This window comes from Methylibium sp. Root1272, assembly GCF_001425905.1.
Taxonomy (GTDB): domain Bacteria; phylum Pseudomonadota; class Gammaproteobacteria; order Burkholderiales; family Burkholderiaceae_C; genus Methylibium.
In genome coordinates this window covers 1-54,686 of sequence record NZ_LMDY01000017.1, presented here as the reverse complement: position 1 = coordinate 54,686, position 54,686 = coordinate 1, and the positions used below count along the sequence as shown (strand labels likewise).

General features: G+C 69.4%; 55 protein-coding genes and 1 other RNA gene (1 of these 56 running past the window's edge). 19 read left to right on the top strand and 37 right to left on the bottom strand.

The genetic code is table 11. The annotated features are described in order from the left end of the window. The 5 genes from rsmH to rnpB all read right to left on the bottom strand — a co-directional run. Positions 1-451, bottom strand: partial view of a 16S rRNA (cytosine(1402)-N(4))-methyltransferase RsmH gene (gene rsmH / locus ASC67_RS17240; protein WP_056324473.1) — the beginning only. It extends 506 nt beyond the left edge of the window; the window shows 451 of its 957 coding nt (coding positions 1-451); its start codon is at positions 449-451; its stop codon lies off the left edge, out of view. 5 nt (positions 452-456) lie between these two features. After that, positions 457-897 carry a division/cell wall cluster transcriptional repressor MraZ gene (gene mraZ, locus ASC67_RS17235; protein ID WP_082536094.1) on the bottom strand — a complete coding sequence of 147 codons (441 nt, stop codon included), beginning with the start codon at positions 895-897 and terminating at the stop codon, positions 457-459. Positions 898-1,095: 198 nt separating this feature from the next. Further along, the gene (locus ASC67_RS17230) at positions 1,096-1,563 is read right to left on the bottom strand and encodes an SRPBCC family protein (RefSeq protein ID WP_056324470.1); all 468 of its coding nucleotides are present in this window, start codon (positions 1,561-1,563) and stop codon (positions 1,096-1,098) included. Positions 1,564-1,646: 83 nt separating this feature from the next. Next, positions 1,647-2,861, bottom strand: coding sequence for a multidrug effflux MFS transporter (locus tag ASC67_RS17225; protein WP_056324467.1), 1,215 nt, complete (start codon positions 2,859-2,861; stop codon positions 1,647-1,649). Positions 2,862-2,936: 75 nt separating this feature from the next. After that, positions 2,937-3,392, bottom strand: an RNA gene (rnpB, locus tag ASC67_RS18445) — RNase P RNA component class A. Between the two features lie 57 nt (positions 3,393-3,449). On the opposite strand from rnpB, the gene cysK reads away from it, so the two are divergent. Then, positions 3,450-4,370: a cysteine synthase A gene (gene cysK, locus ASC67_RS17220; protein WP_056324463.1), complete on the top strand. Its 921-nt coding sequence runs from the start codon at positions 3,450-3,452 to the stop codon at positions 4,368-4,370. A 10-nt stretch (positions 4,371-4,380) separates the two neighbouring features. Here cysK and ASC67_RS17215 read toward each other — a convergent pair whose 3' ends face one another. Together ASC67_RS17215 and pyrC are read right to left on the bottom strand one after the other, a co-directional pair. Further along, on the bottom strand, positions 4,381-5,142 hold the full coding sequence (locus ASC67_RS17215; protein ID WP_056324459.1) for an NYN domain-containing protein: 762 nt from the start codon (positions 5,140-5,142) through the stop codon (positions 4,381-4,383). A 31-nt stretch (positions 5,143-5,173) separates the two neighbouring features. Next, positions 5,174-6,214: a dihydroorotase gene (pyrC, locus tag ASC67_RS17210; RefSeq protein ID WP_056324455.1), complete on the bottom strand. Its 1,041-nt coding sequence runs from the start codon at positions 6,212-6,214 to the stop codon at positions 5,174-5,176. 159 nt (positions 6,215-6,373) lie between these two features. Between pyrC and ASC67_RS17205 the strand changes: the two genes are divergently transcribed. Beyond that, the gene (locus ASC67_RS17205; RefSeq protein WP_056324452.1) at positions 6,374-7,255 is read left to right on the top strand and encodes a DUF4394 domain-containing protein; all 882 of its coding nucleotides are present in this window, start codon (positions 6,374-6,376) and stop codon (positions 7,253-7,255) included. Positions 7,256-7,279: 24 nt separating this feature from the next. Here the strand turns inward: ASC67_RS17205 and ASC67_RS17200 are convergent, their stop codons facing one another. From ASC67_RS17200 to ASC67_RS17175, 6 genes are all read right to left on the bottom strand, one after another. Further along, the gene (locus ASC67_RS17200) at positions 7,280-8,014 is read right to left on the bottom strand and encodes an amino acid ABC transporter ATP-binding protein (RefSeq protein ID WP_056324449.1); all 735 of its coding nucleotides are present in this window, start codon (positions 8,012-8,014) and stop codon (positions 7,280-7,282) included. 112 nt (positions 8,015-8,126) lie between these two features. Then, positions 8,127-8,795 (bottom strand): amino acid ABC transporter permease, encoded by a 669-nt coding sequence (locus ASC67_RS17195; protein ID WP_056324446.1) that lies wholly within the window; start codon positions 8,793-8,795, stop codon positions 8,127-8,129. Positions 8,796-8,873: 78 nt separating this feature from the next. Continuing rightward, positions 8,874-9,617, bottom strand: a complete 744-nt coding sequence (locus tag ASC67_RS17190) for an amino acid ABC transporter permease (RefSeq protein WP_056324442.1) — start codon at positions 9,615-9,617, stop codon at positions 8,874-8,876. Positions 9,618-9,748: 131 nt separating this feature from the next. Then, entirely contained in the window at positions 9,749-10,642 is an 894-nt protein-coding gene (locus ASC67_RS17185) for an amino acid ABC transporter substrate-binding protein (protein WP_056324438.1), read from the bottom strand. A gap of 135 nt (positions 10,643-10,777) precedes the next feature. Then, positions 10,778-11,749, bottom strand: coding sequence for a LysR family transcriptional regulator (locus tag ASC67_RS17180; protein WP_200946971.1), 972 nt, complete (start codon positions 11,747-11,749; stop codon positions 10,778-10,780). 40 nt (positions 11,750-11,789) lie between these two features. Beyond that, positions 11,790-12,350, bottom strand: a complete 561-nt coding sequence (locus tag ASC67_RS17175; protein ID WP_056324433.1) for a YaeQ family protein — start codon at positions 12,348-12,350, stop codon at positions 11,790-11,792. 11 nt (positions 12,351-12,361) lie between these two features. Here ASC67_RS17175 and ASC67_RS17170 point away from each other — a divergent pair, with 11 nt between their 5' ends. Then, on the top strand, positions 12,362-12,667 hold the full coding sequence (locus tag ASC67_RS17170) for a hypothetical protein (protein WP_056324428.1): 306 nt from the start codon (positions 12,362-12,364) through the stop codon (positions 12,665-12,667). Next, entirely contained in the window at positions 12,668-12,856 is a 189-nt protein-coding gene (locus tag ASC67_RS17165; protein WP_056324425.1) for a hypothetical protein, read from the top strand. Positions 12,857-12,871: 15 nt separating this feature from the next. On the opposite strand, the gene ASC67_RS17160 is transcribed toward ASC67_RS17165, so the two are convergent. Further along, positions 12,872-14,737, bottom strand: coding sequence for an ABC transporter ATP-binding protein/permease (locus tag ASC67_RS17160; RefSeq protein ID WP_056324421.1), 1,866 nt, complete (start codon positions 14,735-14,737; stop codon positions 12,872-12,874). Positions 14,738-14,781: 44 nt separating this feature from the next. On the opposite strand from ASC67_RS17160, the gene ASC67_RS17155 reads away from it, so the two are divergent. Continuing rightward, positions 14,782-15,213 (top strand): acyl-CoA thioesterase, encoded by a 432-nt coding sequence (locus tag ASC67_RS17155; RefSeq protein ID WP_056324419.1) that lies wholly within the window; start codon positions 14,782-14,784, stop codon positions 15,211-15,213. Between the two features lie 10 nt (positions 15,214-15,223). On the opposite strand, the gene ASC67_RS17150 is transcribed toward ASC67_RS17155, so the two are convergent. The 6 genes from ASC67_RS17150 to ASC67_RS17125 all read right to left on the bottom strand — a co-directional run bounded on the left by ASC67_RS17150 (position 15,224) and on the right by ASC67_RS17125 (position 21,733). Then, positions 15,224-15,877, bottom strand: a complete 654-nt coding sequence (locus ASC67_RS17150) for a sulfite oxidase heme-binding subunit YedZ (RefSeq protein WP_056324413.1) — start codon at positions 15,875-15,877, stop codon at positions 15,224-15,226. 2 nt (positions 15,878-15,879) lie between these two features. Beyond that, positions 15,880-16,878 (bottom strand): protein-methionine-sulfoxide reductase catalytic subunit MsrP, encoded by a 999-nt coding sequence (msrP, locus tag ASC67_RS17145; protein WP_056324408.1) that lies wholly within the window; start codon positions 16,876-16,878, stop codon positions 15,880-15,882. A 139-nt stretch (positions 16,879-17,017) separates the two neighbouring features. Continuing rightward, positions 17,018-17,371, bottom strand: coding sequence for a hypothetical protein (locus tag ASC67_RS17140; RefSeq protein ID WP_082536092.1), 354 nt, complete (start codon positions 17,369-17,371; stop codon positions 17,018-17,020). 37 nt (positions 17,372-17,408) lie between these two features. Next, positions 17,409-18,833, bottom strand: coding sequence for a c-type cytochrome biogenesis protein CcsB (gene ccsB, locus ASC67_RS17135; protein WP_056324405.1), 1,425 nt, complete (start codon positions 18,831-18,833; stop codon positions 17,409-17,411). Further along, positions 18,830-20,947, bottom strand: a complete 2,118-nt coding sequence (locus ASC67_RS17130) for a cytochrome c biogenesis protein ResB (RefSeq protein WP_056324401.1) — start codon at positions 20,945-20,947, stop codon at positions 18,830-18,832. The genes ccsB and ASC67_RS17130 overlap by 4 nt, the downstream gene beginning before the upstream one ends. A 168-nt stretch (positions 20,948-21,115) precedes the next feature. After that, the gene (locus ASC67_RS17125; protein WP_056324399.1) at positions 21,116-21,733 is read right to left on the bottom strand and encodes a cytochrome c; all 618 of its coding nucleotides are present in this window, start codon (positions 21,731-21,733) and stop codon (positions 21,116-21,118) included. 71 nt (positions 21,734-21,804) lie between these two features. On the opposite strand from ASC67_RS17125, the gene yihA reads away from it, so the two are divergent. Beyond that, the gene (yihA, locus tag ASC67_RS17120; RefSeq protein WP_056324396.1) at positions 21,805-22,506 is read left to right on the top strand and encodes a ribosome biogenesis GTP-binding protein YihA/YsxC; all 702 of its coding nucleotides are present in this window, start codon (positions 21,805-21,807) and stop codon (positions 22,504-22,506) included. 25 nt (positions 22,507-22,531) lie between these two features. Here yihA and ASC67_RS17115 read toward each other — a convergent pair whose 3' ends face one another. The 5 genes from ASC67_RS17115 to ASC67_RS17095 all read right to left on the bottom strand — a co-directional run bounded on the left by ASC67_RS17115 (position 22,532) and on the right by ASC67_RS17095 (position 30,276). Next, positions 22,532-24,895 (bottom strand): patatin-like phospholipase family protein, encoded by a 2,364-nt coding sequence (locus tag ASC67_RS17115; protein ID WP_235566372.1) that lies wholly within the window; start codon positions 24,893-24,895, stop codon positions 22,532-22,534. A gap of 61 nt (positions 24,896-24,956) precedes the next feature. Continuing rightward, positions 24,957-27,143, bottom strand: a complete 2,187-nt coding sequence (locus ASC67_RS17110; RefSeq protein WP_056324393.1) for a DUF1631 family protein — start codon at positions 27,141-27,143, stop codon at positions 24,957-24,959. A gap of 128 nt (positions 27,144-27,271) precedes the next feature. Next, a complete protein-coding gene (gene groL / locus ASC67_RS17105; protein ID WP_056324389.1) occupies positions 27,272-28,918 on the bottom strand; it encodes a chaperonin GroEL in 1,647 nt (548 codons plus the stop codon). A gap of 123 nt (positions 28,919-29,041) precedes the next feature. Further along, positions 29,042-29,332, bottom strand: a complete 291-nt coding sequence (locus ASC67_RS17100) for a co-chaperone GroES (protein ID WP_011828027.1) — start codon at positions 29,330-29,332, stop codon at positions 29,042-29,044. Positions 29,333-29,547: 215 nt separating this feature from the next. Then, entirely contained in the window at positions 29,548-30,276 is a 729-nt protein-coding gene (locus tag ASC67_RS17095; protein ID WP_056324386.1) for a hypothetical protein, read from the bottom strand. Positions 30,277-30,464: 188 nt separating this feature from the next. Here ASC67_RS17095 and ASC67_RS17090 point away from each other — a divergent pair, with 188 nt between their 5' ends. Further along, complete coding sequence (locus tag ASC67_RS17090; RefSeq protein WP_056324383.1) at positions 30,465-32,264, top strand: SulP family inorganic anion transporter; 1,800 nt, start codon at positions 30,465-30,467, stop codon at positions 32,262-32,264. Between the two features lie 26 nt (positions 32,265-32,290). On the opposite strand, the gene ASC67_RS17085 is transcribed toward ASC67_RS17090, so the two are convergent. From ASC67_RS17085 to ASC67_RS17075, 3 genes are all read right to left on the bottom strand, one after another. Beyond that, entirely contained in the window at positions 32,291-32,776 is a 486-nt protein-coding gene (locus tag ASC67_RS17085; RefSeq protein ID WP_056324380.1) for a glycine zipper 2TM domain-containing protein, read from the bottom strand. Positions 32,777-32,920: 144 nt separating this feature from the next. Further along, the gene (locus ASC67_RS17080; RefSeq protein ID WP_056324376.1) at positions 32,921-33,478 is read right to left on the bottom strand and encodes an HNH endonuclease; all 558 of its coding nucleotides are present in this window, start codon (positions 33,476-33,478) and stop codon (positions 32,921-32,923) included. A gap of 141 nt (positions 33,479-33,619) precedes the next feature. Continuing rightward, positions 33,620-34,612 carry a 2-dehydropantoate 2-reductase gene (locus ASC67_RS17075; RefSeq protein ID WP_056324372.1) on the bottom strand — a complete coding sequence of 331 codons (993 nt, stop codon included), beginning with the start codon at positions 34,610-34,612 and terminating at the stop codon, positions 33,620-33,622. A 72-nt stretch (positions 34,613-34,684) separates the two neighbouring features. Here ASC67_RS17075 and ASC67_RS17070 point away from each other — a divergent pair, with 72 nt between their 5' ends. From ASC67_RS17070 to ASC67_RS17025, 10 genes are all read left to right on the top strand, one after another. Then, positions 34,685-36,100, top strand: coding sequence for a S1C family serine protease (locus ASC67_RS17070; RefSeq protein WP_056324368.1), 1,416 nt, complete (start codon positions 34,685-34,687; stop codon positions 36,098-36,100). Then, entirely contained in the window at positions 36,097-37,080 is a 984-nt protein-coding gene (locus tag ASC67_RS17065) for an FHA domain-containing protein (protein WP_056324365.1), read from the top strand. The genes ASC67_RS17070 and ASC67_RS17065 overlap by 4 nt, the downstream gene beginning before the upstream one ends. Before the next feature lie 151 nt (positions 37,081-37,231). Beyond that, complete coding sequence (locus ASC67_RS17060; RefSeq protein ID WP_056324363.1) at positions 37,232-37,924, top strand: TetR/AcrR family transcriptional regulator; 693 nt, start codon at positions 37,232-37,234, stop codon at positions 37,922-37,924. A 50-nt stretch (positions 37,925-37,974) separates the two neighbouring features. After that, complete coding sequence (locus ASC67_RS17055) at positions 37,975-39,765, top strand: acyl-CoA dehydrogenase C-terminal domain-containing protein (protein ID WP_056324360.1); 1,791 nt, start codon at positions 37,975-37,977, stop codon at positions 39,763-39,765. A gap of 14 nt (positions 39,766-39,779) precedes the next feature. After that, on the top strand, positions 39,780-40,223 hold the full coding sequence (locus tag ASC67_RS17050) for a DUF2147 domain-containing protein (protein WP_056324357.1): 444 nt from the start codon (positions 39,780-39,782) through the stop codon (positions 40,221-40,223). A gap of 47 nt (positions 40,224-40,270) precedes the next feature. Further along, positions 40,271-42,667 (top strand): 3-hydroxyacyl-CoA dehydrogenase/enoyl-CoA hydratase family protein, encoded by a 2,397-nt coding sequence (locus ASC67_RS17045; RefSeq protein ID WP_056324354.1) that lies wholly within the window; start codon positions 40,271-40,273, stop codon positions 42,665-42,667. Positions 42,668-42,772: 105 nt separating this feature from the next. Next, positions 42,773-43,975: an acetyl-CoA C-acyltransferase gene (locus ASC67_RS17040; protein ID WP_056324351.1), complete on the top strand. Its 1,203-nt coding sequence runs from the start codon at positions 42,773-42,775 to the stop codon at positions 43,973-43,975. Positions 43,976-44,088: 113 nt separating this feature from the next. Beyond that, the gene (locus ASC67_RS17035; RefSeq protein ID WP_056324348.1) at positions 44,089-44,595 is read left to right on the top strand and encodes a DUF1569 domain-containing protein; all 507 of its coding nucleotides are present in this window, start codon (positions 44,089-44,091) and stop codon (positions 44,593-44,595) included. Positions 44,596-44,646: 51 nt separating this feature from the next. Next, on the top strand, positions 44,647-45,417 hold the full coding sequence (locus ASC67_RS17030) for an enoyl-CoA hydratase (protein ID WP_056324346.1): 771 nt from the start codon (positions 44,647-44,649) through the stop codon (positions 45,415-45,417). A 49-nt stretch (positions 45,418-45,466) separates the two neighbouring features. Further along, positions 45,467-46,309, top strand: coding sequence for an NAD(P)-dependent oxidoreductase (locus tag ASC67_RS17025; RefSeq protein ID WP_056324342.1), 843 nt, complete (start codon positions 45,467-45,469; stop codon positions 46,307-46,309). A gap of 84 nt (positions 46,310-46,393) precedes the next feature. Here the strand turns inward: ASC67_RS17025 and ASC67_RS17020 are convergent, their stop codons facing one another. Both ASC67_RS17020 and ASC67_RS17015 read right to left on the bottom strand, forming a co-directional pair. Further along, positions 46,394-47,200, bottom strand: coding sequence for a mechanosensitive ion channel family protein (locus ASC67_RS17020; protein WP_056324337.1), 807 nt, complete (start codon positions 47,198-47,200; stop codon positions 46,394-46,396). Between the two features lie 46 nt (positions 47,201-47,246). After that, on the bottom strand, positions 47,247-47,837 hold the full coding sequence (locus tag ASC67_RS17015; protein WP_235566371.1) for a copper resistance protein NlpE: 591 nt from the start codon (positions 47,835-47,837) through the stop codon (positions 47,247-47,249). Between the two features lie 206 nt (positions 47,838-48,043). Here ASC67_RS17015 and ASC67_RS17010 point away from each other — a divergent pair, with 206 nt between their 5' ends. After that, on the top strand, positions 48,044-48,457 hold the full coding sequence (locus tag ASC67_RS17010) for a GFA family protein (RefSeq protein WP_056324329.1): 414 nt from the start codon (positions 48,044-48,046) through the stop codon (positions 48,455-48,457). Between the two features lie 41 nt (positions 48,458-48,498). Here ASC67_RS17010 and ASC67_RS17005 read toward each other — a convergent pair whose 3' ends face one another. Next, positions 48,499-49,329, bottom strand: coding sequence for a 2-keto-4-pentenoate hydratase (locus tag ASC67_RS17005; protein ID WP_056324324.1), 831 nt, complete (start codon positions 49,327-49,329; stop codon positions 48,499-48,501). Positions 49,330-49,496: 167 nt separating this feature from the next. On the opposite strand from ASC67_RS17005, the gene ASC67_RS17000 reads away from it, so the two are divergent. Further along, the gene (locus ASC67_RS17000; protein WP_056324321.1) at positions 49,497-49,694 is read left to right on the top strand and encodes a DUF2892 domain-containing protein; all 198 of its coding nucleotides are present in this window, start codon (positions 49,497-49,499) and stop codon (positions 49,692-49,694) included. A 193-nt stretch (positions 49,695-49,887) separates the two neighbouring features. Here the strand turns inward: ASC67_RS17000 and ASC67_RS16995 are convergent, their stop codons facing one another. From ASC67_RS16995 to ASC67_RS21310, 6 genes are all read right to left on the bottom strand, one after another. After that, complete coding sequence (locus tag ASC67_RS16995) at positions 49,888-50,538, bottom strand: glutathione S-transferase family protein (protein ID WP_056324316.1); 651 nt, start codon at positions 50,536-50,538, stop codon at positions 49,888-49,890. A 103-nt stretch (positions 50,539-50,641) separates the two neighbouring features. Next, on the bottom strand, positions 50,642-51,268 hold the full coding sequence (locus ASC67_RS16990; protein WP_056324312.1) for a LysE family translocator: 627 nt from the start codon (positions 51,266-51,268) through the stop codon (positions 50,642-50,644). 18 nt (positions 51,269-51,286) lie between these two features. Beyond that, positions 51,287-51,565, bottom strand: a complete 279-nt coding sequence (locus ASC67_RS16985; RefSeq protein ID WP_056324309.1) for a hypothetical protein — start codon at positions 51,563-51,565, stop codon at positions 51,287-51,289. Between the two features lie 79 nt (positions 51,566-51,644). Further along, positions 51,645-51,917 (bottom strand): hypothetical protein, encoded by a 273-nt coding sequence (locus ASC67_RS16980; protein ID WP_056324306.1) that lies wholly within the window; start codon positions 51,915-51,917, stop codon positions 51,645-51,647. 265 nt (positions 51,918-52,182) lie between these two features. Further along, positions 52,183-53,730: a DUF1302 family protein gene (locus ASC67_RS21215; RefSeq protein WP_310731991.1), complete on the bottom strand. Its 1,548-nt coding sequence runs from the start codon at positions 53,728-53,730 to the stop codon at positions 52,183-52,185. 13 nt (positions 53,731-53,743) lie between these two features. Continuing rightward, a partial coding sequence (locus ASC67_RS21310) for a DUF1302 family protein (RefSeq protein ID WP_404932890.1) occupies positions 53,744-54,417 on the bottom strand: 674 nt, incomplete at its 3' end. Positions 54,418-54,686 lie beyond the last annotated feature (269 nt).

Here is a 54,686-nt window from a genome sequence, read left to right as displayed (position 1 = left end):
CGTCGGCGCGCGCCAGGTAGTCGGCCGCGCTCTCACCGCGCGTCGGGTCCATGCGCATGTCCAGCGGACCGCTGGCGCGGAAGCTGAAGCCGCGCTCGGGGTTGTCGATCTGCGGCGAGCTCACACCGATGTCCAGCAGCAGGCCGTCAATGCGCGACACGCCGCGCGCCGCCAGCAGCGCCGGCAGTTCGCTGTAAGGCGCATGCTCGATGTGAAAGCGCGGGTCCGTGACCCGCGCCGTGCCCGAGGTGGCATGCGCCACCGCGTCGGGGTCGCGATCGATCGCCAGCAGGCGGCCCGCCGCGGACAGCCGCGACAGGATCAGTCGCGAGTGCCCCCCGCGGCCGTAGGTGCCATCGACGTAGTAGCCGTCCGGCGAATGCACGAGCGCATCGACCGCCTCGTTCAGCAGGACGGTGGTGTGCTGCCAAGGCCCGACTCCCTGGTTCATCGCCGTCAAAAGGAGAAATCGCCCAGGCTCTCGGGCAGGCCCTGCTGCATCACCTCGGCCTCGTGGGCCTGGTAGCGCTGCACGTCCCAGAGTTCGAAATGGCTGCCCATGCCGAGCAGCATCACGTCCTTGACCAGGCCGGCGGCCTGGCGCAGTTCGGGCGAGACCAGCACGCGCGAGCTGGCGTCGATCTCGACGTCCATCGCGTTGCCGAGAAAGATGCGCTTCCAGCCCTCGGCGCGCAGCGGCAGCGCCGCCACCTTGTCGCGGAAGCTCTCCCACGCCGGGCGCGGAAACACCAGCAGGCAGCCGACCGGGTGCTTCGTGAGCGTGAGCTGGCCCTGGGCCAGCGCGCTCAGCACCTCGCGATGGCGCGCCGGGACGGCCAGCCGCCCCTTTGCGTCGAGCGCGAGCGCCGAAGCCCCCTGAAAGACTATTTCTGCCACGAAATCCCACTAAAGTGCACTTTGTCCCACTTTAGCGGAGCCCCTCCGGCGGGTCAACCGGAGATGTAAGGAAATCCCAATGAAATCAAGCACTTAGGCGTGATTTCTTATGCGGCAGAAAGAAAATGTTGTTCTAAAAGAAGGACTTGCGGAGTCCTCTGGAAGTGAAAGATGAACTCGGCACAAATCTTGGGGGACTCAGGCAAGGCGGCCCTCGGCCTGCCACTCGCGCAGCGTGCGCAGCATCTCGCGGTCGAGCTCCAGCCAGGCCTGCTGGCGGTAGCCCTGCAGCGCCTTGTCCTCCGACGAGCCCGGGTCGTCGGTCTCGTAGACGAAGCGCAGGAACAGCGCACCGGGCGTCGGCTCCTCGAGGGTCACGCTCAGCCGGACCGGCGCGGCACCCTCGTGCGGTTCGGGCGTGAAGACGATGCGCCGCTCCGGCTCGAGCTGCACCGTGTCCTCGAAGCGCAGCGCGCCGAAATGGACGCTGCGCCGGCGCTCGCGCTCGTGGGCCCCGGCGCGGGACTCGCAGCGATCGGGGCCGAGCGGGAACTGCTGCGGGGATTCGACCCGCACCAGCAGGCCGCGCCACAGCTCGGCACGGCTCATCGGCGGGACCCGCGGGTCGGCAGGGTCGGTGACTTGAAGCAGGTGTTCGTAGCGCATGACGGGAGAGCCGGGACAGCCAGGCTCGCATGATGCCTGCAGCGGGCCGCGGACCGCCGCGCCGGCGAGGGTTGAGCGCCGGCTCAGGCCGTGGCGGCCAGCCGCGGCTTCACCCACAGCCAGGACGCGAGGCCGATGCTCATCAGTCCCATCGACGCCAGCGCCAGCAGCAGCGTCGAGTGCATCACCAGCGGCGCCAGCAGCCCGGCCACCAGCGCGTTCGCGCTGGCCGCGAGGCAGGACTGCATCGACGAGGCCATGCCACGCCGCTCGGGCACCAGGTCGAGGACCATCAGCGTGACCACCGGCACCATCAGCGCCCAGCCGAACGAGAACAGCGAGATCAGCGGCAGCGCCCACCAGGCCTGCGCCGGCATCAGCGCATTGGCGATCACGTTGACGACCGACACCGAGACCATGATGCGGAAGCCGCGGCGGATCTGGCGCTGAGGTGGCAGCTTGCCCGCCAGCCGCCCGCTCCACCAGGCGCCGCCCATGATGCCGCCGATGGTGAACAGGAAGAACCAGAAGAACTGCTCCGGTGCCAGGCCCAGGTGCTCGCCGACGAACACCGGCGCCGACAGCACGTAGAGGAACATGCCGTTGAACGGGATGCCGCTGGCCAGCGCGAGCAGAACGAAGCGCCCGCTCGAGCCCATCTGCCAGTAGCCGCGCAGCAGGTGGCGCACGTTGAAGGGCTGGCGCGCGTCGAGGTGCAGCGTCTCCGGCAGCAGCTTCCAGTTGGCGATCCACAGCGCGACGCCCACCGCGGTGAGGAACCAGAAGATCGCATGCCAGCCGGCGTGCACGAACAGCAGCCCGCCGATGATGGGTGCGATGGCCGGCGCGGCGCCGAAGAAGATGGTGACCTGCGACATCACGCGCTGCGCGTCGGCCGGCGGGAACATGTCGCGGATCACCGCGCGCGACACCACGATGCCGGCGCCAGTGGACAGGCCCTGCAGCAGCCGGAAGAACACCAGCTGCCCGATGGTCTGCGACAACGCACAGCCGGCCGACGCGACCGCGAACACCGCCACGCCCCACAGCACCACCGGGCGGCGGCCGAAGCTGTCGGACAGCGCGCCGTGGAACAGGCTCATCACCGCGAAGCCGATCAGGTAGATCGACAGCGTCTGCTGCATCTGCAACGGCGTCGCGTCGACCGAGGCCGCGATGCCGGTGAAGGCCGGCAGATAGGTATCGATCGCGAACGGCCCCAGCATGCCGAGGCAGGCCAGCAGCACGGACAACGCCCACATCGGAGCACGCCAGAGGGTGTGAGCGTCGGGATTCATCGGGTCCAGTGTGTCGCGGCTCGCGCCGCAGCGAAACGCGCCGAACCCGAGGGCCGCGGCGCGTCGAACGAATAAGTGTGAAGCGGGCCGATAGGCCGGATTCTGTGCAGCCGCGGCGCCTTGCGGCGTCGCGGCCGTGACCGCCATTCCTCTGGGCCGCCCCTCGCGGGAACGGCTCGGTGCCACCTACCCGCCAGCTCCGCGGAGCCACATCGACGCTGGCCTATTTGGTGTTGCTGCGCGCAGAGATTGCCCGTTTCACCCAGGGCGGGCCACGCTTGCGCGCACCGCCCTGGGTGCTGCTCAGTTTCGGGCTTCGCCCGAACCGGGCGGCTTGCGCCACCCGGTCACCGACTTTCGCCGGTGCTTCGCAGACCACCCGAGCGGACGGACCCGTCCTGACTCGTCTCTGTTGCTCTGATCCTCACCTTGCGGTGGACAGCCGTTGGCTGCTGCGCTGCCCTGTGCAGTCCGGACCTTCCTCCAGCACGGCCTTTCGGCCGGTGTGCCAGCGGCGGTCTGGCCCACTTCACCAATGGATTATCGTTGCTGCCACGAACACCGTCCGCCCCCCGCTGAGGAGACCCCATGAAAGCCAATACCGTCCTCGACACCATCGGCAGCACGCCGCACATCCGCATGCAGCGGCTGTTCGGGCCCGGGCACGAGGTGTGGATCAAGTCCGAGCGCAGCAACCCCGGCGGCTCGATCAAGGACCGCATCGCGCTGTCGATGGTCGAGGCGGCCGAGCGCGACGGCCGGCTGCGCACCGGCGGCACGATCATCGAGCCGACCTCCGGCAACACCGGCGTCGGCCTCGCGATGGTGGCCGCGGTCAAGGGCTACAAGCTGGTGCTGGTGATGCCCGACAGCATGAGCGTGGAGCGCCGCCGCCTGATGCTGGCCTACGGCGCGAGCTTCGTGCTCACGCCGCGCGAGCAGGGCATGAAGGGCGCGATCGCCAAGGCCCAGGAGCTGATCGCCGCGACGCCCGGTTCGTGGATGCCGCAGCAGTTCGACAACCCGGCCAACATCGACGTGCACGTGCGCACCACGGCGCAGGAGATCCTGGCCGATTTCCCGCAGGGGCTGGACGCGCTGATCACCGGCGTGGGCACCGGCGGCCACATCACCGGCTGCGCGCAGGTGCTGAAGGCGCAGTGGCCGCAGCTCAAGGTGTTCGCGGTGGAGCCGAGTGCGTCGCCGGTCATCTCGGGCGGCAAGCCTTCGCCGCACCCCATCCAGGGCATCGGCGCCGGCTTCCTGCCGACCAACCTGCACACCGCGCTGCTCGACGGCGTGATCCAGGTCGAGGCCGAGGCGGCGCGCGAGATGGCGCGCCGTTCGGCGCGCGACGAAGGCCTGCTGGTGGGCATCTCGTCCGGGGCCACGCTGGCGGCGATCGCCCAGAAGCTGCCCGAACTGCCGGCCGGCAGCCGCGTGCTGGGCTTCAACTACGACACCGGCGAGCGCTACCTGTCGATCGAGGGTTTCCTGCCGGCGGAGTGAGGCCTCGCGGCTAGGACCGCAGCCGGACCTGCTCCGGCTTGTCGGCGGGCAGCATCTCGAAGTGCGGTTCGAGTCGCTTGAACAGTGCCGATGGCCGGCCGTTCTTCTTCAGCACGCCGCTGTCGTGCAGCGCCTTGCCGGCGGCATTGAGCCGCATGGCACGGCCCTGGCGCAGATCGGGGCAGGCGGCCAGCACGGCCTCGACTTCGGCGGGGAACACCGGCGGTGCGGGTGGCGTCTCGACGGCGGGTTTCGCGGGACGGGCGGTCTTCGCCACCTTGGCCACCCTCGGCTTCGCCACGGACTTGGAGGCCGCAGCCCGCGACGCCGGTCTGGCCGCGCCGAGGACATGGAATTCGTCGTAGACGCGCAGGTAGTCGCGCTCGACGTCCTGCGCCGTCTTGCCATGCTGGCCGAAGCCGACGACGCGGCAGCCCAGTTCGCGCAGGCGCACGATCAGCGGCGCGAAATCGCGGTCCGAGGACACCAGCACCACCTCGTCGACCGGCTGGCGCAGCACCAACTCGACCGCGTCGATGGCCAGCGCGAGATCGGTCGCGTTGGGGCCCGCGAAGGTGCTGGGCAGGAAGCGGATCGCATGGTCCTGCGACAGCGCCGCGAACTCGGTGGCCTTCTGCACACTGCCGTAGGCGCGGCGGTGCTGCAGCACGCGGCCGGCCGCCTGCAGCCGGTCGATGACCTCGGCCACCAGCTCGACCTTCACGTTGTCGGCGTCGACCAGCAGCGCGGTGCGGATCGTCGAGGTTGTCATAGGGTCTCCTGTGCCACGCATGCGGGATGCTTCATTCGGTCTGCCGCCAGGCCAGCAGCTCGCCGCCGCGCAGCGGCTTGAGCGTCGCGTCGCCGAACGGCAGTGTCTCGGGCGGCGTCCAGGGCTGCCGGCGCAGCGTCACCGTGCCGGCGTTGCGCGGCAGCCCGTAGAAGGCCGGCCCGTGGACGCTGGCGAAGCCTTCGAGCTTGTCCAGCGCACCGGCCGCCTCGAAGGCCTCGGCATAGAGCTCCAGTGCCGTGAGCGCCGTGTAGCAGCCGGCGCAGCCGGTGGCGTGCTCCTTCAGGTGGGCAGGGTGCGGCGCGCTGTCGGTGCCCAGGAAGTAGCGGTCGCTGCCCGAGGTGGCGGCGGCCACCAGCGCCTCGCGATGCAGCTCGCGCTTGAGCACCGGCAGGCAGTAGTAGTGCGGCCGGATGCCGCCGGTGAAGATCGCGTTGCGGTTGTAGAGCAGGTGGTGGGCGGTGATCGTCGCCGCGGTGTGCGGCCCGGCCTCGGCCACGTACTGCGCGGCCTCGCGGGTCGTGATGTGTTCGAACACGATCTTCAGAGCCGGGAAGTCGCGCCGCAGCGGGATCAGCTGGCGGTCGATGAACACCGCCTCGCGGTCGAACAGGTCGATCTCGGCGTCGGTGACCTCGCCGTGCACCAGCAGCGGCAGGCCCTCGCGCTGCATCGCCTCGAGCGTCGCCCGGGTCTTGCGCAGGTCGGTCACACCGGCGTCGCTGTTGGTCGTGGCGCCCGCCGGATAGAGCTTCACGGCCACGACGCCGGCCGCCTTCGCCCGTGTGATCTCGTCGGGCGGCATGTTGTCGGTCAGGTAGAGCGTCATCAGCGGTTCGAACGCGAGGCCGGCCGGCACGGCCGCGAGGATGCGCTCGCGGTAGGCCTGCGCCTGCGCCGCGGTCGTGACCGGCGGCTTCAGGTTGGGCATGATGATCGCGCGACCGAACTGGCGCGCGGTGTGCGGCACGACGGCCACCAGCGCGGCACCGTCGCGCACATGCAGGTGCCAGTCGTCGGGGCGTGTCAGGGTCAGGGTGTCCGGGGAACTCATGCGGCGGATTGTCGCCTGCACGGGTGGCGCGTCCGGCGGTCTCCCGATCTGGCACGGAACCCCGGCTCGGTTCCGCCGATCGCAAGCGCAGCCGCCATGCCACCGTGCGCGATGGTGCGGCAGTGCGCGCCAATCACGACACTCAGGGAACCTCAACACATGACTCGAACCACACTCGTCGCCGGCCTGGCGGCCCTCGGCCTCTTCGGCTGCGCCCTCCCGACCGCCCCCGAGGCCCTCGGCCCGCCGGCCAAGGAAACCATCGTCGCGGTCGACGCCTCGCAGCAGCTGCTGCGCTTCAATGCCGGTCAGCCCCAGAAGCTGCTCGACCGCCGCGCCCTCGCCGGCCTGCAGCCCGGAGAGCGGGTGCTCGGCATCGACTACCGCGTCGCCCGCGGCCAGCTGTTCGCGCTGGGCAGTAGCGGCCGGCTGTACCGCATCGACACGGCCACCGCCGCCGCGACACCGGTCGGCGCGCCGCTGGCGATCGCGCTGCGGGGCAACGAGTTCGGCGTCGACTTCAACCCGACCGTGGACCGCCTCCGCGTCGTCAGCGATGCCGGGCAGAACCTGCGGCTGCATCCGGACACCGGCGCGGTCGTCGATGCCGACCTGAAGACCGAGGGCCTGCAGATCGACGGCACGCTCGCCTACGACGCCGCCGACGCCAACGCCGGCCGCACACCGGCCGTCGTGGCCGCCGGCTACACCTACAACCAGCAGGACGAGAAGCTCACCACCAACTTCGCGATCGACGCCCGCCAGGGCGTGCTGGTCACGCAGGGCAGCCGGGAGAGCATGCAGCCCGCGGTGTCGCCGAACACCGGGCGACTGTGGACCGTCGGTCCCCTGAACGCCGGGGCCTTCGAGCGCGCCAGCTTGGACATCAGCGACGTGAACAACACGGCCTATGCCGCGCTCACGGCCCACGACACCCGGTCATCGCGCTGGGTGCGGATCGATCTCGCCACGGGCGCCGCGACGCCCATCGGCAGCATCGCCGGCGGCCAGCCGGTGGTCGGGATCGCGATCGAGCCCTGAGCCCGGGCCGGCGCGCCCGGCCTCTCAGTGCTGCAGGATCTTCGACAGGAAGTCGCGCGCCCGCGGCGAGCGCGCCTCGGGCGCGCCGAAGAAGTCTTCCTTCTTGCAGTCCTCGCAGATCTTGCCCTGGTCCATGAAGATCACACGGTGGCTGACCTTGCGCGCGAAGCCCATCTCGTGGGTCACGCACATCATCGTCATGCCCTCGTTGGCGAGCTGAACCATCACGTCGAGCACCTCGCCGACCATCTCGGGGTCGAGCGCCGAGGTCGGCTCGTCGAACAGCATCACGATCGGGTCCATGCTCAGCGCACGGGCGATCGCCACGCGCTGTTGCTGGCCCCCCGAGAGCTGGCCGGGGAACTTGTCCTTGTGGGCGATCAGGCCCACGCGCTCGAGCATCTTCAGGCCGCGCTTCTTGGCCTCGTCGGGGTTGCGCTTGAGCACCTTGATCTGCGCGAGCGTCAGGTTCTCGGTGACGCTCAGGTGAGGGAACAGCTCGAAGTGCTGGAACACCATGCCGACGCGCGAGCGCAGCTTGGGCAGATCGGTCTTGGGGTTGGCGATGCTGATGCCGTCGACCACGATGTCGCCCTTCTGGAAGGGCTCGAGCGCGTTCACCGTCTTGATCAGCGTGCTCTTGCCCGAGCCCGAGGGCCCGCACACCACCACCACCTCGCCCTTCTTGACGTTGGTGGTGCAGTCGGTCAGCACCTGGAAGCTGCCGTACCACTTGGAGATGTTCTTGATGTCGATCACGCGAGACTCCTTTGCTTAGAGCGGGGCTCGAACGAGCGCTGGGCCGCCCCGAGCCGTTCGAGCACCCCCGCGGGGGGTAGGCAGCGGTACGCCGCAGCCGGGGGGTCAACAGTTACCGGATGATGGCGATCTTCTTCTGCAGCCGGCGCACGAGCATCGACAGGCTGAAGCAGATCACGAAGTAGACGACGGCAGCGACCAGGTAGGTCTCGACCGGGCGGTTGAAATTCTTGCCGGCGACCTCGAAGCCCTTGAGCAGGTCGTAGGCACCGATCGCGTAGACCAGCGAGGTGTCCTGGAACAGGATGATGGTCTGCGTCATCAGCACCGGCAGCATGTTGCGGAAGGCCTGCGGCAGCACGATCAGCTGCATGCTCTGCGAGTAGGTCATGCCGACCGCATAGCCGGCATAGACCTGCCCCTTGGGCACGCTCTGGATGCCGGCGCGCATGATCTCGGAGTAGTAGGCCGCCTCGAACACCGTGAACGTGATGATGGCCGACAGCTCGGCCCCCATCGGTCGCCCGATCAGCAGCGGGATCAGCAGGAAGAACCACAGGATCACCATCACCAGCGGGATGGAGCGCAGCGTGTTGACGTAGAACGCCGCCGGCATCACCAGCCACTTCTTGCCCGACAGCCGCATCAGCGCCAGCAGCGTGCCCAGCACGATGCCGCCGACCATCGCGATCAGCGTGAGCTGCACCGAGAAGACGAGACCCTTGAGGACGAAGCCGGAGACGACGTCCCAGCTCAGGAAGGAAAAGTCGAGGTTGAGCATCTCAGGCCTCCCGCCGGGCCGCCCCAAGGGCAGGCTGAGCCCCCTTGGGGGGAAGGAGCAAAGGGACGTGGGGGTTCATCATTTGCCTCCCGCCGCCATGCCGGGCACGCGCAGGCGCTCCTCGACGACCATCATGATGCGGTTGATGGCAAAGGCCGAGATGAAGTAAAGGGCCGTCACCGCCAGATAGACCTCGATCCCGCGCGATGTTTCCTCCTGCGCCTGCATCGCGAACATGGTGAGCTCGGCGATGCTCACGGCGAAGGCGACCGACGAGTTCTTGACGATGTTCATCGATTCGCTGGTGAGCGGCGGGATGACGATGCGGAACGCCATCGGCAGCAGCACGTAGCGGTAGGTCTGCCCCAGCGTGAGGCCCATCGCGAGGCCGGCGTAGCTCTGGCCGCGCGGCAGGCTCTGGATGCCCGCCTTGACCTGCTCGGCGATGCGAGCCGAGGTGAAGAAGCCCAGGGCGAACACCACCAGCGCGAAGCTGGGCACCCTCTGGAGGCTGGTGAAGACCGACGGGATCACGTGGTACCAGAGGAACACCTGCACCAGCAGTGGCACGTTGCGGAAGATCTCGGTCCACGCATTGCCCACGAACACCAGCCGCTTGTCGGGCAGCGTGCGCAGGATGCCGACCAGCGAGCCGACGACCAGTGCGACCAGCAGCGCCAGCAGCGCCACCGACAGCGTCCAGCCCCAGGCCGAGATCATCCAGTCGAGATAGGTGATGTCGCCACCGCTGCCGAAGCAGCGCGGGATGACCTCGCCATCGAGCGTGTTCTTGCAGAACACCTGCCAGTCCCATGCGGCCACGAGGCCTCCCTTTCCTGGGGTGCGCGAGCGCGATATCTGCGCCCGGTGGAACGGCGCGGTTGGGTTGTACCCTTATCGCGCGCCCGACTCAAGCCGGGGCGACGCGGTCGCCCCGGCCTGGTCTGTCTGGATCACTTCTTCGCGTAGTCTTCCATCGGCTTGTTGTTGGGGCTCTTCAGCGCAGCCTTGAGGTTCTCGCTCATCGCGAGGCCGACCTTCGCGCCGGTGGGCGGCGTGGGCTGCATGAACCACTTGTCGTAGAGCGCATTGATCTCGCCCGACTTGACCATGCTCGCGATCGTCGCATTGACGAGCTTCAGCAGCGCCTCGTCGTCCTTGCGCATCATGATGGCGATCGGCTCCACGGACAGCACCTCGCCGACGATCTTGAAGTCCGCCGGGTTCTTGCTGCGCGCGATCAGGCCGGCCAGCAGGCTGCCGTCCATCACGAACACGTCGGCGCGGCCACTGTCGACCAGCAGGAAGCTGTCGGAGTGGTCCTTGCCGAACACTTCCTTGAACTCCATGTTCTCGGCCCGCTTGTTCTTGCGCAGCGTCTGCACCGAGGTCGTGCCGGTGGTCGTGGCCACCGTCTTGCCCTGCAGGTCGGCGATCGACTTGATGCCCGAGCTGCTCTTGACCGCCATCCGCACTTCCTCGACGAAGGTGGTATTGGCGAAGGCCACGTCCTTCTGGCGAGTGGCGTTGTTGGTGGTCGAGCCGCACTCGAGGTCGACGGTACCGTTCTGCACCAGCGGGATGCGGTTCTGAGACGTCACCGGCTGGTAGCTGACCTTGACCTTGCGGCCGACCGCCTTCTCGATGTCCTCGACCGCCTTCTCGCAGATCGCCACGTGGTAGCCGACGTACTTGGCACCGCCCAGCGTGTAGGACAGGACCCCGGAGGACTCGCGCACCCCGAGGGTGATGGCGCCGGAGTCCTTGACCTTCTTCAGGGTGTCCTCGGCCTGGGCAAGGCCGGTGGCGGCCAGCGCGGTCACGAGGATCAAGAGCGATTTCTTCATGAAGACTCCTTCAGGGTATCGGTAACGGAAGAGCAAAAATCTACAGGAGGCTCGGCGCGCAGGCCATACGGGGTCGCCACAGGTTCACGGAACCAAGATGCGAGCAGGGTTCGTGCCACACCGGGGTTCGGCGCCTCAGGCAGCCGCCCGCGGCAGCACGCCGGCCGACAAGGGCCCGGCACCGGCCTGGAGCAGGTGCGCCCACAACGCCCGGACGCCGGGCTTCATGTGCTTCGCGACCTCGGGGCGCTCGCGGTAGATGCGCACCTCCATGCTGAGCTCGAAGCTGCCCGACGGCGCGGCCGGCACCAGCTTGCGCGTCTTCAGCTCCTTGCGCACCGAACTGGCCGGCAGGAAGGCCAGGCCGTGGCCCTCGAGCGCCATCGCCTTCAGGCCTTCGGCCATGTCGGTCTCGTAGATCGGGTCAAGCAGCACCGGCAGCGGCGTCTGCTTGATGATCAGGTCGACCAGTTGCCCGAGGTAGGCCCCGCTGGCGTAGCCCAGGAAGGGCACCCGCTCGCGATCACGCCCGGGCAGGCGGAACAGCGGCTCGCCGTCCGGCCCGGCCTTGGCGTAGGCGCGCAGCGACTCCTCGCCGAGCGTGAGCATCTCGTAGCGGTCGGTGTTGAGCTGCAGCGGCTGGGCCGGGTGGTGGTAGGCGATCAGCAGGTCGCAGCTACCCTCGGTCAGGCGCAGCACCGCGTCGTGCACATTGAGCGCGATCAGGCGGCTCTTCAGCGCACCGGATTCGCGCTTCAGGTCGCGGTTGAGCTCCATGATCCAGTGCGGAAAGAAGGCGAATGCCAGCGTGTGGGGCACCGCGAACTCGATCATGTCCGGCCCGGCGGCCCGGTGACCGCGCAGCAGGTTGCGGGTGGCCTGCAGCGCCACCAGGATCTCCAGGGCCTGGGCGTGGAAGCTCTCGCCGGCCGGCGTGAGGCGGGTCGGGTAGGACGAGCGGTCGACCAGATCGGTGCCGGCCCAGGCCTCCAGCGCCTGGATCCGGCGCGAGAACGCCGGCTGGGTGACGTGGCGCAACTGCGCCGAGCGCGAGAAGCTGCGCGTCTCGGCCAGGCTCACGAAGTCTTCCAGCCACTTGGTCTCCACGCGCCGCAGTGTAGCCAGCGCCCGGCGTGCCGGCGTCGGCTCAGCGGAGCACGGCTTCCTTCAGCTCCACCAGCTCCACCTCCACGGTCGCGTCGCCATCACCGAGCCAGACCGTCCCGTCCTGCACCGTGCACTGCAGCTTCATGTTGCGGCGGGCCAGCAGCGCGAGCGCCGTGCTCGCCTCGGCGGGGACCTGGCGAACTCGCAGGTTCGCCAGCTTCTCCAGCGGCCCGCGGTTCTGCCCCCACCACAGGCTGCCGTTGCGGCCGTAGATGTAGAGCACCACCTCGCGCGAGCGGTGGCTGGCCTTGCGCACCCATTTCTCTTCCGGCTGGCCGACATCGACCCACAGCTCGATGTCCCCGACCAGGCTGCGGCGCCACAGGTCGGGCTCGTCCATCTCGGTCATCGCGTTGGCGAACGACAATGGCGCCTGATCCTCGCCTTCGGCGTGCAAGGCGTAGGCGAGCAGCCGCACCATCATCCGCTCGTCGTTCTCCGACGGGTGCTGGGCCAGCGTCAGCGCATGGGTGCCGTAGTGGGCACGGTCCATGTCGGCGACCTGGAGTTCGGCCTTGAAGACCGTTGATTTGAGAGCCATGGAGTGTCGCGATGCCGAGCAAGAAATTCGATCTGGAGAAGGACAAGGCCAAGAGGACCCTGGGGCGGCTCGCGCAGTCTGGCACACCGCAACGCTTCGGCGCGGCGGCCGCGCCGGCGCTCGACCGGCGCGAGCAGCGCCGCCTCGACCAGGCCGCCGGGCTGGTGCCGTTCGCCACCAAGCTGCCGGCGCCGCTGGTGGCGGCACTCCACGCGGCCGCCGAAGCCGACGGCACGACCCCGGCCGCGCTGCTGGCGCGGCTGCTGCAGGAAGGCCTGCCCGGTTACCATGCAGGCACTGACACCCAGGAGGGCTGATTGGCCACCCCGAACTATTCCTACGAGAAGCGCCAGCGCGAGCTGGCGAAGAAGCGCAAGAAGGAAGAGAAGCTCAAGCGCAAGTCCACCGGATCGGGCGAGGGCAGCGAGCCCGAGGCCGGCGAGGCCACGGACAATGCGCCGCCGGCGGCCGGCACCCCGCCCGCCGGCGGTCCGAGCGCGGGCTGAACGGCCCCTCGCGGCTCACGACGCGGCGACGTCGGCCGCCGCCTCGGCGCCGCCTTGCTGCTGCAGCGCCCACATCTGCGCGTAGCGCCCTTCGCGGGCCAGCAGTTCGGCATGCGTGCCGCGCTCGACGATGCGGCCCGCTTCCATCACCAGGATCTGATCGGCATCGACCACGGTCGACAGCCGGTGCGCGATGACCAGCGCCGTCTTGTTGCGCGCCGCGGTCTGCAGCTCCGCCTGGATGGCCCGCTCGTTCGCTGAATCGAGCGCCGAGGTGGCCTCGTCGAAGATCACGATCGGCGGATTCTTCAGCAGTGTGCGCGCGATCGCCACGCGTTGCTTCTCGCCGCCGCTGAGCTTCAGGCCGCGTTCGCCGACCATCGTGCCGTAGCCCTTCGGAGTCGACGCGATGAAGCCGTGGATGCGCGCCGCCTGGGCCGCCGCCTCGATCTCGGCCTGGCTCGCCCCGGGCCGACCGTAGGCGATGTTATAGGCCACGGTGTCGTTGAACAGCACGGTGTCCTGCGGCACGATGCCGATGGCGCGGCGCAGGCTGGCCTGCGTGAGCTGGCGGATGTCCTGGCCAGCGATCGTGATGCGGCCCTCGCCCACGTCGTAGAAGCGGTACAGCAGCCGCGCCAGGGTGCTCTTGCCGGCGCCCGACGGCCCGACCACCGCGATCGTGTGGCCGGCCGGGATCTCGAAGCTCAGGCCGTGCAGGATCGGCCGCGCGGGCTCATAGGCGAAACCGACGTTCTCGAAGCGCACGACCGGCGGCGCCTCGGCGTGCAGCTCCTGGGCGTCGGGTGCGTCGCGCACCTCGCGCTCGCGCTCCAGCAGGTCGAACATCTTGTCGAGATCCGTCAGCGCCTGCTTGATCTCGCGGTAGATCACGCCCAGGAAGTTGAGCGGGATATAGAGCTGGATCATGAAGGCGTTGATCATCACCAGGTCGCCCAGCGTCATGCGCCCGGACACCACGCCCTCGGTGGCGCGCCACAGCATCGCGATCAGCGCGATGGCGATCAGCAGTTGCTGGCCGGTGTTGAGCAGCGACAGCGTCGACTGCGACTTGAGCTTCGCGCGGCGCAGCCGGTCGAGGCTCTCGTCGTAGCGCTTCGCCTCGAAGGCCTCGTTGTTGAAGTATTTGACGGTCTCGTAGTTCAGCAGCGAGTCGATCGCCTTGGAATGGGAGCTCGAGTCCAGCTCGTTCATCGTCTTGCGGAACTTCGTGCGCCACTCGGTCACGAGCACCGTGAAGCTGATGTAGACCACCAGCGCGGCCAGCGTGATCCACGCGAACATCGCGTCGAACTTGACCGCCAGCAGCCCGAGCACCAGGCTGACCTCGACCAGCGTGGGCAGGATGCTGTAGAGCGAATACGAGATCAGCGACTGCACGCCGCGCGTGCCGCGCTCGATGTCGCGCGTCATGCCCCCGGTCTGGCGCTCGAGGTGGAAGCGCAGGCTCAGCGCGTGCAGGTGCTGGAACACCTGCAGCGAGATGCTGCGCGACGCGCCCTCGGTCGCCTTGGCGAACACCAGCTCGCGCAGCTCGGTGAACAGCGAGGTCGACAGCCGCAGCGCGCCGTAGGCCAGCAGCAGCCCGACCGGCACCACCAGCGCGGCGCGCGGGTCGCCCAGCGGGATGGACAGCGCGTCCACCAGCTGCTTCAGCAGCAGCGGCACCCCGACGTTGGCGACCTTGGCCGTGATCAGGCAGGCCAGCGCCGCGATCACGCGGAACTTGTAGACCCACAGGTAGGGCAGCAGCCTGGCGAGCGTGGCCCAGTCGGAGCGCGCCGCAGCGGCCGGGCTCGCGGCAGACGCGGCCGGGCCGGCAGCGGCCGGCGGCGGACTCAGGGTTTCAGCGCGACGCATCAATCACAATCTCCACAACGACCCGCACCCCAACGTCCCGCCCGATGAACGACGCCCCGCACCATCAGCCCAACCTGCTGGGCGCGAACCTTACCCAGGTCGACCCCGACCTCGTGCTCGTGCTGCGGGTCATGCCGATGCCCGCCGACGCCAACCCGAACGGCGATATCTTCGGTGGCTGGATCATGGCCCAGGTCGACCTGGCGGGCGCGGTGCTGCCAGCGCGCGTGGCGCGTGGCCGCATTGTCACAGTGGCGGTCAATCAGTTCGTTTTCAAGCAGCCGGTGTCGGTCGGCGACCTGCTCAGCTTCTACGCCCGCGTCGAGCGCGTCGGCCGCACGTCCGTCACGGTGCACGTCGTGGTCTACGCCGAGCGCAACCCGGCGGACCCGGTGGTGGTCAAGGTGACCGAAGCCAACCTGACCTATGTGGCGATCAACATGGACGGCAGCCCGCGGGAGATTCCGCGCAGCTGACGGGTCGCTGTCAGCCAGGGGCAACCGGCCGGCGCCGCAGGCGCGCGAGCAGACGCCAGCCCAGCAGCACCGCGAGGATGGCCGCGTAGACCGCGACCTCCGCATAGTTGTGCTTGGCCGACCGCATCCAGAAGAAATGCAGGATGGCGAGCAACGCCACCGCGTAGATGAGCCGGTGCAGCGCCTGCCAGCGCTTCGCGCCCAGCGCCCGGATCGCGCGATTGAACGAGGTGGCCGCCAGCGGCGCCATCAGCAGCAGGGCGGCAAAGCCGACCAGCGCGAACGGCCGCTTCGGGATGTCGCGCGTGATCTCGGCGAGATCGAAGCCCATGTCCAGCCAGGCGTAGCAGAGGAAGTGCAGCACGCCGTAGAAGAAGGTGAACAGGCCCAGCATGCGCCGAAAGCGCAGCAGCGCCGGCTGGCCGGTCCATTGCCGCAGTGGCGTGATGGCCAGCGTGAGGCAGAGGAAGCGCAGCGTCCAGTCGCCGGTGGCGCGGATCAGCGCCTCGGCCGGGTTGGCGCCCAGCGTGTTGGCCAGGGCGCCGTAGAGCAGCCAGGCGAACGGCAGCAGGCTCGCGACGAACAGCAGCGGCTTGGCGGCCGGCCGCAGCAGCACCGACGCGGCACGGCGCGGAACCGGGGGCGCCGGCAGCGTGGCGCTCATCGTCAGAAGTTCTTGGCGAGATCGAGGCCCGCGTACAGCTGACCGACCTGCGCCTCGTAGCCGTTGAACATCTGCGTCGGGCGCTTCTTCTGGAAGATGCCGTCCTCGCCGATGCGGCGCTCGGTGGCCTGGCTCCAGCGCGGGTGGTCGACCTTGGGGTTCACGTTCGAGTAGAAGCCGTATTCATGCGACGCCGCCTTGAACCAGGCGGTCTTCGGCTGCTGTTCGACGAAACGGATCTTGACGATGGATTTGGCGCTCTTGAAGCCGTACTTCCAAGGCACCACCAGCCGCACGGGCGCGCCGTTCTGGTTGGGCAGCACCTCGCCGTACATGCCGAAGGCCAGCAGCGTCAGCGGGTGCATCGCCTCGTCGAGACGCAGGCCTTCGACATAGGGCCATTCCAGTACGCGCGAGCCGACGAAGGGCATCTGCTTCGGGTCGGCCAGGGTCACGAACTCGATGAACTTCGCGTTGCCGGTCGGCTCGACGCGCTTGATCAGCTCGGCCAGCGAGTAGCCGACCCACGGGATCACCATCGACCAGCCCTCGACGCAGCGCAGGCGGTAGATGCGCTCCTCCATCGGGGCGAGCTTGAGCAGGTCCTCGATGCCCAGGGTCTGCGGCTTCTTCACCTCGCCCTCGATCGCCACCGTCCAGGGCCGCGTCTGCAGCTTGCCAGCGTTGCGCACCGGGTCTTCCTTGCCAGTGCCGAATTCGTAGAAGTTGTTGTAGCTGGTGGCGTCGGCGTAGGTGGTGGGTTTCTCGACCGTGGAGGCGCCAGCCACGCCGCTGCGCGCGCCGGCCAGGGCCGCGAGCTTGCCGGCGCGGGGGCTCTGCGCCAGCGCGTCGCGCTGCGCCCAGCCGGCCAGTGCAGCGCCGGCGCTGCCAGCGGCCAGCAGGCGCAGGAACTCGCGCCGCTGCTCGTAGGCCGCACGCGGCGTGATCTCGCTGGCCACGGGGTGAAGGTGGCCCGAGCGGGCCTGTCGAGGAAGCAGCATGGTCGGTCGCCTGGTGAGGAACGCGGGAGTTCGAAGGCCGGCGCCGGGCGGGAGTTCCGTCACGGGCCGCACATCCTTGCACAACAGTCGCGGCGCGACGAGCGACCTTACAGCCCGGGCACGCGTCCCGGGCGATTCGTCAGAGGGCCGAGAAATCGGTGGACAGGATGCCGTCGTCTTCGTCGCCGTACAGGCGAAGCGCCTGGGCCGGCTTGCGGTCTCGGAAGCTCTTGCGCGCGTACAGCTTCTCCTGCGCCTGCACCGGCAGGTCGGTGATGCGCAGCACCTGGCGGGCGATCAGCACGTCGATCAGGTCTTCCAGCACGCGCACGACGTCTGCGTCGAGCCTCGCGAACTCGCTCTGCGGCGTGCTGCCCGCGCCGACGAAGGCCTGCACCTCCGGGTGGTCGGGCGGAAGGAACTCCGCGCCCGCTTCCGGGTTGCGGTGCAGGCTCAGGACGCGGCCGTCGGTGTGGCGCAGGGCATAGGGCATGGCGTTGCCGACTTTAATCGGCGCGGCGTCCTGCCGCTTACAACTGCCCGTAGGAGTGCAGGCCCGACAGGAACATGTTCACGCCGAGGAAGGCAAAGGTGGTGACCACCAGGCCGACCAGCGCCCACCAGGCGGCCACGGTGCCGCGCAGGCCCTTCATCAGCCGCATGTGCAGCCAGGCCGCGTAGTTGAGCCAGACGATCAGCGCCCAGGTCTCCTTCGGGTCCCAGCTCCAGTAGCCGCCCCAGGCCTCGGCGGCCCACAGCGCGCCCAGCACGGTCGCGATCGTGAAGAAGGCGAAGCCGACCGCGATGGCGCGGTACATCACGTCGTCGAGCAGTTCCAGCGACGGCAGCTTGGCGACGATCGGCCGGCGCAGTGCCAGCGTCAGCGCGAAGAAGGCACCGACGCCGCCGATCAGGCGCATCGCCGAGCCGAGCGAACCCACCGTTTCGGCCTGCAGCGGCGCGAACGCCGCGAAGGCGCCCAGCACCGCGAGCAGGCCCACCGGCAGGGCGATGAAGGCGACTACCAGCGCCCGCGTCGCGGCCGTCTTCAGCAGGTAGGCCCAGGCGACCATCGCCGCGAGCGCGAAGGTGCCGTAGCCGACGAAGTTGGCCGGCACATGCACCTTCATCCACCAGCTCTGCAGTGCCGGCACCAGCGGCTGGATCTCCTGCGCCTCGCGCGCCACCGTGTACCAGAGCAGGAAGCCGACCGACGCGCTGACGATCAGCATCACGAAGGCACCCAGGGAGCGCACGCTGCCCTCGCCGCTGCCGGCGTTGGCGGCCCGGCCGCTGGCGGTGCTGGCGGCGCGCTGCAGGTAGTTCGCCTCGAAGTACAGGTAGAACAGCGCCGTCATCCAGGCGAACAGGACGAACACCTCGTAGAGGTTGCTGACCGGGATGTGCCCGATGTCGGCGCCGATCTGGTGGCTCTCGTACCAGCGCACCATGGTGCCGGTGAGCGCCATGAACACCGCGCCCCAGGCCAGCAGCGAACCGATCTTCTCGGCGGTGGCCTGGCTGTCGCGCTGCTTGAGGAAGCCGATCCAGTAGAACAGCGTGCTCATGAAGAACAGCGTGCACATCCACAGGATCGCGGTCTGGCTCGCGAACAGGTACTTCAGCAGGAACAACTGCTGCCCGGCCTCGAGGTCGGCGCCGAACCCGTCGGTCGCGCGGCTGTAGAGGCCGATCGCGAGGAAGCTGGCCAGCGCGACGGCGATCGCCAGACCGCGCAGCGGCCCCCAGAACCAGCCCAGGCCGATCACGAGCGGCGTGGCGCCGGCCAGAATGCCGAGCTCGTAGCCGTCCATGTGCGCGCCGTAGCGGCTGAAGGCATGGCCGGCACCGGCCACCACCAGCAGCGCGAAGATCCAATCGAACGCGCTGCGCTGCGCGAAGTAGCCGCCGCGGCCGATCGTCAGCGTGGCGGTCTGGGGGGTCGTGGTGTTCATGCGCTTCCCTTCGGTAGCAGGCTGTCGCGGAGCTGTTCGAACTCGCGGTCGGTGTCGAGCGTCTGGCGGGTCGACGACAGCGCGGTGGTCAGGCGCGTGCCGCCGCTGTCGGGTGCGTCCTCGAGCCACACCCACAGCCGGCGTTCGCGCACGTAGAGCATCGCGAACACGCCGACGATCAGGAACAGGCAGCCGAGATAGACCAGCGTCTTGCCCGGCGTGCGCGTCACCTGGAACACGCTGGCCTGCACCTGGGTGTAGTCGTCCAGCGCCAGCAGCACCGGCGCCGGATAGAAGAAGGCATCCGAGAGGGACAGCACGGCCTGCGTCATGAAGGCCTGCGTGGCCTCGTCGGGCACCAGGGGCTTGAGTGAGGCACGCTCGCGCGTCAGGTTCAGCAACTCGAACAGCGTGCCGTTGAGGATGCGCAGCAGCACTTCCGAGGTGCGCTCGCGGTCGGCTTCCGGCACGCTGGCCTCCAGGAAGCCCGACAGCGCCTGCAACCCGCCGACCGCCGGCTCGCCGGCACGCACCGGCTCGATGCCGGCGTACAGGTCCAGCGCGCGCCGCGCCGATACCGCCAGCTGCTCGGACAGTTCGGGCTTGTCGGCCGGCGTGGCGCGGGCCACGTAGCGCTGCACCGCGGCCTCGCGCAGCGCGCGCTCGGTCAGACCGCCGCGCAGCCGCATCCAGCCGGCCAGGCCATCGGCGTCGTCCGCCGGGATTCGGAGATAGCGGAACGGCTCGTCGGGCGTCTCGCGCACGCCGGCGAGGAAGACGCGCTGGCCGTCCAGCGTCAGCGGCAGCATGTAGTTGTTGTACTCGCGGGCCTGGCCGGCCGCGTCGCGCAGCTTGTAGCTGATCGACGGGCCGACGTTCTGCAATGTCTTCTCGGTGCGCGTCTTCGCGCCCGAACCGAGGTGGCTCTCGAGCCGGTTGACGAGATCGACCTTGCGCACGTCGGTACCGCCACTCGCATCGACCGCCGCGAGGTTCTCGACGTTGATGACGCGCAGCCCGGTGAAATCGAGGCCGAGCGTCTGGCCGTCGCGCTCGCTCTGGATCCTGGTCTCGGTGCCGACCTCGCCGTCCATCTGGAACGGCGTCCCGCCGCCCAGCGGCCAGCCCTGCAGTTTGAGCTTCGAGCCGCCGTCCTCGAAGCTCGACAGGTAGATCATCACGCCGCGATGCTGCACCGGCTCGTTGACCTTGACCGTCGCACTGCGCGTGGCACCGGTGTCGCGGTCGTGCAGCACGATGTCGCTCGCGAAGCGCTTGGGCATGCCGGTCGGGTAGAAGTCGACCAGGAACTTCTTCAGCTCGATGTCGAAGGGCAGCGGCTGCAGCACCACGCCGTCCTTCAGCTGGATCACCGCGGTACCGCCGCGCTGGCCTTCGCCGACCAGGATGTTGCCGCGGTAGGTGGGGTTGCCCTCAGACAGCACGTGCTCGGCCGGCACGTTGCGCAGCAGGCCGGCGCCAGGCCAGGCCGACTTGCCGAACAGCGCCATCTGCGCACGCACCACCAGGTCGCCGTCGAACAGTCCGCCGATGCAGATCAGCACGATCGCCGAGTGCGCGGCCAGGTAGCCGAGCTTGTTGGCGGCGCCCTTCCGGGCCGCCACCATCACCCCGCCCTCGCGTTCCTGCAGCTTGGCCTTCCAGCCGCTGGTGGCCAGCAGCGCGGACACCCGGGCCAGCACGTCGGCGCGCGGTTCGTCGAGCGTGCCTTCGGCGCGGTGGTGGAAGGACTTGAGGCTGCTCGCGCGGATCTGCTCCTTGTAGGCCTTGAGATCGAGCAGGATCTTCGGCGCGTTGCGCGCGATGCACAGGCTGGTCGACGCGACCAGGAAGGCCAGGATCAGCAGGAACCACCAGGCGCTGTAGACCGCATAGAGGTCGAGCGCATCGAACACCCGCGCCCAGAACGGCCCGAACTGGTTGACATAGCTGTTCATCGACTCGCGCTGCCGCACCACGGTGCCGATGACCGAGGCGATGCAGATCACGGTCAGCAGCGTGATCGAGAAACGCATCGACGACAGCACCTCGACCGCTTCGCGCAGCGTGCGCGAACGGGTCGGCAGTTCGAGGCCGGTGGTGCTGACGGTCATGAGGAGGGATCGATTCGACTCAGGGCGAACAGGCAGAGGCGGCAGCGGCCCGAAAGTTCAACCGCAGCAGCCGTTGCGGGGCGATTCGGTGTCGTCGGGCCAGGCATCGCACAAGCGCGAAGGCCGGCGTAGCGCCGGCCTTCTGAAAATCGCGCGAACGCGCCGCGGTCAGCGCAGCCCGGCGATGTAGTCGGCGACGGCCTTGAGCTCCTTGTCGCTGAGCTTGGCCGCGATGACGCTCATCTGCGCGTTGTTGTTGCGCACGCCACCACGGAAGGCCACCAGTTGCGCCTCGGTGTAGTCGGCATGCTGGCCGCCGACGCGCGGGTACTGGGCCGGGATGCCTGCCCCGGTCGGGCTGTGGCAGCCGGCACAGGCCGGCACCTGCTTGTCGGCGATGCCGCCGCGGTAGATCTGCTGGCCCAGCGTCACCGTGTCCTTGTGCTTCGCGAAGCCCGGCTTGGCCTGCTTGCTGCCATAGAACGCCGCCACGTTGCGCATGTCGTCCTCGCTCAAGGTCGATGCGAAGCCCTTCATGATGGCGTTGTTGCGCTTGCCCGACTTGAACTCGGCCAATTGCTTGGCTAGGTACTCGGGGTGCTGGCCGGCCAGGATGGGGTTGGCCGGGCTGCCACGCGAGCCGTCGGCGGTGTGGCAGGCGGCACAGACCGCCGTGGAGATCGCCTCGCCCTTCTTGAGGTCGGGCTTGGCAGGCGCCTTGGCCTCCTCCGCCAGAACCGGGGTCACGAGGGCGGCGGCCAACAGGAACGACAGGAAAGACTTCATGGGCGAGCGATGGAGGAGTGGGTGGCGAACGGGTCCGACCCGTCGGCTAACCGTCGATTTTACAATGCCGCATGAACTCGCCCACTCCGGCGGTCCCGGACCCCGCCAAAGTGGCGCTGGCCTGGACCCACACCGCCCGCTTTCTCACCACCGCCGCGCGGATGGAACACCTGCCGGTCAACGAGCTGCCGGAGATCGCCTTCGTGGGCCGTTCGAACGCCGGCAAGTCCACCGCGATCAACCTGCTGACGCAGCAGAAGCGGCTGGCCTTCGCATCGAAGACCCCCGGCCGCACCCAACACATCAACCTGTTCTCGCTCGGCCCGAAGGATGCGCCCGATGCGCTGTTCGCCGACCTGCCGGGTTACGGCTACGCGGCGGTCGCGCGCGGCGCGAAGCTGCGCTGGCAGCAGGTGATGGCGGAGTACCTGGAAACGCGACGCAGCCTGTCGGGCGTGGTGCTGATGGTCGATTCGCGGCTGGGCTTCACCGAACTCGATCAGCAACTGCTGGCCTTCGTGGCGCCGCGTGTCGGCACCGGAGAGATCAAGCTGCTGGTGCTGCTGACCAAGGCCGACAAGCTCAACCGCCGCGAGGCCGATGCCTCGCTCGCCGCGGCGCAGGGCGTGCTCGGCCAGTTGGCGACCGACGATGCCGACCTGAGCCTCGCGCTGTTCTCGGCGCTGAGCCGGCGCGGTGTCGGCGACGCTGCCCAGGTGCTGCACACCTGGGCGCACGGCGCCCCGCCACCGGCGGCCGCTCCGGCAGGCTGAACGAGCCGCCGCCGGCCGCAGCCGCTCAGGGGCGACCGAGCAGCAGGTAGAGCGCGGTCTCGCCGCGCGGAGCGTAGGCCACGCCGACATAGAGCGGACCCAGCCCGGTGTCTGCACCGAGGAAGGCGCTCATGCCGCTGCGCAGGTCGCCGAGGCTCATCTGGCGGCGTTCGGCCCAGGCGTTGCCCGCCTCGAGCGAGAAGCCGGCGAAGAAGCCGCGCGTCAGCGCCGGCGGGGTCAGCCGGTAGTAGTAGCTGGCGCGGCCGAACAGCAGGTAGTTGCCCTCGACCTGGCCCGGTTCGTAGCCCGACAGGTTCTGGAAGCCGCCCAGCGCATACAGGCCGCGCCCCAGCGGCGCGGCGCGGCCGGCGAACAGGGTGCTGCCGTAGAAGTTCAAGGTGTGCTTCGCGGCCCAGGTGGTGGCGACGTTCACGTTGGCCTCGACGCGACTGAAGTCGCGCTCGACGTCGCCCGCGTCGCTGCCGTTGCGCACCCGCCCCCCGGCCACCTCGCCGACCAGCCGATAGCCCTCCTGAGCGAAGAAGGCGTAGTCGAGCTGATCGACGATGGCGCGCAGGCGCAGGCCGATCTCGCGCCGTTCGGTGTTCTCGTCGGGCGAGGCGAAATCGCGACTGACGATCAGCGTCTTGTCATTCCAGCGCTGCAGGTAGGGGCCGAGCCGCAGCTCGCCGAACTCGCCCCAGGGCTGGCCGAGGTCGATGCCCAGGCGCAGGCTGCTGCGGCGGAAGCGGCCGCTTTCGGGCCCTTCGGCGCCGGCGTAGGTGACGACCTCCCGCCGATCGACGCTGGCCGCCGGGGCGAGAAACCAGTCGTGACCCAGCGACGTGTTCCAGCCCAATGGGCGGTACCACTCGGTGGACCAGCCCGGCCGAGAGCCGATCTCGACCACGTTGCGCCACTCGCTGCCCACCTCGTCCAACCAGCGCCAGACGTGGGCAATCTTGATGTTGAAGCTGCTGCGCCCGCTGAAGTCGGTGGACAGCCCGAGCCCGAGGCGGAAGTAGTTCGGCCCCCAGGACTTCTCTTCGAGATTGAACACCACGCCGTCGTCGCCAAGGCCGGTGCGCACCAGCTGGTAGTCGACGCGGGTGTAGTCGCCGCTGGCCGCGAGGCGGCGCGCGTCCCGTTCGGCCGCGTCAGCGGTGAAGGGCGTGCCGGGACGGGTCTCCAGCAACTCGGCGAAGCGGTCCGGCCGTGTGACTTCGTTGCCGTCGAAGCTCACGAACTCCAGCACGGGCTGCGGCAGGCCGGGTTGCGCGCGCGCCTGCGCCCAGCTCTGGTAGCTGGCCTTGTCGATGCCATAGGCCTCGAGCTGCAGCACCATCTGAGCCGTCTGCAACTCGCCCAGCTCGATGAGCTCCAAGGTCTTGGCGAAATCGGCCGACGTCAGCAGGCCGAGCTGCGGCGCGATCAGCAGATCGCGCGGGCCCAGCGTCGTCAGGCTGCGCTGCACGTTCTGCTCGGTCAGGATGTTGATCATCTGCGTGGTCACGCCGATCAGCGAGCCCAGCGTATCGCGCGCGCCCAGCGGCGTGCCGATGTTGACGGCGATCACGATGTCGGCCCCCATCGCTCGCGCCACGTCGACCGGCAGGTTGTTCACCAGCCCGCCGTCGCCGAGGATTCGGCCCTCGATCTCGGTCGGCGCGAACACGCCCGGCACGCTCATGCTCGAGCGCATCGCGAGCGCCAGGTCGCCTTCCTTCAGCACCAGCGGCTGGCCGGTCTCCATGTCGGTGGCGACGGCACGGAACGGCGTGGGCAGGCGGTCGAAATCGCGCACCGCACGCACCGGCAGCGTGTAGCGGCGCAGCAGCGACTCCAGCCCGCGGCTCGACAGTGTGCCGATCGGCACCCGCAGCTCGCCGTCACGCAGGCCGATCTCGAGCGCCGAGGCGATCTCGAAGTCGGCCTCCTTGCGGCGCTGCGACAACTCGCGGCGCGCCACGCGGGTCGCGAACAGCTGGTCCCAGTCGACCTTGAGCAGCTCGCGCTCCAGGGCTTCGGCGCTCATGCCGCTGGCATACAGGCCACCGATGATGGCGCCCATCGAGGTGCCCGCGATCACATCGATCGGGATGCGCTCGCGCTCCAGCACCTTGAGCACACCCACGTGCGCGAGGCCCCGCGCGCCGCCGCCCGACAGCACGAGACCGATGCGCAGCCGCCCCTCGGGCCGCAAGGGTCGGGGTTCGACCACGGGCAAAGTGGCTCGCGCCGCGGCTGGCGCCGAAGCGGCGGGCGCAGCGGCCGGCAGCGGCGACGGGGCCGCGTCGTCCGCCGCGGCCGCTTCGGCCGCCGTCGCCGCACCGGCGATCGCCGCGAGCAGGCCCACCCGAAGCGACCACAGGATGCGGATGCGATGCATGCCGGGATTGTGCGATGGCCCTCGCAACGGCCGCCTCGTCGGCGCGCGACCGCGCCGCGCTTCAGCGCAGCGTGGTGTCGCGGCTGCGCGGCGGCGCCATCAGGGTGTCGACGGCCCGCTCGATGAGATTGCGCTCCTCGAGCGGCGCGGCCAGCCCGCCGACGGCCAGGCGCTCGAGCGCGCGCCGCGTGAGGCCGTGTGTGAGCCCGAGTTCGGCGTCGCTGAGCAGCCAGTGCTCGCGGGCCTCGTCGACCCACAGCACGCGCGCCACGGTCCAGTCGCCGCGTGCGACCAGCCGGCACCAGGTGCCGACCGCCAGGTGCTGCAACCAGCCGCGCGCCCCCGGCATCGGCGTCTCGGGCATCAGCGCCGCCGGCACGGTGTCGAGCGTCGCGATGTCGAACATCGAATCGCCGGCCGGCACACGCGGCGCGTTCCCGTCCGGCAATTCCTCTTCGCGCATCTGGCGCACGATCTCCTCGGGCGTCAGCGCCGGCGCGACGGCACTCCCGATCGGCCGCAGCAGCTCGGTGTGGCGCGCCATCAAGGCGGCCAGCACGGCGTCGCGCTGGGGTGGTGGCGTCGCGATGCGCGCCATGCCCTGCTGCAGCCGCTGCACCAGGCCCGGCACCGCGGCCAGCAGACGGCGGCGGTCGTCATCGTTGCGCAGCGGCGCGAGGCTGGCCAGCAGCTCCGGCACCACCGCCAGCAGGCCGCGTGTCGTGTCGGCATGCTCGCCGTCGTTGATCAGGGCATGCGCCAGCGCTTCGGCCCAGGGTCCGGTGAGGAAGTGCTGCAGCGTGTCGTCCAGCACCACCGCGCCCGACGCGCTGGCCGGTGTGGTGCCCTCGATCCGCCACGGCGAGGTGGCATCGTGCAGTTCGAGCCGGACCTGGCGGCGCAGCGCCTCGATCAGCGTGGCCCGCCGTGCGGCGGCCTGCAGCTTGGCGATCGGCGCGGCGGCCTCGTGCCGTTCGGTGTCGAGCTCGCCGACGAGCATCGCGTCGAGCGCGGCCAGTGCCTGCGCCTGCACAGCGATCGCCGGCGTCGAAGCCTTCAAACGCGTGAACAGCTCGCCCACCTCCTCCAGCAGCTTGCACAGGCGGGGGTCGTCGTCGTCCTGGAATCCGGCGGTGTGCGATGCGAGCCGGATCATCATCTGCCAGATCGGATGCGAATGGTCTTCGAGCACCCGCGGCTCACGCAGCGCCACACGCAGCAGCGGCGACTGCAGGCTGGCCAGCACGGTGCGCACCGGCAGCGGCAGCAGCGCATCGTCAAGCACCGCACCGCTCAGGTGGGCCACCAGCAGCATGATCTCGCGGTCGTCGTCGTTGCGACCGGCCGCCTCGAGGAAAGGCAGCCGGGCCATCAGCCGGTCGGCGCCGTCCACGCCCAGGGGTCTGCGAGCCAGCACATGCACCAGGTTGCGGTCGAGCTGCTGCAGGGAGTCGGCCTCGTCCATCGGGCCGGCGCGCGTGGCGCCGTCGATGTTCGCGTGGCGTGTGGTGAGGCGGCTGCGCAGGCTGTCGAGCGCGCCCGGGCGCGTCAGGTCGTAGCCGGAGTTCGGGGGGGCAACGCGCCGCGCCGCCGGCGTCGAGCTGGCCTTCCAGGCCGCCTGGCCGACGCCCCAGTCGGCCAGGCGCCGGCCGGCGTCGATCACCACCTGCTTCAGCGCCTGCGCCAGCGGCTCGCCGCAGGCGCGCATCAGCGCCTTGCGGGCCGGCGCGCCGAGCCCCAGCACCTCGCTGGCGTCCCACACGGCGCGCACCAGCAGGTCGGGCCGCAGCAGGTTGGACGTCTTGCGCACCGCATCCTGGCCGCGCAACGTCGCGCTGCGTGCCTGAAGGTCGTGCAGCTCGAGCTCCGCCGCGTGGTCGACCAGCTGCACGGCGCGCAGCAGCTCGATGTTCTCTTCGGCCTCGGCCTCGTCGACCAGCGTCAGCGCCTCAGCCGACCACACCGGGCGCGGCGAGAGCGTGGCGCCCGCGTCGGGTGGCGCGGCCTCCAGTTCTGCGCGCCATCGCGAGGCCAGCAGCTCGCCGACCCGGCGAGCCCACAGCGGGTGGTTGTGGCGCAAGGCCTGCTCGGCGTCGTCGCGCGGACGCACCGGCAGCTCGCGCAGGGCGCTGCGGGTGGTCGGGGCGTGCAAGGCCTGCAAGGCCTCGTTCGCCACCCGGCTCATCCAGCGCGGCACCTCCGCGAGGCAGCTGTCCAGGTAGCGCTGCAGCAGTGGCGAGACGTCCATGCCCTCGATTATCCCGGGTGGGCGTGGCGACCGCCCATGAAAAAGGGCCGCATTCCTGCGGCCCTTTGTCTGACAGAACGCTGAGCAAAGCCCAGGCGGCCAGCCTCCCGGAGGAGGCCGGCAGGACATCACATGTCCATGCCCATGCCGCCCATGCCACCCATGCCGCCGGGCATGCCACCTGCCGGCGAATCGTCCTTGGGCGACTCGGCGACCATGGCTTCGGTCGTCAGCATCAGCGCGGCCACGGAGGCAGCGTTCTGCAGCGCGGTGCGGGTCACCTTGGTCGGGTCCAGGATGCCCATCTCGATCATGTCGCCGTAGGTGCCGTTGGCGGCGTTGTAGCCGTAGTTGCCCTTGCCGGCGAGCACGGCGTTCACCACCACGCTGGCTTCGTCACCGGCGTTGGAGACGATGATGCGCAGCGGCTCCTCGATCGCACGAAGGATCAGCTTGATGCCGGCGTCCTGGTCGGGGTTGTCGCCCTTGATCGTGCCGGCGGCCTGCTTGGCACGCAGCAGCGCCACGCCACCACCGGCCACGATGCCTTCTTCCACCGCGGCACGCGTGGCGTGCAGGGCGTCTTCGACACGGGCCTTCTTCTCCTTCATCTCGACTTCGGTGGCTGCACCGACCTTGATGACGGCCACGCCGCCGGCCAGCTTGGCCACGCGCTCCTGCAGCTTCTCGCGGTCGTAGTCGCTGGTGGCTTCCTCGATCTGCACGCGCACTTGCTTGACACGTGCCTCGATGTCGCCCGCGGCGCCGGCGCCGTCGATCAGCGTGGTGTTTTCCTTGCCCACCTCGACGCGCTTGGCCTGGCCCAGATCGGCCAGCGTGACCTTCTCCAGCGTCAGGCCCACTTCCTCGGCGATGACCTTGCCGCCCGTCAGGATGGCGATGTCTTCCAGCATGGCCTTGCGACGGTCACCGAAGCCCGGGGCCTTGACGGCGACGACCTTCAAGATGCCGCGGATGGTGTTGACCACCAGGGTCGCGAGCGCTTCGCCTTCGACCTCTTCCGCAATGATCAGCAGCGGACGGCCCGACTTGGCGACCTGTTCCAGCGTCGGCAGCAGATCACGGATGTTGCTGATCTTCTTGTCGTAGAGCAGCACGAACGGGTTGTCGAGCACCGCGCTCTGCTTTTCCGGGTTGTTGATGAAGTAGGGCGACAGGTAGCCGCGGTCGAACTGCATGCCTTCGACCACGTCGAGCTCGTTGTTCAGCGACTTGCCGTCTTCGACGGTGATGACGCCTTCCTTGCCGACCTTGTCCATCGCCGAGGCGATGATCTGGCCGACGTCGTCGTCCGAGTTCGCCGAGATCGTGCCGACCTGGGCGATTTCCTTGCTGGTGGTCGTCGGCTTCGACTGCTTCTTCAGCTGCTCGACCAGGCTCACGACGGCCTTGTCGATGCCGCGCTTCAGGTCCATCGGGTTCATGCCCGCGGCCACGTACTTCATGCCTTCGCGAACGATGGCCTGCGCCAGCACGGTGGCGGTGGTGGTGCCGTCACCGGCGTTGTCCGAGGTCTTGGAAGCGACTTCCTTGACCATCTGGGCGCCCATGTTCTGGAGCTTGTCCTTCAGCTCGATTTCCTTGGCCACGGACACACCGTCCTTGGTCACGGTCGGGGCGCCGAACGAACGCTCGAGCACCACGTTGCGGCCCTTCGGGCCCAGGGTCACCTTGACCGCGTTGGCCAGGATGTTCACGCCTTCAACCATGCGCGCGCGGGCTTCACCGCCGAAAACGACGTCTTTAGCTGCCATTTGTATTCTCCGAAATCTGGTTTGCCGGCTCGCGCCGGGGAATTCTCTTGTCTGCGGCCGGCCCTTCGGACCTTGACTTCGCTGCGCGAAGTCAGCCTGCGACGAAAGTAAATCGCACGCGATTTACTTTTCGACCACGGCGAACAGGTCTTCCTCGCGCATGACCAGCAGTTCGTCGCCGTCGACCTTGACGGTCTGGCCGCTGTACTTGCCGAACAGGACGCGGTCGCCGACCTTGCAGTTCAGGGCGATGAAGTCGCCCTTGTCGTTGCGCTTGCCCGGGCCCACGGCCAGCACTTCACCCTGGTCGGGCTTCTCGGCGGCGTTGTCGGGGATCACGATGCCCGAAGCGGTCTTGGTTTCCTGTTCGAGGCGCTTGACGATCACGCGATCGTGCAAAGGACGAAGTTTCATCGCATCTCCTTGATGGGTATCGAATGTCTATGGACTTATTTCGCGCAGTTAGCGCAAACTCACATTGCGCAACCCAGAGCGGAGATACCGCTTCTGGGTTTGTTAGCACTCAGTCTGCGCGAGTGCTAGCGACAGATTATAGGGGTCGCGCACGGCGTTTCAATAGCGCCGCGTCGGGAGCGTGACGAAGGCCCGCCTCGCGGCGGGCCGGGGCGTCAGACGCCTGCCGTCTCGATCTCGCCGAAGGCGTGGTTCAACCACAGCTTGAGGCGCTGGCGCTCCATCAGTCCGAGGCTCGGGCCTTCGCTGCCCGGCGAGTTGCGCGCGGCCCAGAAGCTGCTGTTGCTGGCGTCGATCTTCTGCACCACCGAGTCGTGCAGGCGCTTGAGCGTGATCACGCGGGCGCCCAGCGCCAGCGCGCGGTCCTGCTCGCCCGACTTCTCGAGCTGGCTGAAGTCGTCGCCGCGGAGCTGGTTGCGCACCAGCACGTAGCGCAGGCGCCGGCCGAAGCGGTCGAGCAGGCGCTTGAGCAGGTCGACCGAATCCTTGCCGGAGTCCATCACGTGCCAGTAATGAATGGCCACACCGGACATGTCGGCCAGGTCTAGCACGCCCGACTCGTCCATCCACTTCACCAGCGGCTCGTGGGTCTGCGCCGCCAGATCGACCAGCACGCGACGCCCGGGCGTCTCGATGGCCGCCTCGACGATCGCATCCAGCGCCTCGTAGCGGTCGGCCAGCACCGGCGAGGCGTACCCCGCGTAGAAACGCATCAGCGAGCCATGCGAACGGTCGGTATCGAACCCGGTGAACGGCACCTCGTGATCGATGAGGTACTGCGCCAACAGACGCGACACCAGCGATTTGCCGACGCCGCCCTTCTCTCCGCCGATCATGTGGATCCGCGACGTGGTCGCGGTCTCGAGCGTGGGAATCTGCGTCATGCTGTTCAGCTCTCCATGGCGAAAAGCGGGACGTCGGCCGGCGGGATGCCATGTCGAGTCCGTCCCCGATGCGGATCATTGTGCAACGCAGCGACGTGCGGCACACGGCCCGGGGCCCCGAAATTGCGCCGCGTTCTGCTTCGTGACACAGCCGGTCGGCCGGGCCGGGGCGGCTTCTATCATTCGGCATGTCCTCACCCGCTGCGCCGGTCGCCCGCCCGTCCTGGCTTCAACGCTGCTTCGGTCCATGGGTCAGGCTCGTGTCGCGGGAAACGTTGCGCGCGGACCTGCTGGCCGGCCTGCTGGGCGCCGTGCTGGTGTTGCCGCAAGGCATCGCCTTCGCCACGCTCGCCGGCCTGCCGCCGCAGTACGGCCTGGCGACGGCCATCCTGCCGTGCATCGTCGCGGCGCTGTTCGGCTCCAGCCTCCATGTGATGTCAGGGCCGACGAACGCGAACTCGCTGGCGCTGGCGGCCATGCTCACGCCCCTGGCCTGGGTGCGCAGCCCCGACTACATCGAGCTGGCGCTGACCGTCACGCTGCTGGTCGGCGTGATGCAGACGCTGATCGGCGCGCTGCGCCTGGGCAGCATCGCCAACTTCATCTCGCCGGCGGCCCTGCTCGGCTTCACCGCCGGCGCCTCGGTGTTGATCGGACTGCACGCCCTGCCCGATCTGCTCGGCATGAGCTCCGGCACCGGCCTGAGGCCGATGCTCGAGGCGCTCTGGCAGCGACCGCTGGAGACGATGCATCTCGGCTCGCTCGTCGTGGCGACGGTGACGCTCGCGGTCACGCTCGCCGTGCGGCACTGGCAGCGGCACTGGCCCGCCCTGTTGCTGGGGCTGGCGGCCGGCACGCTGGTCGCCGTGCTGCTGAACGCCGGCCATGAGGACGGCACGTTCTGGCATGTCGAGCAGATCGGTGACGTACCACTGCCCTGGCCCCGTTGGCACTGGCCGGACGTCGACGTCGCGCGGCTGCGCGACCTGGTCAGCATCGCCTTCGCCCTGACGCTGGTGGCGCTCGCCCAATCGATCTCGATCGCCAAGGCCGTGGCCGCCCGCTCGGGCCAGCGCATCGACGCCAACCGCGAGTTCTTCGGACAGGGACTGTCCAACGTGGTGGGGGGTCTGACGTCGGCCTACGTCTCCTGCGGCTCCCTGAACCGTTCGATCCCCAACCTCGAGGCCGGCGCGCGCACACCGCTGGCCTCGGTGTTCTCGGCCGGGCTGCTGCTGTTGCTGGTGCTCGTGAGCGCCCCGCTGCTGGCGCTGATCCCGAACGCGGCGATCGCCGCGGTGCTGCTGCCGGTCGCCTGGAACCTGCTCGACCTGCCCGGCTGGCGGCGCCTGATGCGGCTGGAGCGCAGCGATTTCGCGATCGCCGCAGCCACCGCGGTGGCCACCGTGAGCCTGAGGCTCGAGATCGCGATCCTGCTCGGCAGCATCCTGTCCTTGAGCAGTTATCTGCAGCGCACGGCGCGACCGGCGATGCGCACGATGGGCTTCGATTCCATTGCGCCCGACCGCCCGTTCGTCGTGCTCGACGGCCAGGCCGAGGCGCTGCCGGAATGCCCGCAGCTCAAGCTGCTGCGCATGGAGGGCGCGGTCTACTTCGGTGCCGCCCAGCACGTGTCCGACACGCTGCACCATCTGCGCGCGGCACCTGCCGCCCCGCGCCATCTGCTCGTGATGAGCAAGAGCATGAATTTCATCGACCCGGCCGGGGCCCAGGTCTGGGACGAGGAGTTGCGCGCGCGCCGTGCCGAAGGCGGCGATCTCTATTTCCACCGTCCGCGCCCGCCGGTGCTGGAGCTGTGGGAACGCTCGGGATTCCTCGACACGCTCGGGCGCGACCACGTGTTCGCCGACAAGTACAGCGCGATCGCGCGGATCGTGCCGCGTCTGGACCCCGCGATCTGCGCCGGCTGCAAGGTCAGGATCTTCGGCGAGTGCGCGCTACAGCCCGGCGCGACGCCGGAACCCTGACCGACCGGCGCCGACGGCGCGCCGGATCAACTGCGCGGCTGCGGCGCCGGCGGCGGCTGCACCGACTGGGACCGCGCGACGCGCGTGGTCCCGCCGGTCGAGATCAGCACCACCTGGTCACCAGGCTGGAAGCTTTCCTTGCCCTGGGCCTGGACGATGGCGCGGCGCTCGCCGTTGCGCAACTGGACCATGATTTCAAAGGCCTGCTCGCGCGTTGCCAGCCGCTCGGTGGCGTTGCCGACCACCGCGCCGGCCACCGCACCCAGCACGCCCACCACCACGGCTTCGCGGCGGCCGCCGACCGAACTGCCGGCCACGCCACCGGCCACGCCGCCCGCCACGCCGCCGATGCCCGACTGGCTGCCGTCGACCGTCACCGGACGCACGTTGACGACCACCGCGTCCTGCACGGTCGACAGGCGCTGCGCGTCGCCGCGCTGGATCACGTCGGGACTGGTGGTGGAACAGGCGGCCAGGGCCAGCACGACGCCGGCAATCCACAGGTTCTTCATGAGAGCTTCCTTCACGCGCTACGCGATCACGGCACAACGAGTCCGCCTTCGAGGGCGTTGACGCCACGAGTCGGTTGGAGTCGCGGTACGCGGTTCCGGTTCACCCACGCACGACGGCCCGGGAGGAATTATTTCACCGCGGCCTCAACCATGCAGGCGGCTGGAGCGCGGCACGCTCGCCAGCAGGAACTCCATCTGGTCGACCAGGATGCGGCGGCCGCGCAGGATCATGTCCTCGTGCAGGCTGGGCACGTAGGGGAGGAACAGCAGGCTCATCCGCGCCTCTTCCGGCGTGCGATCGGCCTTGTGGCCGTTGCAGCCGCGACAGGCGGTGATGCAGTTCATCCAGCTGTCCCCGCCGCCGCGCGAAGTCGGCTGGATGTGCTCGCGGGTCAGGTCGTCGGCATGGAACTGGCCGCCGCAGTAGGCACAGATGTAGCGGTCGCGGACGAACAGCTTGGGATTCGACAGCGCCGGCGTCTGCCGCCAGGCGCGGCTGGGCACGCTGCCGCGCACCGCGATGATGGAGTGCACCTCGATGCGCGACTGCACGCCGGTGCGGCGCTGGATGCCGCCGCGCAGCACCACGCAGGCGTCGCCCAGCGTCCACGCGACGCCATCGCTGGCGTAGAGAACCGCCGCCTCGCGGGCGGTGATCCAAGCCTGAGGTCGGCCCGACACGTCGAGCTGCAGCACGTCCATGCACAAACTCCTTGACACGGAGCATAGAGCACGGCGGCCTGCCGCCTCAAGCGGAGCAACACCAGCGCCCCTGCGGCGGCGGCCCGTCTGCGGGGTCGGCGCGACACCGCGCGCATCCCGCGCCGGTGCGTCACGCGACGGTCACCGGCCGTTCGTAGCGGGCAGAAGGCCGCGCGTGCCGGCCATCAGCCGGGTGAGCCCGAGCAGGGCGTCGATGTTGGGTGTGGCCAGACCGAGCTTCAGGCCGATCTCGTGGACGGCGGTGACCAGCGCATCGAGTTCGATCGGGCGGCCGGCCTCCACGTCCTGCAGCATCGAGGTCTTGAAGGCCCCGAGCTTGCGTCCCACCGCCTGGCGTTCCTCGCCGCTCTGCGCGATGGGGCAGTCGATGCGCGCGCCGATGGCCGAGGCCTCGGCCATTGCGCGCAGGCAGAAGGCGTTGACCAGCGGGTCGTCGAAGATGCGGTCGGCCGTCGCGCCGGTCAGCGCCGACACCGGATTGGTCGTCATGTTGCCCCACAGCTTGAACCAGATCGCCTGGCGGATGTCGGGCGTGACCTCGACCTGCAGGCCACCGTCGCGCAGCACCTGCGCCACCGCGTCGGCGCGCGCGCTGCCGCCGCCGACCGGCTCGCCGACGATCAGCCGGTCGCCGAAGCCGTGGCGCACGAGGCCCGGCGCGGGCATGCTGCAGGTGAGGTGCACCACGCCGCCGAGCACGCGCGCCAGCGGCAGCGCAGCGGCGATGCGGCCTTCGGGATCGACGCTCGCCAGCCGCGGGTCGATGCGGCCGGCCGGCAGCGTCTGCAGGAACCACCAGGGCACGCCGTTCATCGCGGTCAGCACCGGCGTGTCGGGGCCCAGCAGCGGCGCCAGCCGTTCGGCCACGGCCGCCAGCGCCGGCGACTTGACCGCCACGATCACCAGCTCCTGCGGACCGAGCGCCGCCGCATCGTCGGCGATGTCGATCGGGTACGCGGTGACCCGGCCCGCTTCGTCCAGCCGCAGGCCGTGTTCGCGCACCGCCGCCAGCGCGGCACCCCGCGCCAGTGCGCTGACGCGGTGCCCGCCGCGCACCAGCCGCGCGGCGAGGAAGCCGCCGACCGCCCCCAGACCCACCACTGCAACCCGCATCGATCCTCCTCGCGCTCGCGCGCCATGAATCCGGGCCATGGTAAGCCTCGGTCACCTGCCAGAATCGGTGCCATGACACGACCCCGAGCCTGGCGGCAGCGTGCACTCGGGCTGCTGATCGCGCTGGTGAGCGGCACCGTCGTCGCGCAGTCTGCCGCCCCCGCATCCACCCCTTCCTCCGACCCCGCGCCCGGGATCGTCGCGCCGTCGGTCGCCGCCGCGCCGCTGCCCGTGTCGCCGTCCGCGCAACGCCTCTACGAACGCGCGCGCGGCCAGCTGCTGCAGGTGCGCACGCTGCTGAAAGGCCAGGACAGCCAGGCCTCGGTCGGCTCGGGCTTCTTCGTCAGTGACGACGGGCTGATCGTCACCAACTACCACGTCGTCAGCCAGGTGGCGCTGCAGCCCGAGCGCTACCGGCTGACCTACACCCGCGTCGACGGCCGCGAGGGCACCTTGCAGCTGCTGGGTTTCGACGCGATCCACGACCTGGCGCTCGTCAAGGCTCTGCCGCCGAACGGCCCGTCGCGCAAGAACGGCGGCGCGGTGGTCGATGCACCGGGCAGCCCGCTCGCCTTCCGCGCCGCAGGCGACGCGCTGGCCCAGGGCGAACGCATCTACTCGCTCGGCAACCCGCTCGACGTCGGCTTCGCCGTGCTCGAGGGCAACTACAACGGGCTCGTCGAGCGCAGCTTCTACCCGAGCATCTTCTTTGGCGGCGCACTCAACTCCGGCATGAGCGGCGGCCCGGCGCTCGACGAGGCCGGCCGCGTGGTGGGCGTCAACGTCGCCACGCGGCGCGACGGCCAGCAGGTGAGCTTCCTGGTGCCGGCGCCGTTCGCGCAGGCGCTGGTCGAGCGGGCACGCGGCGCGGCGCCGATCACCGCGCCGGTCTACCCGCAGCTCACCGCGCAGCTGCTCGCGCATCAGGAAGCCGTGGTGCAGCGCTTCGTCCAGCAACCCTGGCGCAGCGCCGGCCACCCGCACTACCTGATCCCCGTGCCGCAGGAAGACTTCCTGCGCTGCTGGGGGCGCAGCACGCCGGCCGACACCAAGGGCCTGGAGTTCGAGCGCTCCGATTGCGAGATGGACACGCAGATCTTCGTCAGCGGCAGCCTGCTCACCGGCTCGCTGGGCGTGCGCCATGAGGCCTACGACGGCCGCAAGATCGGCTGGCTGCGCTTCACCGAGCGCTACAGCGCGAGCTTCCGCAACGAGAGCTTCGGGCGTCGCAACCCGAAGGAGTACACCGCGCCGCAGTGCAGCGAGCGCTTCGTCGACCGCGACGGCCTGCCGCTGCGCGCGGTGCTGTGCCTGTCGGCCTACAAGCGGCTCACCGGCCTGTACGACCTGAGCGTGCTGGTCGCCACGCTCGACCAGGCCCGCGCCGGCGCGCAGGGCCGTCTCGACGCACGCGGCGTCAGCTTCGACAACGCGATGAAGCTGGCCTCGCACTACCTGCAGGGCTACAGCGTGAAGGCAGTCCCGTGAGCCGGCTCGGCCTGATCGAGCTGCTCGACCGCGACGGCGCCGTGGCGCACCGCGTGCCGGTGCTGCAGTGGCCGGTGACGATCGGCCGCGCGCTCGACTGCGACGTGGTGCTCGACGACCCGCACGCCGCGCCGCGCCACGCACTGCTCGACGCCCCGGACGGCGCGCCTCGCCTGCAGGTCGGCGACACCGTGAACGGCGTGCGCCTGGGCGGCCGCACGCTGCGGGCTGGCGAAGCCACCGCGCTCAGCGGCGGCAGCGAATGGCAGATCGGCCGCACCCGCCTGCGCCTGCGCCTGGCCGGCGAGGCCCTGGCGCCCGAACTGCCATGGGCCGCCGCGCCGCCGGTCCATGGCCGCCGCCTCGTGATCGGGTTGGTGCTGCTGCTGGCCTGGGTACTGGGCGAGCACTGGCTGCAGACCGATCCCGGCGACCCGTTCAGCAGCTACCTGCCGGTGCTGGTCGGCACGCCGGTGATGCTGGGGGTGTGGTGCTTCCTGTGGGCGCTGGGCTCCAAGCTCTTCACGCGCCACTTCGATTACCTGGCGCACCTGCAGCTCGCGCTGGGTGTGCTGCTGGCGTCGCTGCTGCTCGACGCGCTGCTGCCGCTGGCGGCCTTCGCGCTGTCCTGGGAAAGCCTGGCTCGATGCGGCGAACTGATCACGCTGGCGCTTGGCTGCGGCCTGGTGTGGGGCCACCTGAGCCTGATCCTGCCGACGCGCCGCCAGATGCTGGCGGTCGGCTTCGCGACGATGTTCGTCGTCGGCGCCGGCCTGAAGCTGGCGCTGAACCACCAGCGCAGCGACCGCTGGTTCGCGCCGCTCTACCTGAGCACCCTGGGCCCGCCGGCCCTGCGGCTGGCGCCGACGGTCGACACCCAGCGCTTCATCGAACAAGCCGGCGCCCTGCGCGCTCCACTCGAGCAGCGCGCAAAGGACACCGATGCGCCATCCTGGTTGACGCCGTTCGACGAGGACTGAGCGCGGAGCCCGGGCGGGCTCCGACACCGGCCCCAGGTAAACCCTAGGGTTCGTTAGGCGCACGGCCCTACAGAAGGACCCCATCCGCTCACACCGATGCCAGGGTTTTCTGCAAAATAGAACGATCGTTCGATTTTCATCGGAGACCCGCTTGGCCGACCCGACGCTCGATCCCGACACCCCCGCGAGCCGCGCCGTCCGCGGCGAGCCGCGCGCCCAGCCGCGCGGCCAGCACAAGGGCCAGCAGACCCGCGCGGCGATCCTCGAGGCGGCGCTCGGCCTGGCCTCGCAGATCGGCCTGGAGGGCCTGTCGATCGGTGCGTTGGCCGAGGTCACGCACATGAGCAAGTCGGGCGTGTTCGCCCACTTCGGCTCGCGCGAGGAACTGCAGATCTCGGTGATCCGCGAGTACCACACGCGCTTCGAGGACGAGATCTTCGTGCCGTCGATGGACGAGCCGCGCGGCCTGCCGCGGCTGCGCAGCCTGTTCCAGCGCTGGGTCAAGCGAGTGTCGGTCGAGGTCGACTCCGGCTGCATCTACATCAGCGGCGCGGTCGAATTCGACGACCGGCCGGGCCCGGTGCGCGACGCCCTGGTGGCCATGGTCCGCACCTGGCACCAGGCCCTGCAACGCGCGATCCGCCTCGCGATCGACGCGGGCCACCTGCGGGCCGACACCGACCCGACACAACTGCTGTTCGAGATCCACGGCCTCATCCTCGCGTTGCACCACGACGCGCGCTTCATGCGCAACCCCGGCGCCGTCGAGCGCGCGGGGCGCGGATTCGAACGCATCCTCGCAGACCACCTGACCTCGACCGCCCCGGCGATGCCGGCCCGCTGAGGCTTGGGTCTCGTCCCATTTCTTCGTTCTATCCCTCTCCGGAGCAACCGATGGCCACCTACACCCCCCCGATCCGCGACATGCAGTTCGTGATGCACGAACTGCTGGGCGTGACCGATGCGCTGAAGGCCATGCCGCCCCACGCCGAAATCGACACCGACACGCTCAACGCCGTGCTCGAGGAAGGCGGCAAGTTCGCCGCCGAGGTGACCTTCCCGCTCAACGCCAGCGGCGACGAGCAGGGCTGCACGCTCGACAAGTCCACCCACGAGGTCACCGCCCCGAAGGGCTTCAAGGAGGCCTACGCGCAGTACGTCGAGGGCGGCTGGCCGGCCTTGAGCTGCGACCCGGCCTATGGCGGCCAGGGCCTGCCGATCGTGCTGAACCAGTGCCTCTACGAGATGCTCAACAGCGCCAACCAGGCCTGGACCATGTACCCCGGTCTGACGCACGGCGCCTACGAGGCGCTGCACACCCACGGCACCGACGAGCAGAAGCGCACCTACCTGCCCAAGCTGACCAGCGGCCATTGGACCGGCACGATGTGCCTGACCGAGCCGCACTGCGGCACCGACCTGGGACTGCTGCGCAGCAAGGCCGAGCCCCGGCCCGACGGCAGCTACAAGATCACCGGCAGCAAGATCTTCATCAGTTCCGGCGAGCACGACCTGGCCGAGAACATCGTTCACCTGGTGCTCGCCCGCCTGCCCGACGCGCCGCAGGGCAGCAAGGGCATCTCGCTGTTCGTGGTGCCGAAGTTCCTGGTGCAACCCGACGGCTCGCTCGGCGCGCGCAACCCGGTCTACTGCACCGGCCTCGAGCACAAGATGGGCATCCATGGCAACGCCACCGCGCAGATCAGCCTGGACGGCGCTGCCGGCACGCTGGTCGGCGAGCCGCACAAGGGCCTGGCAGCGATGTTCGTGATGATGAATGCGGCCCGCCTCGGCGTCGGCATGCAGTCGCTGGGCCTCACCGAGGTGGCGTACCAGAACGCGGTGGCCTACGCGAAGGACCGCATCCAGATGCGCAGCCTGTCGGGCCCCAAAGCGCCCGACAAGCCGGCCGACCCGATCATCGTGCACCCCGACGTGCGCAAGATGCTGCTGACCGCACGCGCCTATGCCGAGGGCGGCCGCGCGCTGTCGCTGCACTGCGCGCTGCTGATCGACCGCGAGCTCTCGCACCCCGACGAGGCGGTGCGCAAGGATGCGGCCGACCAGGTGGCGCTGCTGACGCCGATCGTCAAGGCCTTCCTGACCGACAACGCCTGGCTCGCCACCTCGCACTGCCTGCAGGTCTACGGCGGCCACGGCTACATCCGGGAATGGGGCATGGAGCAGTACGTGCGCGATGCCCGCATCAACATGATCTACGAGGGCACCAACACCATCCAGTCGCTCGACCTGCTGGGCCGCAAGGTGCTGGCCGACAACGGCGCGAAGCTGAAGAAGTTCGGCCAGCTGATCGTCGACTTCGTCGAGGAAGAAGGCGTGGTCGAGGCGATGCAGGAGTTCGTGAACCCGCTCGCCGACCTGGGTGACAAGGTCACCAAACTGACCAGCGAACTGGGCATGAAGGCCTTCGGCAATGCCGACGAGGTGGGCGGCGCGGCGGTCGACTACCTGCGCATCGTGGGCCACCTGGTGTTTGCGTACTTCTTCGCGCGCTCGGCCAAGATCGCGCTGGAGAAGCAGGGCTCCGGCGACCCCTTCTACACCGCCAAGCTCGCCACCGCGCGCTTCTACTTCGCCAAGCTGCTGCCCGAGACCGCCGGCCTGATCCGCACCGCACGCAGCGGCGTCCAGCCGCTGCTCGCGATGGACGAGGCACTGTTCTGAAACACGAGGAGACGATGATGAAACACGTGATCACCGCCTGTCTGCTGTCGTTCGCCGCCCTCGCCGCCCAGGCCCAGGCCACGCCGGCCGGCCTGTGGAAGACCGTCGACGACGACACCGGCAAGGAGAAGTCGCTGGTGCGCATCGCCGAGTCCGGCGGCGTGTACACCGGCAAGGTCGAGAAGCTGCTCGACCCGGCCCGCCAGGACGCCAGGTGCGACAAGTGCAGCGACGAACGCAAGGACCAGCCGGTACTGGGCATGACGATCATCCGCAACATCAAGCAGAGCGCCGGCGACGCGGCGCTGTGGGACGGCGGCGAGATCCTCGACCCGAACAACGGCAAGACCTACAAGCTGCGCGTGAAGCCGGTCGACGGCGGCCAGAAGCTCGAGGTGCGCGGCTACATCGGCGCGCCGCTGCTCGGCCGCACGCAGACCTGGACGCGCGTCGAGTGAGCCGCGGCGTCCACGCCCCGAACGATGAATCACTGGAGAACACCGAAATGAGTCGATTCCAAGTCCGCAAGGTCGCCGTGCTCGGCGCCGGCGTGATGGGCGCGCAGATCGCCGCCCACCTCGTCAACGTGAAGGTGCCGGTCGTGCTGTTCGACCTGCCCGCCAAGGACAGCCCGAAGTCCGGCATCGCGCTGAAGGCGATCGAGAACCTGAAGAAGCTCAAGCCGTCGCCGCTGGGCCTGGCCGAAGACGCGGCGCTGATCCAGCCGGCCAACTACGAGGAGCACCTGGCGCTGCTCGGCGAATGCGACCTGGTGATCGAGGCGATCGCCGAGCGCATGGACTGGAAGCTCGACCTGTACACCAAGATCGCGCCGCATGTGGCGCCGCGCACGATCCTGGCGTCCAACACCTCGGGCCTGTCGATCACCACGCTGTCGGCGGCGCTGCCCGAGAGCCTCAAGCCGCGCTTCTGCGGCATCCACTTCTTCAACCCGCCGCGCTACATGGCGCTGGTGGAGCTGATCGACACGCCGACCACCGACGACCGCGTGCTCGACGAGCTGGAGAGCTTCGTCACCACCTTCCTCGGCAAGAACGTGGTGCGAGCCAAGGACACGCCGAACTTCATCGCCAACCGCGTGGGTATCGCCGGCATGCTGGCGACGATCAAGGAGGCCGAGACCTTCGGCCTCAGCGTCGACGTGGTGGACGACCTCACCGGCAAGAAGCTCGGCCGCGCCAGCAGCGGCACCTTCCGCACCGCCGACGTGGTGGGCCTGGACACGATGGCGCACGTCATCAAGACGCTGCAGGACAACCTGGCCGACGACCCCTTCTACCCGAGCTACGCGACGCCGCCGGTGCTGTCGGCGCTGATCGCCAAGGGCGCGCTCGGCCAGAAGGTCGGCGCCGGCTTCTACAAGAAAGTCGGCAAGGACATCCTGCGGCTCGATCCCGCGAAGCAGGATTACGTGCCCGGCGGAGGCAAGGCCGACGAGATCGTCGCGCGCATGCTGAAGAAGCCGCCGGCCGAGCGCCTGAAGCTGCTGCGCGAAAGCAGCAACCCGCAGGCGCAGTTTCTGTGGGCGATCCTGCGCGACGCCTTCCACTACGCGGCAGTGCATCTGGAGGACATCGCCGACAACGCGCGCGACGTCGACTTCGCGATGCGCTGGGGCTTCGGCATGCAGCAGGGTCCGTTCGAGCTGTGGCAGGCCGCCGGCTGGCAGCAGGTGGCGGGCTGGGTGCAGGACGACATCGCCGCCGGCAAGGCGCTGTCGAAGGCGCCGCTGCCGACCTGGGTGTTCGACGGCCCGGTGGCCGAGCGCAGCGGCGTGCACACGCCAGAGGGTTCGTGGTCGCCATCGCGCCAGGCCTTCGTGCCGCGCAGCGTGCTGCCGGTCTACCAGCGCCAGCCCTTCCCCGAGAGCGTGCTGGGCAGCGGTGCGATCGATGCGCTGAAGAGCGGCACCGAGCTGTACCGCAACGACGAAATCCGCGTCTGGACGCTCGACGGCGAGGTGCTCATCGCGTCGATCACCGCCAAGCTGCACCTGATCAGCCCGACGGTGACCGAAGGGCTGCTGAAGGCGGTCGAGATCGCCGAAGAGAAGTTCCAGGGTCTGGTGATCTGGTCGCCCGACGACGTGTTCTCGGCCGGCGCCAACCTCGAGGCGCTGATGCCGGTGTTCATGAAAAGCGGCGCCAAGGGCATCGCGCCCGAAGAGAAGAAGTTGCAGGACGCGATGCTGCGCATCCGCTATGCCGGCGTGCCGGTGGTCGCCGCGGTGCGCGGGCTGGCGCTGGGTGGCGGCTGCGAGCTGGCCATCCACAGCGCGCGGCGCGTGGCGGCGATGGAGAGCTACATCGGCCTGGTGGAAGTGGGCGTCGGCCTGATCCCAGGTGCCGGCGGGCTGACCTACATCGCGCGGCGCGCGGCCGAGATGGCGAACGCCGGCAACGCGAACGCCGACCTCCTGAAGTTCGCGACCGACGGCTTCACCAGCGCCGCGATGGCCAAGGTGGGCACGAGCGCACTCGAGAGCCGCAAGCTCGGCTACCTGATCGACGGCGACGTGATCGTGCCGCACAAGGACGAGTTGCTCTACGTGGCGACCCAGCAGGCCAAGGCACTGTTCGCGTCGGGCTACCGCGCGCCGGTGAAGCGGCTGTTCCCGGTGGCCGGCCGCAGCGGCATCGCCACCATCAAGGGCCAGCTCGCCAACATGCGCGACGGCGGCTTCATCAGCGCCCACGACTTCCACATCAGCGCGCTGATCGCCGACGTGGTGTGCGGCGGCGAGGTCGACGCCGGCTCGCTGGTCAGCGAGGAGTACCTGATGGCGCTGGAGCGCAGGCACTTCTGCGGTCTGCTGGAACACCCCAAGACCCAGGAGCGGATCATGGGCATGCTGCAGACCGGCAAGCCCGTTCGCAATTGACCACCCCCGTTGCGGCTTCGCCGCTCCCCCTCCAGGGGGCGCCGCTGGCGGACCGGCCGAGCCGGATCCGCGGCGGCCACTCGATAGGCCAGATGGAGCACAGAGATGAGCAATAGACAAGTTCAGGACGCCTACATCGTCGCCGCCACCCGCACCCCGATCGGCAAGTCCGGTCGCGGCTACTTCCGCAACACGCGGCCCGATGACCTGCTGGTCGCCGCAGTGCTGAGTGCATTGCGCCAGGTGCCCTCGCTCGACCCGAAGGCGATCGAGGACGCCATCGTCGGCTGTTCCTTCCCCGAGGGCGAGCAGGGCATGAACATGGCGCGCGCCGCGATGGTGCTGGCCGGTCTGCCGCACTCGGTGGGCGGCGTGACGGTCAACCGCTTCTGCGCCTCGGGCCTGACCGCGGTGCAGATGGCCGCCGACCGCATCCGCGTCGGCGAGGCCGACGTGATGATCGCCGCCGGCGCCGAGTCGATGAGCATGGTGCCGATGGGCGGCAACAAGCCCTCGTTCAACCCGGCCGTGTTCGAGAAGGACGAGAACGTCGGCATCGCCTACGGCATGGGCCTCACGGCCGAGAAGGTGGCGGCGCAGTGGAAGGTGAGCCGTGAGGCGCAGGACGCCTTCGCGCTGCAGTCGCACCTGCGCGCGCTCGCGGCCCAGGCGGCCGGCGAGTTCACGAACGAGATGACGCCGATCGACGTGATCGACCGCTTCCCGAACCTGGCCACCGGCGAGGTCGGCAGCAAGACCCGCACGGTCACCCTCGACGAAGGCCCGCGCCCCGACACCTCGCTCGAAGGCCTGGCCCGACTGCGCCCGGTGTTCGCCGCCAAGGGCTCGGTCACCGCGGGCAACAGCTCGCAGACCAGCGACGGCGCCGGCGCGCTGATCCTCGCCAGCGAGAAGGCGGTGCGGCAGTTCGACCTGAAGCCGCTGGCGCGCTTCGTCAGCTACGCGATCCGCGGCGTGCCGCCCGAAATCATGGGCATCGGCCCGATCGAGGCGATCCCGCTGGCGCTGAAGCACGCCGGGCTGAAGCTCGACGACCTGGGCTGGATCGAGCTGAACGAGGCCTTCGCGGCCCAGGCGCTGGCGGTGATCGGCAGCGTCGGGCTCGACCCGGCCAAGGTCAACCCGATGGGCGGCGCCATCGCGCTCGGCCACCCGCTGGGCGCCACCGGCGCCATCCGCTCGGCCACCGTCGTGCACGCGCTGCAACGCCACCAGCTGAAGTACGGCATGGTGACGATGTGCGTGGGCATGGGGCAGGGGGCGGCGGGCATCTTCGAGCGGGTGTGAATCCCCCCGTTGCGGCTGCGCCGCTCCCCCCAGGGGGCGCCGCTGGCGGACCGGCGGAGCCGGATCCGCGGCGGCCACTCAGCTGGCCGAGGCGGCACATCCTGCTGGCCGGCATGGCCGCCGTCGCGGCCGGCGGACTGGCCGGCTGCGCGCCGGGCCGCGTCGAGCGTTTCGCGACCTGGGCCGAGGCGCGCAATGCGGTGTTCGCGCTGGCACAGCCGGGCTCGCGCTGGCGCAGCGGCGGCGCCTGGTCGCTGAGCCAGACGCTGCAGCATCTGGCGCAGAGCATCGAGGGCTCGCTGGCTGGCTATCCCCAGTCGAAGCCGGCCTGGTTCACCCACACGCTGGGCGCGGCGGCCCATGCGCTGTTCGACGCGCGCGGCCGCATGACGCACCCCCTGGACGAGCCGATTCCCGGCGCACCTGTGCTGGCACCCGAGGTGCCGGCCGATGCGGCGGCACTGCGCCTGCTGCGCGCGATGGACGCGTTCGAGTCGCACGACGGCGCGCTGGCGCCGCACTTCGCCTACGGCGCACTCGACAAGCCGGCTTACGCCCGCGCCCACCAGATGCACCTGGCCGCCCACTGGCAGCAATTCGAGGAGACCCGGCTCGCCTGAAGCGCCTCGCCGGATCGACCTCGCCCCCGTACGACCCACCGGAGACCCGACATGAGCAACGACGACATCCTGAGCCACACCGAAGCCGGCGTGCTGACGCTGACCTTCAACCGCCTCGACAAGAAGAACTCCATCACCGCGGCGATGTACGCGGCGCTGGCCGACGCGCTGGCCGCGGCCCGCGACGACGCCGCGGTGCGCACTGTGGTGATCCAGGGCCACGAGCTGATCTTCAGCGCCGGCAACGACCTCGCCGATTTCCTGAACGACCCGCCGGCCAGCCCCGACGCGCCGGTGTGGCGCTTCCTGCACGGCCTGCGCAGCTTCCCCAAGCCGCTGGTGGCCGGCGTCTGCGGCGCGGCGGTCGGCATCGGCACCACGCTGCTGCTGCATTGCGACCTGGTCTACGCCGGAGACAACGCGAAGTTCAGCCTGCCCTTCGTGAACCTGGGCCTGTGCCCCGAGGCGGCGTCGAGCCTGCTGCTGCCGCGACGCCTCGGCCACGCGCGCGCCGCCGAGGCGCTGCTGCTCGGCGAGCCCTTCGGCGCCGAGCAGGCGGCGGAGTGGGGCCTGGTGAACCGCATCCTGCCGCCCGGCGAGGTGAACAACTTCGCGCAGGCGCAGGCGCGCAAGCTGGCCGACAAGCCGCAGAGCGCGCTGGTCGCCACCAAGCGCCTGATGAAGGCCGCATCGGCCGATGCGGTGGCCACGGCGATGGCCGCCGAGGGCGAGGTGTTCGGCCCGCTGTTGCGCGGGCCCGCGGCGCGCGAGGCCTTCTCGGCCTTCATGGACAAGCGCAAGCCGGACTTCAGCAAGGTCTGAGGCTGCGCGCCTCTGCCACCTCATCCTTTCCGTCACCGAGGAAGCTGCCATGACGACGTCACCGACCCTGCGCGACAAGACCCTCTTCATCACCGGCGCCAGCCGCGGCATCGGCTTGGCGATCGCCAAGCGCGCCGCGGCCGACGGCGCGCGCATCGCGATCGTCGCGAAGACCACCGAGGCCAACCCCAAGCTGCCCGGCACCATCTACAGCGCGGCGGCCGAGATCGAGGCCGCGGGCGGCCAGGCGCTGGCGATCGCCGGCGACATCCGCGACGAGGCCAGCGTGCTGGCCGCGGTGGCGCAGACGGTCGAGCGCTTCGGCGGCATCGACATCCTGGTCAACAACGCCAGCGCGATCAGCCTCACGCCGACGCCGATGACGCCGATGAAACGCTTCGACCTGATGTTCGGCGTCAACGTGCGCGGCACCTACCTGTGCACCCAGGCCTGCCTGCCGCAACTGCTGAAGAGCGCCGCGGCCGGCCGCAACCCGCACGTGCTGAACATGAGCCCGCCGCTGTCGATGAAGCCGCACTGGTTCAAGAACCACGTGGCCTACACGATGGCGAAGTACGGCATGAGCGAATGCACGCTGGGTCACGCGGCCGAGTTCAGGAGCCAGGGCATCGCCGTCAACAGCCTGTGGCCGCGCACCGCCATCGCCACCGCGGCGCTGCAGATGATCCCGGGCATCGACATCGCCCGCTGCCGCACGCCGGAGATCCTGGCCGACGCCGCCTGGCTGGTGCTGACCAGCGACGCGAAGGCCGTGACCGGCAACTTCTTCATCGACGACACGCTGCTCGCGCAGCACGGCATCACCGACCTCGAGCAGTACAGCGTCACGCCCGGCACGAAGGATTTCGTGCTGGACTTCTTCGTCGATTGATCGACTGGTCTCTCGCCGGCCCGGCCGGTCCATGCCGCTGCGCGACGGCGCCGAGGCCGGCGCCGTCAGCACCACCCCCCTTCATCACAGCTTCCTGATGTCGTGCAGCGCCGACGGCACCGGCCAGCCGGCCTCCTGGCACACCCGCACGATGGCCTCGTTGGTGTCGAAGTACACCTGCCAGTAGTGGTCGGTGTGGGTGTAGGGGCGCACCGCGATCTGCGGGCCCTCGAGCCTGAAGTCGAGCAGGTTCACCTCGGGCGGCATGTCCTTGGAGATATTCGGGATCTGCGCCACCGCGGCCTTCAGGCGCGCGATCGCATCGAGCGGATCGACACCGTTGGCCAGCTGCGCCACCCGCTCGACCCGCCGCACCGGCAGCACCGAGAAGTTCTGGATCGTGTCGCCGAAGATCTTGCCGTTGCCCAGGATCGTCATCACGTTGTCGGGCGTCACGATCGTGGTCCCGAACAGCCCGAGCTCGCGCACCGTGCCCACCACGCCGCCGATGCTGACGAAATCACCCACCTTGAAGGGCCGCAGGATCAGCATGAAGGCGCCGGCCGCGAAGTTGCCGAGCAGCCCGCTCCATGCCGCGCCGATCGCCACGCCGGCACCGGCCAGCATCGCCGCGAACGAGGTGGTCTCGATCCCGAAGTAGCCCAGGATGCCGAGCACCAGCGCGATGTTCAGCGCGATGGCGATGATCGATCCCAGGTACTTGGTCAGCGTCGGGTCGACGTGGTTGCGGTTCATGCCGGCCTGCACCAGCGCGATCACCCGGCTGATCATCCAGCGGCCGATGATCCAGAACGCGAGCGCGGCCAGGATCTTGAGGCCCACCGCGGTGACGGTGGTGCCGAGGAAAGTCTGTATCGCTTCGGTGTCCATGGAATCCTCCCTTTGATGAAATTCGTGTTGTCGTTCGATTGATCGGTCAATGCGGGTCGGTCGGCCGCGGCCCGCAGGCCACGCCGGGTGGATCGCTGTTGCTGCCGCCGGCGGCAAGCTCGACGGCGGTGCGCTCACGCACTCCGCCGTCGCAGTCGGTGAACGCGACCGGGTCGAGCTCCGCCGTGCGGCGCAAGGCCAGGTTCGCATCCGACTCGATGGGCTGACCCCGACGGTCGAGCAGGCGCAGCATGTCCTCGCCCTCGCCGCCGGATGGCGCCACCGCGAACAGCAGCGTGTCCGTCTCGCCGCGCAGCATCAGCAGCGTGCCGGCAGCATTCAGCTTCCAGCGGCCGAGCTCCGAGTACGGCCCGTCGGGCTTGCCGAGGTAGGTGCGGCGCAGGCGGTACAGCCCGTCCGCGCGCAGCGTGAGTGTCTGCGCCACGCCGGGGCAGTCGGCACAGGGCATCACGCCGGCGAAGGTGGCGGGTACGGGCATGGCCGGCTGCTGCGCCCGCAGCCCGGTCGCGACGCCGGCCGCGAGGGCCAACGCCATGCACGGCGCGAGCAAGCGCCGCCGCCGACATGGCGCGGCCGACGCCACCGCCGCTGCGCCGCCGAACGTTCTTCGAGTCATGGGCCGCCCTCGCTCCAGTCCCTGCCGGATCCCACCGCTTTGTAGCCGATTTCCAGGCTTGTTCCGCACGACGGCACCCGCATTTCGCCTCGATCCGACTGTCATGCGCCGGAACACCCGCAACCGCCCGCTGGCGCACCGGCACCTGCGGTGCTAGCGTCACCCCAGCGGGCGCCTTCGACGCCCGGGCCTGAAGGAGACTCCCCATGGAAATCGTCGGCGGCTGCCTGTGCGGCAAGGTTCGCTATCACGGCTCTGCGCAACCGGTGTTCACTGCCGTGTGCCACTGCAAGCACTGCCAGAAGCAGTCGGGCACCTCGTTCTCCATCGTGCTCGGCCTGCCGCGAGAGAGCCTGGTGATCGAAGGCGGCCCGGTGTCCACCTACCGCGACACCGGCGAGAGCGGCCTGCCGGTGGATCGCAAGTTCTGCCCCAACTGCGGCTCGGCGATCGTCTCCGAGGTGGCGGCCGCCCCCGCCCTCACCTTCCTGAAGGCCGGCACGCTGGACGACACCTCGGGCCTGCAGCCGCAGATGGAAATCTGGTGCGACCACGCCCAACCCTGGGTGGCGCAGGACCCGGGCCGCGCCCGCATGCCGGCCAATCCGCCGCTGGGCTGACAAGCCGAGAACGCCGCGGCGCGGCCGGCGCCGCACGCCCATCAGTCGACGAACTCGACCGCCAGTCCCGGCAGATCGATGCCGCGCAGCACCGTGTGCCAGGCCTGGCCCGCACGCACCGGCTGCGCGGTGGTGAGCGTGCCGGTGGTCACCAGCTCGCCGGCCTGCAGCGGCGGCGCCTGCGTCTGACGCGCCAGCACGCCGACCAGATGGGCCAGCGCGGCCAGTGGGCTGCCCAGCACGTTGGCGCCCACGCCCACCTCGCGCACGCTGCCGTCGCACACCAGCTCCACCGAGAAGGCCGCCAGCGCCGAGCGCAGGCTGGGCTGCAAGCGCGCCACCGCCTGCGGCTCGCCGATCAGCAGCGCGCCGTGCAGTGCGGCGTCGGCCACGGTGTCGGCAGCGCGGAACTTCCAGCCGGGGAAATGCGACTGCACGATCTCAAACGCGTGCGCCACCCAGTCGATGCAGTCCAGCAGTACCGCCGGGTCGGCGCCCACCGGCGGCGCGCGATGGAAGTGCAGCACGATCTCGGGCTCGATCTTCGGCTCGGCGAACGGCGCCAGCCGGCACACGTGCCGCCCGCCCGCCACGTGCACCACGGTGCGGTCGTAGACGTGGGCCCACACCGGATCGCGCACGCCGTACAGCGACCACATGTCCGGGTTGGTGAAGCCGATCTTGCGACCGACCGCGTGCGCGCCTTCGCGCAGCCGCGCCTCGTGCACGAGCTGCGCCACCGCGTAGGCGGCCGGCACGTCGAAGCCGTCGAGTTGCGACGTGAAGGGCTCGATCTGCCGGGTCGCGTCCTGTGCGGCCTGGATCTGCCGGGCCAGGGCGTCGAGAGAGGGCGGTGCGATCGTCATCGTCATGCGTGCATCCCGGAGGCGTCGCTCGAAATCGACGTCGGCACGCTAGCGGCGCCGATCGAACAAAGTCAATCCCTTCTCCTGCCACGAACCGCGGCCTTGATCCACGTCAGCACCGCACTCACCGCGCGGCGAGATGATGAAGCCGGCTTCACTCCAGGAGAAACGCCATGAATGCCAATGTGGGAACCCTCGACCGCGGCGCGCGCATCGTCGTCGGTGTCGCGTTGATCGCCGCCACCGTGGCGGGCGCCATCGGCCCCTGGGGCTGGCTGGGCGTGGTGCCGATCGCCACCGGGCTGTTCCGCTTCTGCCCCGCCTATTTGCCGCTCGGGCTGAACACCTGCTCCACGCGCAGCGACAAGTGAGCGACGGGCGCGCAACGCCCTGGCCGACCGCATCGACAGCCGCCCTACTGCCCCCTACCGCGAGTTGCGACCCGTGCCTCGGGTTTCACATGCAGGCGCTGTACGCAGCGCTGGGCGTCGCTGATGCGCGCGGCCCAGGCACCTGGAGAGCCGCCGTCGCACGAGAGATGAGATGAAGATGCGCCGGCCGGCGCTACGTGGCCGTGACCGGGTACGCATCTTCGCCGTGGGGCGCGGCGCGAAAGGCCGGCAGCGCCTCGGCCTGCGCCGAGAGCGCGGCGAGCCGCGGATATGCCGCCGCGTCGACCACGTCGGGCATCAGCGCCTGCGTGAACCACCAGGCCACGGCGATGCTGACGCCGGCCTGGTCGATGCTGTCGGTCGACACCGCCAGCGGCCGGCGCGCCAGCGCGGCCTCCAACTCACCGTAGGCCACTCGCAACTGGCCGCTGACGCGGTCGAACCAGGGTGCATGCCGCTTGTCGGCCGGACGCAGGTTCTCGTAGACGATCTGCACGCTCTTCTCGCAGGCGGCAAGCGCCAGGCCCAGCAGGCTCAGCGTGCGCAGGCGCTCGGCCGAGTCGGCCGGCATCAGGCTGCGGCGCGGCGGCGGCAGGGTCGCGGCCAGCGCCTCGGCGTGTTCGAGGATCAGCGTCGAGTCGAGCAGCACACTGCCGTCGTCGCACACCAGCGACGGCGCCTTGACCACCGGGCTGATCCGGCGGAACGTGTCGAAGCCCCGGAACACCGAGATCGAGCGGTGCTCGAACGGCAGCCCGAGCAGCTGCAGCGACACCGCGACGCGGCGGACATAGGGCGAGTCGAGCATGCCGATCAGCTGCATGGCGGAGGCCTCTGCGAAGAATGGGGAAACTCGATTGTGGGAGATTCGCGCACGGCCGCGCCGGAATGCCAGCGCCCCCCGAAGGCGCCACACCGGGCCGGCGCTACTTCTCGCTGAGCGCCAGCCGGGCACCCAGGCCCGCAAATGCCGCCGCGAAGCCGTACCTCAGCCAGCGCTGCACGCGCGCCGAGTCGATGACGCGCTGGCGGAAGGCATGAGCCACCAGGCCATAAACCACGAAGACGACGAAAGTCATCGCCATGAACACCGCGCTCAGCAGCAGCAACTGCAGCAGCGGCGACCAGGGGCCGGTACCCGGCTCCATGAACTGCGGCAGGAAGGCGAGGAAGAAGATGGTGAGCTTGGGGTTGAGGATGTTCAGCAGGAAAGCCTTCGCCACCAGGCTCGACGCCGGGGTGCGCGACGCAGCGGCGTTGCCGTCCACCGCGAAGGCCGAGGTGTCGCGCCAGGTGGCGTAGGCCACGTAGAACAGGTAGGCCACGCCGGCGAACTTGAGCACCTGGAAGGCCAGCGCGCTGGTGTGCATCACCGCGGCCAGGCCCAGCACGGTGGCCAGCAGGTGCGGCACGATGCCGGCCGTGCAGCCCAGCGCCGCGTAGACGCTGGCGCCGCGGCCCTGCGTGAGCCCGGTCGACACCGTGTAGAGAACCCCGGGGCCGGGGATGAGCACCACGACGAGCGAGGTGACGAGGAACTCGATGCTGACCATGAGGACGGCTCCCGCTCGTTATGGCGACTGCTTCTGGAGTATCAGCGTTCCCTGCCCTTCGGTGCCGACCCACGTCATGCGGTTGCAGGACACGCTGACCGTGTAGCTCTGCCCGACGGCAAAGTTGGTGGCCGAGGTGGTGAACTTGTCGCCCTCGAGCTTCCATCGGGTCTTGGCGTAGAGCTTCTGCTGGGTGCTCTTGTATTTTTCATCGCAGCTGCTGCCGCTCGCGTTCAGCCGGGAGGTGCTGTCGGCATGGACCTCGCAGACGATCTGTGCAGCGCAGGGGCGTTGCATGTATGGTGATTTCTTCAGAAGTCCCGGGGCCGTCGATCCGCGGTGTCCGCGGCATGCGCCGCATGCCGAAGGTCGGCGCCTAGAGCCACTCGGGCGTGATCGACAGGGCGGCAGGGACCGTCTCGGCCTCCTCGAACTGGGAGGCCCGTGCAGACTGCAGGGTGGCCCCATCGCTCACGCCGGGCAGCACCGTGTCGGCACCGCAGATCGGGCACAGCGCCGTGGTGTCGTCGTGGATCCAGTGGCGAACGTCGGCGGGCGTGAAGCTGCCCAGGCAGGTGTAGCAACCGGCGCTGACGGAGCGCGCCAGCGCGGCGCGGTTGTTGAACGACAGGAAGGCGGCGTAGCTCATGCGAACGAGCGTAGTCCCGTCACCCGGCCCCATCCACCCCGCCGGAGGGGGGACGGCGGGGGCCTGCCGTGAAACGCGGCGTCCAAGCTGGGGAGCGCCTGCGCCAGGTTCGCCCGCGCATGCACGGCATCGGGCCTGAGGCCGTCCCACAAGGGTGCAGGCATCGGTCGGACAACGAACGCTCCGCGGAATGCAAAAAGACACCGGCTGCCGGACAGGCAGCCGGTGCAAATGGGTATCGAGCCCTGCCGCGTGCGCGACAGGATCAGGTTCGATACACCATGGCCACGCGAGCGAAGATTTCGTTGTTGTGCTGCAGGCCGTCGACGAAGTCGCGGTACTCGCCCTTGTTCTGGGAGTACACGGCGTTGAGGTAGAGGTCCGCCTGGATCGACTTGGTGGGCTTCCACTTCACGCCCGGCTGCATGTACCAGCCGCCCTTGGTGTCGGTCAGGATCGCGAAGTCGAAGCGGTACTCCAGCGTCGGAGACGGCTGCTGCAGCGCCAGCGCCAGCGCGTTGAAGCCGCCCGACTGCCCGTTCGGGGCCTCGCCCGGGGTGTTGCCCACGCCACCCAGGTAGCGCCCGAACAGGTCGCTCCTGGACTTGTGCAGCCACTGCGCCACGAAGTAGGTCGCCGGGAAGGCGCTGGTGAACTTGTGGTACTTCTCGAGGATGAGCGCGAACTGGTACTCGTCCTTCTTGATGTAGTCACCCAGCGTCGGGTTGGTGAAGTGCTTGTTGGGCGTGTACGAGAACTCGAAGCGCCCGATCAGCTGGTCGAGCAGCGAGTCGGGCTCGCCCTCGAACACGCGGTTGATGCCGCCACCGAACACCGACTCGCGCTTGTACTCGCGGCTCAGCCAGCCCCGCAGCGGTCCGACGCCACCCGCCGCACCCGGCGAGAAGAAGGAGTCCAGGATGCACTGGGCCGCCGCCTTGCTGCCGATCTGGAAGTTGCCGAGCTCGGGGCGCGAGGCGCCGCAGGCCGTGGCCAGTCCGACCAGCCCGTAGGGGTCGCCGTTGGTGCCGATGAAGTTCATCGAGGTGGCCACGCCCTCGATGCCGTTCAGGCGCGAGTTGGCGGCACCGCGGAACCACTCCTCGGCGCTCCAGACGCCGGTCGGCTGCATGGCGAAGGCGGTGCCGGGCAGCGCACCGGCGCCACCGGCGGCCATCCACTTGTAGACGCCGTCGGGGTTGGTGCGGTTGATCGCGAAGGCCTGGTAGCCGAAGCCGCCGGCCTCGCCCTTCAAGCGGAAGCCGACGTTCCACTTGTTCTTGACGTCCTCGTAGCCGGGCCGCTGGTTGACGGTGAACTGGTCCTGGATGAGGTTGTAGCCGGTCTCGCCGTTGGGCAGCAGCGTGGGCGCGAAGCGCTGCACGAAGCCGTCGACGTCCATCTTCTCGACGGTGAACTGGTCCTGGATGAGGTTGTAGCCGGTCTCGCCGTTGGGCAGCAGCGTGGGCGCGAAGCGCTGCACGAAGCCGTCGACGTCCATCTTCTCGTTGACGCGGTAGTTGGCCCGCAGGCCGAGCGCGGAGCGACGGGTGTCGGAGTACTCCTCGGCGGCGACGCCGAACAGGTGGCCGCGCAGGTCCAGGCCGTTGGGCTGGTCGGCCACGCGGAAGAACAGCGCCTCGCCCCAGGCGATCTGCTGGTTGCCCGCGCGCAGCCACAGCGGGCCGTTGTTGTAGTCGATGTAGAAGGCGGGCAGGTCGATCAGCGCGCGGTCGTTGGCGTAGGCCAGCGGGCCGCCGGCGGTGCCGCCGAAGGCCTGGCGGAAGCTGCTGCCGGAGTTGATGTCGCCCACGCCGGTGCTGGCNGAGTACTCCTCGGCGGCGATGCCGAACAGGTGGCCGCGCAGGTCCAGGCCGTTGGGCTGGTCGGCCACGCGGAAGAACAGCGCCTCGCCCCAGGCGATCTGCTGGTTGCCCGCACGCAGCCACAGCGGGCCGTTGTTGTAGTCGATGTAGAAGGCCGGCAGGTCGATCAGCGCGCGGTCGTTGGCGTAGGCCAGCGGGCCGCCGGCGGTGCCGCCGAAGGCCTGGCGGAAGCTGCTGCCGGAGTTGATGTCGCCCACGCCGGTGCTGGCACCGTTGACGGTGCGCGTGCCGTAGGCGTTCTCGACGACGCGGGTCTCGTCGAGGATGCCGCGCACCTTGATGGTGGCCTTCAGCGATTCGGTGAGCTTGCCGTCGAAGTTGAGGTCGACTCGGGTGGCGAACCAGTTGATGTCGGCGTCTTTCTTGTACTCCGCCGGGCGGGTGAGCGTGGGAACGATCCCTGCGCCCAGGCCGTTGTTGGCGAAGGTCACGCCGTTGGTGGAGTTGCCGTTCTGGGTCGTGATGTTCTGGTCGTCGGTGGTCTTCACCGCCAACTCCTGTCGGATGAAGCCCGACACCGCCCATTCGGCCGCCTGGGCCGACCCACACAGCGCGACCAACGCAGCTGCTGCGATGGCGTGCCGCTGAGAGATTTCTGTACGAATCTTCTTCACGCTGTTGTCTCCTCGTTGTAGGTCAAAGATCAAGTTNATGGCGTGCCGCTGAGAGATTTCTGTACGAATCTTCTTCACGCTGTTGTCTCCTCGTTGTAGGTCAAAGATCAAGTTCCAGGATCGTTCCACCCGCTCCCACCGCCACCACGCGCCGCTTGCCGCCAGCGCCCTCGCTGGCCGCCAGGGCCTGGTACCAGGCGTTGCGCACGAGCTTGGAGTTCAGCGGGCTCCAGGAGGCCCCGCCGTCGCGGCTGAGCACCACGGCGTTG

Excerpts from the sequence above, each read along its gene's own strand:
- ASC67_RS17230 (WP_056324470.1), bottom strand. The coding sequence starts at position 1,563 with ATGCGCTACGAACACCTGCTTCAAGTCACCGACCCTGCCGACCCGCGG.
- ASC67_RS17225 (WP_056324467.1), bottom strand. The coding sequence starts at position 2,861 with ATGAATCCCGACGCTCACACCCTCTGGCGTGCTCCGATGTGGGCGTTG.
- cysK (WP_056324463.1), top strand. The coding sequence starts at position 3,450 with ATGAAAGCCAATACCGTCCTCGACACCATCGGCAGCACGCCGCACATC.
- ASC67_RS17215 (WP_056324459.1), bottom strand. The coding sequence starts at position 5,142 with ATGACAACCTCGACGATCCGCACCGCGCTGCTGGTCGACGCCGACAAC.
- pyrC (WP_056324455.1), bottom strand. The coding sequence starts at position 6,214 with ATGAGTTCCCCGGACACCCTGACCCTGACACGCCCCGACGACTGGCAC.
- ASC67_RS17205 (WP_056324452.1), top strand. The coding sequence starts at position 6,374 with ATGACTCGAACCACACTCGTCGCCGGCCTGGCGGCCCTCGGCCTCTTC.
- ASC67_RS17195 (WP_056324446.1), bottom strand. The coding sequence starts at position 8,795 with ATGCTCAACCTCGACTTTTCCTTCCTGAGCTGGGACGTCGTCTCCGGC.
- ASC67_RS17185 (WP_056324438.1), bottom strand. The coding sequence starts at position 10,642 with ATGAAGAAATCGCTCTTGATCCTCGTGACCGCGCTGGCCGCCACCGGC.
- ASC67_RS17175 (WP_056324433.1), bottom strand. The coding sequence starts at position 12,350 with ATGGCTCTCAAATCAACGGTCTTCAAGGCCGAACTCCAGGTCGCCGAC.
- ASC67_RS17170 (WP_056324428.1), top strand. The coding sequence starts at position 12,362 with ATGCCGAGCAAGAAATTCGATCTGGAGAAGGACAAGGCCAAGAGGACC.
- ASC67_RS17160 (WP_056324421.1), bottom strand. The coding sequence starts at position 14,737 with ATGCGTCGCGCTGAAACCCTGAGTCCGCCGCCGGCCGCTGCCGGCCCG.
- ASC67_RS17155 (WP_056324419.1), top strand. The coding sequence starts at position 14,782 with ATGAACGACGCCCCGCACCATCAGCCCAACCTGCTGGGCGCGAACCTT.
- ASC67_RS17150 (WP_056324413.1), bottom strand. The coding sequence starts at position 15,877 with ATGAGCGCCACGCTGCCGGCGCCCCCGGTTCCGCGCCGTGCCGCGTCG.
- msrP (WP_056324408.1), bottom strand. The coding sequence starts at position 16,878 with ATGCTGCTTCCTCGACAGGCCCGCTCGGGCCACCTTCACCCCGTGGCC.
- ASC67_RS17140 (WP_082536092.1), bottom strand. The coding sequence starts at position 17,371 with ATGCCCTATGCCCTGCGCCACACCGACGGCCGCGTCCTGAGCCTGCAC.
- ccsB (WP_056324405.1), bottom strand. The coding sequence starts at position 18,833 with ATGAACACCACGACCCCCCAGACCGCCACGCTGACGATCGGCCGCGGC.
- ASC67_RS17130 (WP_056324401.1), bottom strand. The coding sequence starts at position 20,947 with ATGACCGTCAGCACCACCGGCCTCGAACTGCCGACCCGTTCGCGCACG.
- ASC67_RS17125 (WP_056324399.1), bottom strand. The coding sequence starts at position 21,733 with ATGAAGTCTTTCCTGTCGTTCCTGTTGGCCGCCGCCCTCGTGACCCCG.
- yihA (WP_056324396.1), top strand. The coding sequence starts at position 21,805 with ATGAACTCGCCCACTCCGGCGGTCCCGGACCCCGCCAAAGTGGCGCTG.
- ASC67_RS17115 (WP_235566372.1), bottom strand. The coding sequence starts at position 24,895 with ATGCATCGCATCCGCATCCTGTGGTCGCTTCGGGTGGGCCTGCTCGCG.
- ASC67_RS17110 (WP_056324393.1), bottom strand. The coding sequence starts at position 27,143 with ATGGACGTCTCGCCACTGCTGCAGCGCTACCTGGACAGCTGCCTCGCG.
- groL (WP_056324389.1), bottom strand. The coding sequence starts at position 28,918 with ATGGCAGCTAAAGACGTCGTTTTCGGCGGTGAAGCCCGCGCGCGCATG.
- ASC67_RS17100 (WP_011828027.1), bottom strand. The coding sequence starts at position 29,332 with ATGAAACTTCGTCCTTTGCACGATCGCGTGATCGTCAAGCGCCTCGAA.
- ASC67_RS17095 (WP_056324386.1), bottom strand. The coding sequence starts at position 30,276 with ATGACGCAGATTCCCACGCTCGAGACCGCGACCACGTCGCGGATCCAC.
- ASC67_RS17090 (WP_056324383.1), top strand. The coding sequence starts at position 30,465 with ATGTCCTCACCCGCTGCGCCGGTCGCCCGCCCGTCCTGGCTTCAACGC.
- ASC67_RS17085 (WP_056324380.1), bottom strand. The coding sequence starts at position 32,776 with ATGAAGAACCTGTGGATTGCCGGCGTCGTGCTGGCCCTGGCCGCCTGT.
- ASC67_RS17080 (WP_056324376.1), bottom strand. The coding sequence starts at position 33,478 with ATGGACGTGCTGCAGCTCGACGTGTCGGGCCGACCTCAGGCTTGGATC.
- ASC67_RS17075 (WP_056324372.1), bottom strand. The coding sequence starts at position 34,612 with ATGCGGGTTGCAGTGGTGGGTCTGGGGGCGGTCGGCGGCTTCCTCGCC.
- ASC67_RS17070 (WP_056324368.1), top strand. The coding sequence starts at position 34,685 with ATGACACGACCCCGAGCCTGGCGGCAGCGTGCACTCGGGCTGCTGATC.
- ASC67_RS17055 (WP_056324360.1), top strand. The coding sequence starts at position 37,975 with ATGGCCACCTACACCCCCCCGATCCGCGACATGCAGTTCGTGATGCAC.
- ASC67_RS17050 (WP_056324357.1), top strand. The coding sequence starts at position 39,780 with ATGATGAAACACGTGATCACCGCCTGTCTGCTGTCGTTCGCCGCCCTC.
- ASC67_RS17045 (WP_056324354.1), top strand. The coding sequence starts at position 40,271 with ATGAGTCGATTCCAAGTCCGCAAGGTCGCCGTGCTCGGCGCCGGCGTG.
- ASC67_RS17040 (WP_056324351.1), top strand. The coding sequence starts at position 42,773 with ATGAGCAATAGACAAGTTCAGGACGCCTACATCGTCGCCGCCACCCGC.
- ASC67_RS17035 (WP_056324348.1), top strand. The coding sequence starts at position 44,089 with ATGGCCGCCGTCGCGGCCGGCGGACTGGCCGGCTGCGCGCCGGGCCGC.
- ASC67_RS17030 (WP_056324346.1), top strand. The coding sequence starts at position 44,647 with ATGAGCAACGACGACATCCTGAGCCACACCGAAGCCGGCGTGCTGACG.
- ASC67_RS17025 (WP_056324342.1), top strand. The coding sequence starts at position 45,467 with ATGACGACGTCACCGACCCTGCGCGACAAGACCCTCTTCATCACCGGC.
- ASC67_RS17020 (WP_056324337.1), bottom strand. The coding sequence starts at position 47,200 with ATGGACACCGAAGCGATACAGACTTTCCTCGGCACCACCGTCACCGCG.
- ASC67_RS17015 (WP_235566371.1), bottom strand. The coding sequence starts at position 47,837 with ATGACTCGAAGAACGTTCGGCGGCGCAGCGGCGGTGGCGTCGGCCGCG.
- ASC67_RS17010 (WP_056324329.1), top strand. The coding sequence starts at position 48,044 with ATGGAAATCGTCGGCGGCTGCCTGTGCGGCAAGGTTCGCTATCACGGC.
- ASC67_RS17005 (WP_056324324.1), bottom strand. The coding sequence starts at position 49,329 with ATGACGATGACGATCGCACCGCCCTCTCTCGACGCCCTGGCCCGGCAG.
- ASC67_RS17000 (WP_056324321.1), top strand. The coding sequence starts at position 49,497 with ATGAATGCCAATGTGGGAACCCTCGACCGCGGCGCGCGCATCGTCGTC.
- ASC67_RS16995 (WP_056324316.1), bottom strand. The coding sequence starts at position 50,538 with ATGCAGCTGATCGGCATGCTCGACTCGCCCTATGTCCGCCGCGTCGCG.
- ASC67_RS16990 (WP_056324312.1), bottom strand. The coding sequence starts at position 51,268 with ATGGTCAGCATCGAGTTCCTCGTCACCTCGCTCGTCGTGGTGCTCATC.
- ASC67_RS16985 (WP_056324309.1), bottom strand. The coding sequence starts at position 51,565 with ATGCAACGCCCCTGCGCTGCACAGATCGTCTGCGAGGTCCATGCCGAC.
- ASC67_RS16980 (WP_056324306.1), bottom strand. The coding sequence starts at position 51,917 with ATGAGCTACGCCGCCTTCCTGTCGTTCAACAACCGCGCCGCGCTGGCG.